Below are 57,671 nucleotides of genomic sequence, written 5' to 3'. Positions count from 1 at the left end.
CTTTGCGATGCGCGGTGCTGCCACGCCAGCCGACTGCAAGTCGAGGCCTTCGAGTAACGCGATGGCCAAACACAAACCGATCGTCGCGAGGCTGCCCTTCGGGGCCGCGACGCGTTGGGATGATGCGTTCATTGCTAAGTCTCCATAGTTATTACGAGATCCGCTCTTGATGGCGGTCATGGTGTTGACGAAATCACGCGAAGACGGCCCGCACGCTGCCCAGCCCTTCGATCTCGGTGACGAACGTGCCAGCTTGCGTGACCGGCACCATTGGCCCGAGCGCACCGGTGAGCACGACGTCGCCCGCACGCAGTGGCGTGCCGAGTTGTGCCATGCGGTCCGCGAGCCAGACGGCCGCGTTTAGCGGATTACCGAGGCAAGCCGCGCCGTTGCCGCGCGATAGCACTTCGCCGTCGCGCGAAAGCGTCATTGCGCACGCTGTGAGGTCCACATCGGAGAGCTTTACCGGACGACTGCCGAGTACGAACAACGCGCTCGACGCGTTGTCGGCCACGGTATCCACGAAGCGGATATTCCACTGCTCGATACGACTGTCGACGACCTCGACGGCCGCCACGGCGTAGGCGCTCGCGCGAAGGATGTCGGCAAATGTGTGCTTCTCGTGCGTCAGATCGTGTTCGAGCACGAGTGCGATTTCGGCTTCGACCTTCGGCTGGATGAGGTGGGCAAGCGGCATCGGTTGCGCGTCGCCGTACGCCATGCTCGCGAACAGCGCGCCGAAGTCAGGTTGGTCCACGCCGAGTTGCTTTTGCACGGCAAGCGACGTCAGTCCGATCTTGCGACCGACGACACGCTCACCGTTGGCCACACGCGCATCGACATTGCGCTGCTGCACGGCGTAGGCGGTGGCCATGTCGTCCAGCGCGATCTCACCGCGTACGGGGGCAATCGTTTGACGCGAGGCTTCCGCCTGGCTAAGGCGGTCGGCAAGCGTCTGAATCAGTTGGGTATTCGGCATCGGAAAATCCTCTTGTCTGGTCTCGTGCTTCGTCATCAGGCTGCGGCTGCCAGCGACGGTTGCGACGCCGCATGCATGGCGGCAAAGCCCGCGATCCACTCGGGAATCGGACGGTAGTAATCGAGACTCGCGTGGTACTCGCCGTAAGCCGCGAGCATCGCGAACGCGGCGACCCACGTGCGGATCTCGTGCGCAGATTTGCCGCCGTCTCGCGTAATGGTGTCGTTGCTCATCGCGTCGACGGTGCGCCAGTCGCCGTCTGCCAGCGTTTGCAAGAAATCGCGGTCCCATTGCGGGTTTAGCGGATGCATATGGCTCTCGCCCGCCGTGAAAGCCTTCGCCGCCGCGACCGTGCGCGCCTGACGCGCCGCACGGGATTCGGCCGAAGGGTTGCGTCCTGCAATCAGACGCTCGGCGACCTCTTCGGTCGCGCCGATGAGCTCGGGCACGGGCGGCTCATGCGAAATGCCGCCCGAGCCGACCACGAGCACGCGCTTGTCCGTTGACGCAAAGAAGCGGCCGATCGCCTCACCGAGCAGGCGCGAGCGGCGAAGCGTTGCCATGGGGGGCGCGACCGAATTGATGAAAACAGGCACGACGGGATAAGCGTCGAGACTGCCTGTCAGGACTTCCAGCGCGTACGCGAACCCGTGATCGACCTGCATGCGGTACGACAGCGCAACATCGACATCGCTCGACAAGACGTGCTCTGTCAGTGCGTGCGCGGTGTCCGACGGCACAGGCAGCTTGCCCGCAAGGCTCTTGAAATCACCGATAGCCGTGGCCTGTGCGCCAATACAGAACGGCGGCATGACGTCATAGAAAAAACCATTGAAGTGGTCGGGCGCGAACACGACGACGAGCTCCGGATCGAACTGGCGCACACGCGCTCGCGCAGCCGCCTGCACGCGGGCCACTTCCGACACCACGTCATCGGCGGGATCGAAATAGCCATGCAGCGGTGTGTGGGACAGGCATTCGAGATGAATCGGCATACTCAGGCTCCGGAAACTTTGGCAAGGGCAACGTCGTTTTCGGTGCGACGAGGCACCGGCGCAGGCCCGTTCGTCACGAGACGGATCGCGTCGTCGGCGAGCGCCACCTTGCCAGCGAGTTGCGCGAGCGAGTCCGAGACCTCCTGCGGCGCGCATACGCCCGCAATGAAACGGTCCGGGCGCATCAACACCACGGAGTGAGCGCGCGCGGCGAACCAGTCCTTGAGACGGCCCTGCACATCACCAATGGCCATCACGCCCTCCGGCACGTCGTCCGTATAGACGAGTTGGGTATCCGGCTTGGCGAGCACGAAGCGAACGCCGAGCTTCTGTGCGATGGCGCGTGCCTGCGGCGTCATTCCGAATGTCGGATCGGCGCCCCAGCCGATTACGGCGAAGTGATTGCCGATCACGTCGTCGAGCCGCTTTGTTTCGCCATCGATGGTCCGCACGCGCGGCTGAATGAAGAGACGCCCCACCGGTGAGTTGACCGACGGATCGCGCCCATACACCAGCCGTCCCAGCCAGGACTCGCGCTTCTGGCTCATCAGACCGAGCAGTCGGCCCGGCGCCGAATTGCCTGAGCGCTCAAGCAGCCGCGCGAGCCATCTACCGGTGCTCGTCGGCGGCGGGAGCAGAACCACCCCCTCTTCGTATCGCGGCATCGGCTTGAAGCGCATCTCGACGAAGTAACGTTTGACGGACGGAAACCAGTTGAAGCTGCGCACGAAGGTGTCGCGAAAGCGCACACCGAAGCGCGTGGTCGGGGCGAAAATGTCGCCCGCCACTTCAGACAGATGGATCATCGCGCGCGCATGCGCCCGGCGCTCGGCCGTATAGGTATCGAGCAACCCGCCGTGGCATTGCCCCTTCACCACCATCGCCAACTTCCATCCGAGGTTGTTGGCGTCGCGAATGCCGCTGTTGTAGCCCTGCCCCTGCCACACCGGCATGATGTGCGCGGCGTCGCCCGCGAGCAGCACCCGCTCGACACGGAAGGTTTCGGCCAGCCGCGCGTTATGCGTGTAGACCCGCTTGCGGATGTAGTCGACCTTGTCGGGATACGCGACCACCTTGCGGATCAGCGCGGCCAGATTTTCCGGCTTCGACAGTTCTTCCTCGGTTTCACCCGGCATCACCATGAACTCGAAACGACGGATGCCGTGCGGCAGCGCGGCCGATACATAGGGGCGCTTGTGATCGCAATGCAGGTAGACATGCGGGGTGCCCACGGGGTCGTTACGCACGTCGACCACGATCCACTGGTTCGGCTTGGTGCGCCCCTCGAACGGCACTTGCAGCAGGCGGCGGATCTGGCTATTTCCACCGTCCGCGCCCACGACGTAAGCCGCACGAACGGTGCGCGTTTCACCATCAGCAAGGCGCGTGGTGAGCGTGACGCCGCGTGCGTCCTGTGTGCATGCCTCCACGCCATGACCGAACAGCACCTGGACGTGCGCGAAGCGCGCCAGGCCATCGAACAGTACGCGGTCGGCCATCGGCTGAATGAACGCATTGCGACGCGACCAGCCGAACTCGTCGGTGCGCGGCTCAATCGACGCAAAGCAATGACCGTCACGCGTGAGAAAGCGCATCCAGTGATCGGGCGTGGTGTGCGGGAGCAAGGCATCGGCGAGGCCCACTGCCTGGAACACGCGCAATGCTTCGTCGTCGAGACCGATAGCGCGCGGATAGTCGATGAGCTGATCGAGCTTCTCGACGATTGTGACGCGCACGCCTTGCAGGCCGAGGATGTTGGCGATCATCAGCCCGACGGGGCCGGCGCCGACGATGGCGACGTCGGTAGTCACGTCGGCCACGGTATTGGACGCATTGACGGATGCAGTCATGTGTCTCGCTCCTTTACTTTTTTTAGGCGCAAGCGCGCCCCCGCGCCTGTCTCGCGCGTACTGATGGCGTGCTGCTGTAGGTCAATCGGTGGCGGATCGTGATGTCCGCTTGTCTTCGCTTCGTTGGCTCGGGTCGGGCCGGGATCCGCGCTCGAACGACGTGCCTTCGGCAAATGTCGTTCGGACGGATTAAGACGGTGTCTCCGTTAGTGCTCTGATTTTCTGAGGAGTCTAGGCAGGTCGCAAAATGCGCTCAACAATTTCGCCGAAATGTGCATAGAATGCACAACGTTGATTTGCATGGGATTTTTATGAGCAAGTATCCGAACGTGCGGGGACTGTCGCGCGGCCTATTGGTGTTGCGAGCGATGAACGTCATGGAGCGGGGGCGTGCCACGCCAGCGCAACTGAGCGAAGCGACGGGCCTGCATCGCACGACCGTGCGGCGTTTGCTGGAGACCTTGCTGGAGGATGGGTTCGTGAGACGCAGCACGTCGGACGACACGTTCCGACTCGCGCTTGCCGTGCGCTCGCTCAGTGAAGGCTTTACCGATGACGAGCGGGTCGCGACCGTCTCGCCCCCGATCATGGGGCAGTTAATGCAGCGCGTCGTATGGCCGTCGGATCTGACCACCCCCGATGGCGACGCCATGATCATTCGCGAGACAACACACCGCTTTAGCCCGCTATCGTTTCACCGTGCGATGGTCGGCCGTCGCCTGCCGATGTTGTTCACCGCAGCCGGACGCGCCTATTTCGGCATGTGTCCCGACATGGAGCGCGAAGACATTCTGGACTTGCTGCGCACGGGGGCCGGTGGTGAGTTGCAGAAGCGCTTTGCTAGCGACGACGCCTTTATCCGTAACCTCGTACGGCAAACGCGCGAGAACGGCTTTGGCTCGAATCACGGCGATTGGCACGACCAGCGAAAGATCGGTGCCGTGGCAGTCGCGATCCCATCTGAAGGTCGTGTGCTCGCCAGTTTGAATGTGATCTATCTCGATCAGGCGGTGAGTCCCGCAGAGGCCGTGCGACGCTTCGTTCCACCCCTGCAAGACGCGGCCATGCAGATCGCGGCGGCAATATCGACGAAATCAGCGCCATCGCCTTCACCGAATACCTCGGCGCCGTCTACCGATCTTGGTATGCCGTGACCAGCTTGCGGATCCGCTCGGTGTCGCACAAGCGCGACATGACTAACGGAACGCGCGAGTCTCCGGTTGAGCTCGCAATCCGTGCCCTATTTTTGTCCAGTGCTGCCCGCTTCACGGCTCATAGAATTGAACCCATAGTGTGAGATATAAATTAGGTCGTCGAGTAGACCTTCGCGTGAAAGTTTGCTCCTCGGCACACTAGGCCGCGCAGCACGGAACGCAGACAACAGCCATTGACTACTTTTCGGCCTCGTGCTGTGCGGCCGGCCGCTTCGATGCAGAGCTCACGGGGCGGCACATTTCAATGAGTTTGACGCCCGGCAGCGAAGACGGACGCACTCCTAGCTTCGGTGAGCGCAACCGTCCCACAATTGACACCGTCCGCCGTTTAGGGGGCCGGGCCGTCGAGTTTCTGTCGCATTAGAGCCGGCGTCAGAGCCTCCCCCGAGTACAACTCGTTCAGATCTTCAAGATCATTAAGGAATTGCGGCAAGACGACCTCCGCATAGCGCCAGCAACTGAACGTAAATGCGTGAAATTGCGATATGGCAAGTTGTTTTGTGCGACTCAGCACCCGTTTGGCCAACTCGCTATTACCGAGAGCCCAGTGGGCAAATGATAGGCATTGCAGGTGATTGAGTGACGGTATGCTTTCGTAGTCACTGGTCGAGCATGAGATGAAGCGCTTAAAGTAAACCTCGGAAAGTGAGCTATGCGTCCAATACAGGGAGAAGCCGTAGTTGAAGGCATCCGCGATGTCTGCATGGTTTGGGTCGCCAGCGACTTGATGAAGTACATCAGATGCATCCTCGAGCCGTCCGAGGGATATTAGTGTGATGCCGAGGGCGCCTATTAAATCTCTTCTTTCGCTGTTTGAAACCTCATCGCGCGACAAGGCTTTTTTAAGGATTTCATGCCGAAGCTGAACGCTGGCGCTCGATCTCATCAATTCGCTGGCCAAAAACACAATATCCTCGATGGAAAGGGATTTTATGGCCTTGGAGTCGGCGATGGCGCTGAGATCGATGTTCCTCTGCTCAATCAGAACCTGTATGGCAAATATGATATCGGACGTTACGATAGAAACGTCCAAATTCAAGAACTCCAGGAGATCTTGAACGGCTGACAATTGATCCTCTGGAGTGCCTTGAATTTTAATGGCAGCAAGATCAAGTTTTGCCCGGTATTCCTTGTATCCAGATGAAATAACTTGCTGCAGCAAGACTCTGCACTCGTCCCATTTGCCAGATGCGCGATAAACACGCGAAACCCAAAAAAGAATGTCGTTATCTTGCTCAATGGACGAAAGAATTTGGTCGATTTTTAGCTGAACATCTTTGGGAGTGTAATTTTCTCCGCCATCTGGGTAATCACGTGCAACTGCTTGCAAAAATCGAATTGACGATTCTTTGTCTTCGGGGTTGTGCTTGGCGATCTGATCAGCCAAATACATATATTGCCGAGATAGGCGGCTTTTGGGGTGCCCGAGGATAAAGGGTGATTGCTCGATAATCGCGAGCGAGTTGTAGTAGTGGATCGTGGCGGTCAGGCGCTGATAGCCCAGCTCTTGACTGAATTGATCAAGCGTTTTCGAAAGCACTTCGTTTTCGTCATCAAGATTGGGGACGTTTGATGCAACGAAGTGCACATGTGGCTGTCGCAACGTCGGGAATGTCTTCTGAACGTTGATTGCGTTGCAGACCTGGGTCAGTCCGAACAAATTCTGTGGATTTGGAGTAAACACCAAGCAGACTGCATCTGGCAATTGGCGAGTACAAATTCCCGCGACGTCAGTGAAACCAGTTCTCGAGTCAATGAAGACGTAATCAGGACTCAATGCTTCGTCCCACTGCTCCCGCAAATTTTCAAGAAGCAGGTAGCCATCACGTTTGGCGTAGAGCTCCTGCCAATTGATCGCAGAAAATCGCTGCTCATAGCTTGCGTCTTGCACACCTGCAGGCATGATCCACAGTGATCCATCGGTTTCGGGAAACGAATGTGCTTGATAAAGGTGGTCGCGACAATCAGGCACTTCATCAGTGCGAAGGTAATCTGAGATGTACTCAACAACTCCAGGCGTGTCCGGTCGAGTTATTTCGAAAGCAAACGAGCGAAGACCAGGTGCTTCCAGGTCCATGTCGACCAGCAACACGCGCTTTCCCTTGCTGGCAATGTGAGCTGCCACATTGACCAAGGCCATTGATCGGCCTACACCGCCTTTGAATGAGTAAAAAGTGACGACGTGCATTATGCGACGCGCTGTTCGAGTTGATGTAGCTGAAATGCACTTTGCGCTTCGCGCAAATCTGGGAGCTTTCGCGCAGAAATTGATGAAAATTTGGCGACATTGCGTGTTGTCGCTTGTTTCTGAATTTTCTCGTCCTTCAGGAATTCAAAATTCCCACTTAGGCCAAGCAACTTCAAATAATTATTTTGGCTCTTGCTTTGGACTATTTGCCCCGCTTCCCATCTACGAATCGTAGCAACGCCAATCCCCGTCACCTCGGCGAATGAATCAACCGACGCGCCCAATCGCGTACGCATCGCTTTGATTTCCGCTGGGGAAAAGAGCCCCAGATAGCGACAAATTTCCTCATGGCGAATCTCCATCGCACGTTCGCCTAAGAACACCTCTTCACACTCTGCAGTTTGGCAGTAGTGCACCGGAATCGTCGCGGTGAGCGTGACGGTCGCGCCATTGTGTAAATACTCGAACGCGTGCGACTCGTATCGGGTTTCCACGGATGCTAACTCACAACTGGGGCATACATGGCCCACATCAGCTTGACGCGGAACGTCCGTACCCTTGATTTCATTTGGCATGGAATGTGTTCGTACTGTAATGAAAGCTACGTCCGAGAACGCCGGGGGGGCTCAGCTGAAGCTTGATATAAATTACCCCGCCAGGACTAGGGACTTTCATGACGTACCCCGTTTTGCCGCGAGGTTTGTCTAGCGTGATGACTTCAACAGGAGTGCCTTGGTCTAAAAGGTCTGCCACATAATCCCAAACAGTCAGGTCGGAAAATGCTCGCCCCTCCTCATCTCTTGGATCAGCAACCCGGGACGGGTTCCAGTCGGTTGGTGCCGCCGGAGAAAAACTGGCGCTTCGGCCACGCGGTTTGCGACAACATCGACTCAACTCCTTGCGTATGTGCTGCTCGCACTCGCCTGCACTCATATGATAGCGATGGATCTCGAAAAATCAACACCCAATAGCGTGGTGTCGATCATTTGATATGATTGTAGATGCCTATGAAGCGTTATATGGTGCCATGAACAGCCATTTTCAGCCAATTCCTTGTTCTGGTGCATCGAAAAGCGACGTTCGATCGATAATCGTCAGTACAACCGTCCAGCCCTTCGCTCAACGGACCCCGTTATTTCTTCCTCCCCTTCCCCGGTGTCGTCTGTTGCTGCTTTTGCTTACCCGTTGGCTGGCTTTTTCTTGCATCGTCTTGCTTGCCGGTTTTTCCGGATTTGACGGATTTAGCCGGTTCAGCGGTGCCTTTCTTCGCACCGCTGCCGCCCTTGGCCGGCGGCGACTTGTCGCGCGTAGGCGTCTCCGTTTCGGACGTGTCGCTTGCGGTCTCCGTCGCCGCAGCGCCGACGCCGAGAAGACCTGTCGTGTCGATTTCGTAGAACGGATGGCAAAAGCGCAGGCCGGCGACCTCGCGAATCGAATATCCCGCGTAGTGTGTGGGGGTGACGTAGAAATGCGACTTTTCGTGATTGAACACGACCTTGACCTTGCTGCTGCGACTGGCCGACGCTTCGTAATACAGATGACCACCCGGTAACCAATACCGGTCGTTCTTATGGAAGCTGAACGCTTCTCTGGACCCCGCATCAATCTGCCGGACCACAGCGGCGAGCCACCCAGGCGGCACGATTCTGCGAATGCCGTCGCTTGGTTTGCCGCCGAGCCGATCGAGTTCGGTCACGGCGGTGACAGCCTTGGGATTGAAATCTAGATCATTGCAGACGGTGTCCTCGGCTCTCATATCGAAGACGAGCGCTGACTTCAGCGCCGACTTGAGCGGCGACTGAACCTCACGGATCATTTTCGGGTTCAGTTCCTCGAGATTGATGGATGTGAAAAGCTTCTCCCAAATCAACTCGTAATTGCGTGGGTCGCTCACCGTGGCATCCAGCAACAATCCGTTGCGGGCACCGCCCTCCTCACTAGCCGTCGAACCGCTGCTCTTGGTCTGGGTATGATGCAATCGGCCCTGGAATCCCTCGTCTTTGCCTACGTACAGGGCCTTCTGATCCCAGCCGACGCCGTCAACGTTGTACTCAAGGTCCCCTCCTCCCGTCCACGGTCCGATGTTACGGAACCCAGGCGTCGACTGAGCGTAAGCGGCCGTTAGACTCTCCGAAATTGGCTTGCTGGCATCGGCCGTCTTTTTCTTCGAGGCTTTCTCTTGGCAACGCTGATAGGCGCTTTTTGCCCCCCTATTCAGCTTGTCCAGTTGGTTGAGATAGGTGCCTAGATCCGCATCGTCCGGATCCGTAAAGACTTTGTGCGTGTCCGGACGCCCTCCGGCACCGCCCAGATGCACGCCGTGAATCGCGCCTGCGCGTCGATTCAGATCGTGGCGAATTTGATGAAGCTGGTGCTCAAGATTGGCCATCAGCGCCGCGCCATCATTGTCTTTGCCGAGCAAGTTGTCGTAATAGCCCTTGATCGTCAGGCTCAGGTCGCCCAATCGGCTGTACAAATGTTGCAGCTCGCTACGGTTGGTGCCTGTGAATCCCTTCACGGCTTTGGCCAGCGAGCCGACGTCGTGGATGCCTGGCTGGCGCATCAGCTTGGCGATACCTTCGCGTTCTAGCTCATCCGCGCGTTCGATCGCGCTGTAGTTTTGGGCGTCGTGTGCGCCCGGGTCGGCACCGCGCCGCAACAGAATTCGAACCATTTCTTCGTCGGCCGTGTCGGCCTCCACGGCCGCATGAAGGGCCGTTTTGCCGCTGGCGGCGTCGATCGTCTGGACACGGACACCGCCTGAGTCGAGCATCTGCTGAACGGCGCGGCGATTGCCCGCCCTTACCTGCTTGATCAGCAGCGCGCTGGCCGTCAGCTCACCGAGCTCTTCAACTGGCGTGTCGAGCGGGCCGGTCGGCTTGTCGATCTTGGCGTAGGTATATAGATAACCCTGGTGCTGCTCCGCGCCCGGGTCCTCATGCGAAGTCACCGTGCTGTCGTTTGCCTGTAGCCATTCACCGCCCGCGGTTTGCTGCATCCACGCCCGGTAATGTCCTTCGTCGCGCGAGCCCGTGTGCATAACCACGCCCGTCAGTCGATATCGGAAATGGCCCTCGTCCTTGCCCGGCTGGGCAATCGTAAAGGTCGGCGGCATGAAGAAGGCCTTGTCGAGACGACGCAAGCCGCGACTGTCCTGAATACTGCGGTTCAGCACGAAGACCAGTACATCGGGCAAGCGCAGCAACGTATGTTTTTCCTTCACCGCGGAGAGTGCATGGTATGCACCGTTCTGCTTCACCTTTGGGCGGTTGGATTCGTCGTAAGACGTTGTGAGGCCTTCGTAGAAGCGCTTGGCCAGAAACTGCTCAAGTGTGTCGAAATGAATGATGTCGATTGGAATCGAGTTGGCGGGCGCCGTCTTTTCCGTACTCTTGCGATTGGTGTACTCGGCGGGCCCTTTAGGCCGCTCGCCGGTCCAGTCGTGACGGTCGCTCGCTTCGAAGCTACGCTCGCGTTGGGCGTGGATCTGGTCTTTTCCACGAACCGCGAGGTTGAGCAGGCGTAAAAGCAGTTCAGACGCATCCTCCTGCGCCGTATCGCTTTCCACGAGCTTGTGTTTGAGCAGCAGTGCACGCATTTGTGTGATGCGTGCCGTTTCAATAGCGTCGTCACCCCCCTTCGCGATATCGTCGGCCAACGTCAGAATCGGCCCCAGAACGGCGTGTTTGCGCCGGCTGGCAAACACGCTTTGCAGTGGTCCGCTGATCATTTGCAGCGCCACGTTCATGAAGCAATCGTGCCCGCTTACGTTGGGCAGGCCGAGACGTGCCTTGCTCGGCTTGCCCTCGGGCACATCGCTGCGCGTCGCACGGCCCGACACTTCCGCGCTCTCGAGCCCATCGCCGAGGTCGCGCCGCACGATTTCGGGCTTTTTGTCTTGCAGCGAGGTGTCGGGCGCGAGCGGTAAGAGACCGGCGCTGCGGTAGGTGTAGAGATAACCGGTGTCGATGTTCTCCGGCACTTTGCGTGCTTTGGACGCCCTGGCGTCGTCACGTGTCAACCAACCTTTGTCCGTCAGGCGCTCAGCCGTATAGTGTCCGCCGGATAGGCTGCCGTGCTGTACGACATAGGCATGAAGCTCGAATCGTTCCCAGCGAGGGGCGTCCGGTGTTCCGCTTCGCAGCACCAGTTCCTGAGGCATGTCGAAGCGTCGGTTGATACGTTGTTGGCCGCCATCGGCCCCGATGCGAAAACGATGCAGATGGAAGGTCAGCACCGGTGGCAGCGTGACGAATCTACGCCGCACGGATACCGCGCCAACGCGGTGAACTTCGCCGCTGACCCGGATGGCATAGCGATTCTTAGCGTCGAACTCAGTGGCCACGCTGCCCGCACCGAACTCGTGATACAGGAAGTCGTGGAAGCTCACGTACTGGTCGAGATCGACACCGATCATCGACGTCCGCGTCGTTTGTTGGGCCTTCTTGTCGGTATACGTTTGCAGTTGTTCAACGTTGCCGGTATAAGCCGCGTCGCGTTCGGACTTGGCGTATTCCCGCTGTTCTTCGACGACCACCTGATCTTGCGCGCCTAACGTCAACTCCAGCAGGTGCTGGAGCACTTCGGAGGCGTCTTCCTGTCCCCCCTTGCTCGGGACGACGCGCCCGCGCCTTCCGACCGGAATCTCGTACAAGTGATCGCGCAGTGCTGCGATCGTCTCGCTCGGCACGTCGTCACCACCAGCATTGACCTGTTGGATGACGCGCCACAGTTCGTCCTGAACGTCGTGGTGATCCGCCCAGCGTCGTACCGCCGGGTCGAATCGATCTCGATAGCCAGCGCCGATCAAATGGATTAACGCGTTGAGGAAGCAGTCGTTTGCCCGGTTCTCGATGCCTGCCGGTTCTGCGCGTTGGATAACGCCTTGCTGGGCTTGGCGCTGGACGATGGCCGAGCGGACGGGGGCTGGCGATGCCGACCCGCGATCGATGACGGCCGCCATGTCTTTATGCTGCTGGGTTCTGGGGCTGCCGTCGATGAGGCGAGTGAGTGCGCTTTGCTGCTGGCCGCGCGGACTGTCGCCCGACAACGCGCCGATTTGCCGTTGCACCAGCGCAGCCGGACGTTGGTCGGCCAGCGCACTCGTGGGGGCGCTGCCCCGTGCGTCTGTCGAGACGTGGGTCTCGGCCTTTTGCTCTGGAACCTGCTGGGCGAACTCCTGCATGTCGTCAGGGCGGCGTCGCCGCTAGGCAAGTGACGGCGAATCTTATCACGTGGGAATTGAACGTCGCGGGAGGCCGAAACGCCACTGCGCCAGTCGGCAACCGGGCAATTTCATCACTGATTCGTGGGCTGCTGCGGCTTACGGCGCAAGATGATCCAGGTACGGATAAACGAGCGTGGTTGGGTTTTCTGCGCTTGCAACGCTTGAAGGTGCTCCGGGTGGTCCGTCAGATCCACGCTGCGCGCGCGCGGTCGTCGTGCGAACAGCGCGGTATCTCGTGAATCCCCATGCGCGGTCGTCCCTATGCGCAGGGATTCTTTCTTCCGGTACATCAACTTGAGCTCGGCGCCCGTGACGCTTCCGGTCTTGCCTTCAATCACGGCCAATGCTTCGGCGCGATGCGTCTCTGGAACGTTGCTGTTGATATCGGCTCGCACCTTATCGAAGGTCACGGTTTCGTTGTAATCGTAGGACGGCAACTCGAGTCTGTGTCCATAGAGCGGCGTGGCATGCCAGATCGCCGGGTCCATGAAACTGACACGCCCGCGCGGCGGCAGATCCACACCCTCGATCTTATTCGGCTGCCCCTGATTGGCCCGACGCGCATCCTTTAGCAACGCGTGAGCGCTCTGCGGGAAGTCTTGCTCGTACGGCTGAATGCCCTGATGGTCGTACACGTATTCGGGAGACGCGCCCGCTTGTGTGTTGTTGTAGGTCAGATTGACGAAAAGCGTCTCACCGACCGAGTCTTTGTGGAGCGCTCCGCCACTGTCAGGCAATCGGTTGGGATAGAAATCGACATCGATGTAGACGTCGTGGGTCTGGCTGATATTGGCCCAGTTGGCCAATATCCATTGATACTGGCCCGCGCTGTGTAGCGTGGAATCGACGTTGTACTTAATTCGATCGCGTAACGGGTCATCCCCCGCCACGAACCGCGCCTCGATGGACGGCGCGACGAGTGGTTCGATCGGTTTGTCCGTGTGAGCGGTTTCGAGGATGCTGTTGTCGTCCGTTTGCATCACAAAGCTCGCCACGCGCAGCGGTCGGCCCGGATGGTTGGTCAGATCCTGCTGGTACTTAATGCCGAGGTCGTTCATCAGATCGACTTGATGATCGAAGAACTCCTGGCTGGTATCGGCCACCTCGATCGCCGGCATGCCCTTGCCCAACTGCCGCCAGTCCGTGTCGAGAATCTCTGCCCAGCAAAGTGCCCCAATTCCTCCGGGGATGGGCGCATGCGTGCCCAGCCACTGCTGCCCCGCATGAGTCAGGGCGATCATCACTTCTTTGCGTTCGTCACGGCCCGTGTAGGTATCAGCGAGCGCATCGCGCAACTCATAGGGTAACGGCAGTACAGGATGCTGCGGGCCATAGAAGCTGTTGGTATTGGCAAAACGCACACGCTGCACGGGGGCGTGAGACGCATTCCCTTTGAGCACGCCGGTTCTGTTCGCCTGCGGGCTATTGCGGATGGCATCGCGCAGTGCTTGCTGCTGCACGACACGCGGACTTTCATTGATCGTCCCGGCGAGTTTGCGTTGCGTCGCGGCCACCGCCCGGCCGTCGACCCAACCCCGGTCCGACGGCGCTTTGCTAACCATTCCCTTCTCGGCGGGATGAGGCTCGGATTGTTGAACGGGCTCAGCTCTTGAACGCGTGCTCATGTCGTTTCCCGGGCAATTTTCTGGATCATAAATCGCCTTCGCACCCACTGGCTGCCATTTGTCATGGCATGCATGAGCCCTGTCACACGGACACAACAGTCTATTGGCTGGTACCCGCCACGCTAGGTTCTCGATGGACGTGGCAAGCACCCACCACAATCCATCGAAACTTACGCGTGATGTGCCCTCGCGCTCAAACCGATACGGTCTTCGCGTCACGCCCACCAGTGTTCGGCCCCACACCCGGACGCACTTGCAGCATGGCAAACACACCCACCGCCGTTGCCACCGCCGTGGCGACAAACATCGACGAATATCCGTATTTCGCCGACAAAATACCGGCCAGCGTCGGGGCCAGCACTGCGGCGATGTTCGCGATGAAGTGCATCAACCCGCTGAACGTCCCCACGCGCGTCGGTGCCGTGTCGATCACCACTGCCCAGTACACGGAGTTCGGCAGCGCGTTGAGCGCATTGCCCAGCGTCATGAGCGCAATCACGGCCCACACGCTCGTTGCCTGCGACACCATCAGGAAACACGCCGTCGTGCACAGCAGCGAGCCTGCGGCGAACCAACTGCGTGCGATGACCAGCTTGCCCGTCTTGCGATACAGCCAATCGGAAATGCGTCCGCCGAGCAGCACCGTCACGCATGCGCCGGTCCACGGGATCATGCCGATGTACCAAAGCGACGACAGGGTGAAATGAAACTCGTCGGCGAGGTATTTCGGCGTCCACGTGAGCAGCATGAAGTTCACGTAGACGAACGCGAAATAGCCGATCGAGTTGAACACCAGCGTCTTGCTCTTAAAGAAGCTCCACCACGGCATGTCGCCAGCGGCTGAGGCAGCCGACGGAATCTGCGCCGGACGGCCAGCGCGAATCAGCGCCGCTTCGGCTGCGTTCACGCGCGGGTTGTCCTCCGGGCGGTTCGTATAGACGCGTGCGAACAAGGCAATCAGCACGAAACCCGCCAAGCCGAGCACGACGTACATCGTTCGCCAGCTATCGGTGAGCAGCAGCAAACCGACCGCGACCGGTGCCGTGAGCAGCGCGCCGAGCGGCGTGCTCAACAACCCGATGGACACCGCAAAACCACGCTCCGACGGCGAAGCCCACGCTGCCATCGTCTTATTGATGATCGAGTACGCCGGGCCTTCCGCAAAACCAAACAGCACGCGAATCGTGGCGAAGCCAGTCAATGCCGAGCCACCGAAGACCGCGATACCCAGGTCGCCCGCCCAAATCATCGCAATGGCAAACACCGACCACGCAATACCCGCGATCACCCACACCGTCTTCGCGCCCACGCGGTCTGCCAGTGCCCCGCCGAACAGCGCGCCGAACATATAGCCATAGCCAAAATAACCAAGGACTGCGCCCCACCCTGCCCGGTCGAATCCGTATTCCGACGTGATCTGCGCCGCCGAGTATGAAATAGCGCCGCGGTCGATGTAGTTCACGAGGGCGATCACCACGATCAGCGCGAATATCGCGAATCGATATCGCGTCGCCGGGGCAGCCGGGTGGCCTGCTGTTGTTGGTTCCATGACGTCTCCTAGGTGTTGATTTCTCTGCAAAGCGCCCGATGCCCTTCGCAAACGATTGTCGATTATATATAATGCACAATGCATATCAACTGAAATCAAAAACCTCTCCACCTTGCCCACCTTATCCACCATGCCCAACTCGCTTCCCGTAGTCGCCGTCGCCTCCCTTGGCGGAACGATCAGCATGACGCCGTCAGACGCTGCCGGCGGCGTCGTTCCTACGCTCGACGCCACGCAGTTGGCGCAATCGGTCCCCGGCCTGTCCTCCGTGGCAAACATCAAGGCGACAGCGTTGCGCCAATTGCCGAGCGCGTCGCTGGGTTACGGCGATCTGATGGCCGCCCTCACCTGGGCCGAGCAGCAAATTGCCGATGGCGCCTGCGGCGTCGTGCTCACGCAAGGCACCGATTCGCTTGAAGAAACCGCTTTCCTGCTGGATCTGTTCTGGAAGCTGCCGCAACCGCTGATCGTGACGGGCGCGATGCGCGCGCCCCAAGCCGCTGGCGCCGACGGTCCCGCGAATCTTTTGGCGGCGGTGCGCACGGCGGCGCATCCCGACAGCGTGGGACGCGGCGTACTCGTGCTGATGAACGACACCGCTCACTACGCGCGTTGGGTCAGCAAGGGCGACGCGCTGGCCGTGCAGGCATTCGTGTCGCACGACGGCGGTGTCGCAGCGCGCATCGTCGAGGGACGCCCGACGTTTTTCCACGCCAAGCCTGCTCGCCCGCAACCGTTGGCGCGCCCAGTGCGTGATTGGCCCAAAGTTGCGCTCGTGACGGCAGTGCTGGGCGACGACGGTGAGCTGGCGGAAATGGCGGTCAACGGTGGCTATGAAGCGGTTGTGATTGCCGCGCAAGGTGCGGGCCACGTCTCGTTCGGATTCGCCGAGCGCATTAGCCGACTTACGACGCAAGTGCCGGTGGTGATCGCCAGCCGTGCGGCGAGTGGGTCGACGGCATCGCAGACTTACGGTTATGTCGGTGCCGAAATCGATCTCGCACGGCGTGGCGCACATCTGTCCGGTTGGCTGTCTGCGCTCAAGTCACGATTGCTCGTTGTGGCGTTGCTTGCCTCGGGTGTTGCGCCCGCAGCGGTAGGAGAAGCGCTGGCAAATTGGAGTAAACTCACGCGTCAATAATCTTCACATGGCACCCCATTGAAAAGCATGTCCTCTGCATCTGCCAGCGCGTCCGGCTCGTCTGGCCGTCGTCGACTCACGGCATATCAATATGCCATCGAGACACTCCGCACCGAGATTCTGCAAGGCAAGTTGAAGGCGGGCGACCGCCTTCGGCAAGACGATCTCGCGCGCCGTCTCGATATGTCGACGACGCCCGTGCGTGAAGCGTTGCGCACGCTGGTTTCCGAGGGATTGGTGTTTTTCGACGTTCACCGCGGTGCCGTGGTGCGCGGTCTCACGATCGACGACGTCAACGAGCTTTACCACCTGCGCAAGACACTCGAACCGATGATGGCCGAGCAAGCGATGGCTACGCTTCGCGAAGAGGATATTGCGCATGCCGAGGCGTTGCACCTCGAAATGGTTGCGACGACGGACGTCGTCAAATGGACTGAGTTGAATCAGGCGTTTCACGCGGCGCTCTGGGCGTCGCAAGACAATTCGCGTCTGGCGCACCTCATCAAGACCTTGCGCGACGCCTCGGGGCCGTACATTGCCTTGTCGTTGTACATGCGTCCTGTGCACGTCGACGTGAGCAACAAAGAACATCAGAAGATGCTCGACGAGTACCGTGCCCGCGATATCGCAGCGACCCGGCGTCACACGGTAGATCACCTCGACGCCACGCTGCACATCATCATCAAAGCCATCGAGCAGACCGAGGCCGAAGCCGCTGCTCAGAGCTAACGTCGGCTATCCGATATCCGATATCCGATTAGGCGCTGCCCATTAGCCCTGACGGATTCTCAACCTATCGCGCCGACTGGGCATCGCGGCGGCTTTGCTCTTCCACTGTCAGGACGGCCTCCGGCGCGACTTCAAGTCGTGCCTTCGGAATCGGGTCGCCGCTCTCATCGGAGAGTCCATAGGTGCCCTCCGCAATCTTCTCTAACGCCCGCTCGATATCCGCGATACGGTTGTCGTTGACGTTGCGCAGGTTCTGGTTGACCTCGTCTTGTGCCAGATCCTGCGCATCGTCTTCGAATTCGTGGGCTTCGTCGCCGTGCTCGGATTGCAGCGACGCCTCGTCGGCGATCGTATTTTCTTCGCCGCCAAGCAATTGTCGGCGCATGGCTTCCAAGCGCTTGCGCTGCTGCTCAATGAAGTCGGGGCTGAGTGTCGATGGCGGCTGCGGCATGAGGCTCTCCTATCGTCTGAATTGGGCGGCGCATGGCCACCACCTTATGCCTGGGATATCGACCCGGTCAAGGCGGGCCGAGCCATGCAGCCCAGCCCCACCCTGCCCTAGTTCGCCGACAAATATCGACGGAAATCGCTATCGAGCGACGCCAGCGACCGGTCGATGGTCTGGCGGTGCGTGTCGATCCACTTGCCGTCGGCGTCGAGCTCACCATCGGTGCGCGCCAGCATGCGTTTCATTTCCGCCGGTTGCGGGCCGCCCGACGTCGCACGATGCATCACGATCGCCGTCGGATCGAGCGTCGCGCGGAACTGCGCTTCGGTCATCGGCAACTCGCCCCCGCTAACCTGCATCTCCGTGAGCGTCTGCTTGTAGATGCGCTGCGCTTCCGTGTAGGGGAAGTTGCTGGGGCGAAGATCGTGGGCTTTCGCATAGTCGACGATCTCCGACGCAAAATGATGTCCCACGCGGAACGGCAAGCCATGCTCGCGCATCAGCACGTCGGCAACCTCTTGCGATGCCGTCCAGTCGCTGTCGAGTTCTTCGAGCGCGCGCTGCGGGTCGATGACCAGCGCATTCAACACACGATCCCAACGCTTGAGCAACGCCGTGGTCCGGTCGAGGACCGCCATGTTTTCATCGATATGCTTCGCGTCGCTCATGCCCGGGGGAATGTTATGCGCGGTGATCACACGGCCCACGCCGAGCGTCACGACCATCGAGGCGGCGGTGCGCGTGTCGTTGAGCAAGCCGGGGTTGCGCTTTTGCGGCATGGCGCTCGAGACATACGTGTTGCCGCCCCCTTCGCGCAGCAAAATCCACGGCCGCGGCTGCGCATACTGCACCATCACGTCCTGCACGAAAGCCGATGTATGCAGCGCGATGCTCGTCGCCAGCGCACCGATCTCCACCGGCAAGTCGGTTGCCGCGATCTGCGACGCATCGTAGGCGTTGTCCACCTTATCGGCAAAGCCGAGCGCATGCGCCATCTTGTCGCGATCGAGCGGCCAACTGGTGCCGTTGAGCACCGTTGTGCCCATCGGCGACAGATCGACGCGTGCATACAACTCATGCAAACGTTGCGAATCGCGCTGGAGTCCTGCCACGTAACCCAGCAAGTAATGGCCGTAGCTGTTGGGTTGCGCCGCCACGCCATTGGTGTAGTTCGGCACGATGGTCGCTTCATACTGCTGCGCCAGCCGACGAAGCGTTGCCGTCGTGGTGCGCAACTGCGCAGCGAGAACGAGCAGCCGGTCGCGGTACATCGCGGCGCGCACCGTCGCCAACATGTCCTGACTGGAGCGCCCGGCATGCAGCAGCGTCGCCTCGACGCCCGCCGCCTTGATCAGCAAGGGCTCGAAGGTGATGACCAAGTCCGGGCGTGCACCGCCGGGCTGGTCGCCTGCGCGCAGTACCGTGTCCAGTCCCGTCGCGATGCGCGGTGCGAGCGTTTTATCCAGCAATCCCTGGCGGGTATTGATGACCAACGACGCCTTGTTAATTTCACCCAACCAGAAGAACGCATCGCGCTGGGGCGTCGCAGCCATAGAGGCGGTCGCGGCGGATGCGGTGCTATTGGGCGCGCTCTGCGCCAAGGCGGGCACGGAAACCATCGTCATCAGGCACAGCCCGAACCCAGCAATTCTTTTCTTGTGCACCACATGTCTCCTGATCGTGGAGGCGTCCGAAGGGGGATCGGCGCCGGCGTTATTGTGCAGGCGGATACGTTACTCCGGTCGCCGTTTGTGCGCTACATTCGGGTGTCTACGGATCGATGAGAGGCTCGCAACGCTCGGGGAGAATCGTCGATACCGCTTGCCTCATGAGTAAAATACGCATCTGCCCTGTTAGCGTGCGGTGCGCAATGCCGCCACATCCAAAAATATGACGCAAAAGAAACGGACGACTTTGAAAGCGCTGGCCGAATCGATTGGCGTTCACTCGTCCACGATCTCGCGGGTGATGAACCCCGAGACCCGGCATCTGATCAGCGACGACGTCGTCGAACAAGTGCTCAAGGCCGCGCGTCAACTCAATTTCTCGCCTAACCGGGTAGCGTCCGCACTTCGCACCAAGCGCTCTCGCATCATTGGTGTTGTGCTGCCGGACATCGGGAATCCGGTGTTTCCGCCGATTTTGCGCGGCATTGAAGACGAGCTCGCCAAGAAGGGCTTTATTCCGTTGATTGCCAATGCGGAAGGTGGAAAAGAGCGGCAGCGGTTCGTGATCGATCAAATGGCGGGCCGACAAGTCGACGGCCTGATTCTCGCCACGTCCGGCCGGAAGGACCCTATCCTCGAACATTGCCTCGAAGAGGGCATTCCGGTGGTGGTGGTCAATCGCAGCGAAGACAGTGGCCGTGCGTCGTGCGTGGTGAGCGATAACCAGTTGGCGATGCTGCTGGCGGTCAAGCATCTCGTGGCGCTCGGTCATTCGGCCATCGCGCACGTGGCAGGCCCGACCGACTTATCGACGGGGTACGAGCGCAAGGTCGGTTTTCTCGACGCCCTCAAAGCGCAAGGCCTCAAAAAGACGCACTGCCCTGTGGTCGAATCCACCGCATTCGGACGTGCCGAGGGGCGCATAGCGTGCGATACCGTGCTAGACCGCCATCCCGGCACGACGGCCATCGTCGCCGCGAACGACTTGCTAGCCCTCGGCTGCTATGACGCGATTCGTGCGCGCGGCCTGAAGTGCCCGGACGACATTTCCGTCGTCGGGCACAACGATATGCCGCTCATGGACTCTGTCTGGCCCCCGATGACGACGGTGCACATTCCCCTCTACGAAATGGGGGTTCGGGCGGCATCGTTGATGCTCGAAAGCCTCGACGCCAGCACGAAGACGCAAATCAACGTGGTGATGCGTCCCGAACTGGTCGTGCGCGAATCGACGATCGCGCGATAGTCCATCCCTTCGCGCGGCTCACGGCCGCGCCCTCCCCGCCTCTTCCGCCGCGCTCCAATCTCCCCCTTTTTGCTGTGCCTCGTTGCCTGATGCAGCGTGCTTTTTACGCAACGAAAATGCAAACGTTTGCGGCAAATAACTGAAATATTCCCTCGATAGCCCCCGAAGCCTTAGTCATTACTGAGGATAAACAGCCTTTGACAAACGAAAAATCAGAGAATACTATGCAAACGTTTGCATGAAAGGGCGAATGAAAATGGAATCTGGACAAAGCGGCAGCATCGTCAGCGATGTTGCGTCGGTAACGGGCATCGTGCTCGCTGCCATGAGCAAGACCGAAGATCCGCGGCTCAAGGAGATATTGGGCGCGCTCGTCGTACATGGCCATGCCTTCCTCAAGCAGGTGAAGCTCACCGATGAGGAGTTCGAGCAAGGCTTGGATTTCCTGCGCCGGGTTGGCCTCACGTGCAACGACAGCCACAACGAAGTGGTGCTGCTGGCCGATGTGCTCGGCATGTCGACGTTGGTCAAGGTGCTGAATAACTCGATGAATGACGAACACTCGGGCGGTGCGCTGCTAGGCCCGTTCTTTCGCGGCGGATCGCCGCACTACGCCTTGGGGGCGTCCATCGTGCAAGACGACGCGCCCGGCGCACCGATCTTCGTGAGCGGACAAGTGCTCGACATTCGGCAGCAGCCGATTCCCAACGCGAAAGTCGACGTTTGGCAGGCGTCCCCGGTGGGGCTTTATGAGAATCAGGACCCTGACCAGCCGGAGATGAATCTGCGCGGCCACTTCTTTACCGACGCGCGTGGCGAATTCCGTTTTCGCAGCGTGCGCCCCGCCGGTTATCCGGTGCCGACGCACGGGCCAGTTGGCGATCTGCTGCGCGCGCAGCATCGCCATCCTTACCGCCCAGCTCATCTGCACTTCGTGGTGATTGCCGAAGGCTGCACGACGCTTATCTCGCAGATTTTTGCGGACGATGCCGAGTATTTGGACTCAGACGTCGTCTTCGGCGTGACCCGTGATCTGGTGGGCAAGTTCGAGCGCCACGAGGCTGGCACCGGTCCGCGCGCCGAGCAAACGGTGCCGTATTACACCCTGCACTGCCGGTTCGTACTCGCTGAAGGCGTGCCCACGCACCCGACACCGCCCATCAAATAGGAGATTCGTATGACAAACGCATTGGATCAAAAGGTTGCCGTCGTGATCGGCGGGACGGGTGGCATAGGCAAAGCAACGGCGAATCGCTTGGCGCAGGCTGGCGCGAGCGTCGTCGTGGTCGGCCAAGACGACATTGCCCAGGCCGAAGCGGTCGTTCAGCAAATTCCCGGCGCAGGGCATAGCGCACTGCTGGCGTCGATTACCGACAGCGCGACCCTGACCGCGCTCGCCGTCGCCGTGCGCGAACGCTACGGCCGCGCCGACATTCTCGTCAACGCCGCGGGCTTCACCAAGCCGATCAAACACAGCGATCTCGACGCCCTGACTGACGAACTGATCGACGACATGTTCAAAGTGAACTGGCGCGGCCAGTTCGCTGCGATCCGGGCGTTTCGCGGCTTGCTCGCCGACTCCGGCGATGGGCTCGTCGTCAACGTGTCGTCAATCTCGGCAACAACGGGAGTCGGCAGCAACGTGGCCTACTGCGCCGTGAAGGCTGGCATCGACATCATGGCCGCGTCGTTGGGCCGCGCGTTGGCCCCGAAAATTCGCGTCGTCAATGTGTCGCCCGGCGTCGTCGACACGACGTTCGTGCCGGGACGCGGTGCCGACTTTAACGACAAGGTAGCGGCAACAACGCCGCTCGGCCGGATCGGCACGCCCGACGACATCGCTGCGGCCATCGAGGCCTGCGCCACGCATCTGACATTCACGACGGGCGTGACGCTGGTCGTCGATGGCGGCCGTCGTCTGGGCTAACGCCAACGCAATCGTCAACGCTAACGCCAACGCATTCCGGAGCCTCACATGCATTCACGCAAGACCATCCTCACCTGCGCGGTGACCGGCAATCTGACCAAACCCGAGCAGCATCCGGGCTTGCCGGTCACGCCGGAACAAATCGCGACGGCATCGCTCGATGCCGCCCGCGCCGGTGCCGCCGTCGTCCACATTCACGTGCGCGACCCCAAGACGGGCCGCCCGTCGATGGATATTGGGTTGTATCGCGACGTCATCGAACGCATTCGCGCAGAAAACACCGACGTCATCATTAATCTGACGACCGGCCCGGGCGGACGCTTCATTCCTAGCGAAGATGACCCCAAAGTTGCAGCCCCGGGCACGACGTTGATGCGCCCGGAAGATCGTGTGGAACACATTCTTGCGCTGCGTCCGGACATTTGCAGCCTCGATCTGAACACGATGAATTCGGGTGGCGACGTCGTCATCAACACGCCGAAGAACGTCACGCGTATGGCCGCAGTCATTCGTGAAGCCGGTGTCAAACCCGAACTGGAAATCTTCGATTCCGGCGACATGCACCTCGCGCTCGATCTGATCAAGTCCGGCGTTCTCGACGGCCCGGGCCTGTGGACCTTCGTGATGGGCGTGAAGTACGGCTTCTCCGCCTCGCCGGAAACGCTGTTGTACGCCCGCAGTCTGTTACCCGCCGGTGCGCAATGGGCGGCTTTCGGCATCGGGCGCTTCGAGTTCCCGATCGTCGCGCAAGCGTGGCTTGCCGGTGGACACGTGCGCGTGGGGCTTGAAGACAACATCTACATCTCTAAGGGCGTACTTGCCGAGAGCAACGCGGCGCTGGTAAAGCGGGCCCGCGACATCGTGGAGTCGCTCGGCGGCGAGCTGGCGAGCGCGCAAGAAGCCCGTGAACAACTGGGGCTGACGCGGTGAACCAGCCCCACGCCTCCCAGCCCTCCCCGCCTTTCGCGCCATGGGTCGACCCCAGTGCTTTCGTTGCCCAAGGCACGCAACTGATTGGCGCCGTAGCGATTGGTGCTCAGTCGTCGATCTGGTTCAACTGCGTGTTGCGTGGCGACGTGCAGCCCATTGCGATTGGCGAGCGCTCCAACCTGCAAGACGGGACCATCGTTCACGGCACCACCAATGGGCTGCCGACGATCGTCGGTGATGACGTCACCGTCGGCCACGGCGCGATTCTTCACGCGTGCACGCTGGAAGACGGTGCGTTCGTCGGTTTCGGTGCCCGCGTACTCGACGGTGCCGTCGTCAAATCGGGAGGCATGTTGGCGGCGGGTGCGGTGCTGACGCCGCACAAGGTGGTCGGCACCGGCGAGTTGTGGGCTGGCAATCCGGCCCGTCTGCTCCGGATGCTGACCGACGACGAGCGCGCTGGGCTGGGTGTCGCTAGCGCGCGTTACGTCGCACTGATCGAGCGCTATCGGCGCAACCAATTCGTTACTTTGCCTTTCTAGGAGCAACAAGCATGAAAGCAGTTCGTGTCACGGCGCCGAGCGCCAGTCTGGATGCCCTCGACCTGAGCATCGCCGCCCAATCGGTTCCGGCCGTCGGCCAAGGGGAATGTCTGGTGCAGGTGCTGAGCGCCGGCGTCAATCCGAGCGACGTGAAGGCCGTACTTGGTGCCATGCCCCACGCCGTATGGCCGCGCACGCCTGGCCGCGACTTTGCGGGTGTGGTGCTCGATGGCCCGGCCGATCTGGTCGGTCAGGAAGTTTGGGGAAGCGGTGGCGAACTGGGCATTCGACGCAACGGATCGCACGGATATTTCCTGAGCCTGCCGGTCGGTGGCGTGCGGAAAAAGCCGGTCAATTTGACGATGGAAGAAGCCGGTGCGATTGGTGTACCGTTCGTGACCGCATTCGAGGGGTTGCGTCGTGCGGGCGGTGTGAAGGCGAGTGATGTGGTGCTGGTCCTTGGCGCTAACGGTAAGGTCGGTCAGGCGGTCGTTCAGATGGCGACGCACGCCGGTGCGAAGGTGTTCGGCGTCGAGCGCACCGCGCAAGGGTATCTGGGGCATGCCAACGGCGAAGTGATCATGATCGACGCCTCGTCTCAAGGTATCGCCGACGTGGTGCGCGAGATGACGGGCGGGCATGGCGCCGACATCGTCTACAACACGGTGGGCAGCCCCTACTTCGAGCAGGCTAATGCCGCCATGGCGAAGCGCGGCACGCAGATTTTTATCTCCACGTTCGAGCGCGCCGTCCCGTTCGACATCTTCACGTTCTTCCGCGGCCAACACACGTATCTCGGCATCGATTCGTTGGCACTCGACAGCACCGATGGCGCGCAGATTCTCGATCAGCTGTATCCGCTGTTCGTGGATGGCACCTACAAGCCGTACCCGATTCTGAGCGAAGCGATTTTCTCGATCGACGATGCCGCGACGGCTTATCAGGCGGTGTTGCGCGGCAGCACCAACCGGGTTCTGCTCAAGCCATGAACATCACGCGATTCGAGTCGGCGCCGGAATACTTCCCGGAGAATCACTTCGGCATGCGCTGCGTGAGATTGCAGGGACATGAAGCCGGGGAGTCGACGTCGCTCTGGCTCGGCGTCTCGACGATCGAGCCAGGCGGGCACACGACACTCTCGGCGTCTGCCCTTGAAAAGCATTACGTCGTGCTATCGGGCGAGTTGACCGTGGAGACCGAGACCGGCAGCGAAGTCTTACGGGCTAACGATTCGTGCCGTCTGGCACCTGGGGAGGCGCGTGCTTTAAAGAACCTCTCGGCGAGTCCGGTTGCCGTGTTGTTGGCGATGCCGTTGGCATGAGGCTTGGTGAAGTCGTGCGGACCCTGGAATGGGTCCGGTGATTTTGATCGTTTTCTGATATCCCAACAGATCACGCCTCCATAAAGTGATACGCGCAGTACGCAAACTGCGTTCAAAAGGAGGAAGCTTTGAAAGGAATCAAACGTTGCTTCACCGGTCTGTTGCTGTTGGGCGCGTGCCGCTTGGCGCTAGCTGCATCTAACCCATTGAGTGTCCATGTGCTTAACCTGCAAGACGGTCTGCCGTCTGCTGGCGTCGAAGTCACGTTGGAGAAACAAGAGAAAGCGCAGTGGAAGATGCTCAACGCCGCGACAACGAATCAGCAGGGTCGCATCACGGCGCTCTACCCGGAGGGCGAATCCCTTCAAAAAGGGACCTATCGGGTGACGTTTAAAACCGGTGCGTGGTTCGCCAAACACAATGCGCCCACCTTCTTCCCTGAAATCCCAGTGATTTTCAATGCGGATGGCACGGTTCCGCACTACCACATCCCCCTACTTATCAGCCCTTACGGTTTCTCGACCTATCGGGGCAACTAAGTTTCGTCTCATTTCTGACGTCGTTTTGCCTCAGGTCATCATCACCTCCGTTTTTCGCAAGCGGCCCCGGCGTACATTCCGGGAGCCCTTGCCCTAAGACGGAGAAGTGAATGCTTTTCAACCGCACCCGCGGCCTCATGACCGCCACGCTCATCGGAGCGCTGTGCGCCCCCGCCACCTACGCGCAGAAGGCCCCGCAAGGGGCGCCGCCCACGACGGGGTTCAACACTTACATTCCAGCGGATGTGCTGACGCCCGACACGGTTCAGACGCGTATCGGCAAGCTCGACTTTTTCGATGGCGTTCCGACCAAAGATACGGCCGACCGAGCGTTCGACAACCTCGATTTCCTGCGCGGTGTGGAAGTCTTCCTCAACCTTATGCCTGCGGCGAGCATCGAAGCCATCCGCCGCTCGAGCGTGGCGCTTGGCGCAACGAAGAGCCATCAGGCCACGATCTACGATCAACTCGCCGACTCCAATCCGCTGCTGCTCACCGCCAACACCGACACGGTCTACGCCTTCGGTGTGCTCGACCTCGAAGCCGATGGCCCGACCGTGGTCGAAGTGCCGCCGGGCAGCGGGCCGGGCACCGTCAACGACGCGTTCTTCCGCTTTGTCGTCGACATGGGCGTGCCCGGGCCGGATCGCGGCAAGGGCGGCAAGTACCTGATCGTGCCCACCGGCTACAAAGGCAAGCTCCCCAAGGATGTGAAAGATGGCGGCGAGTACTACATTGCACGCTCGCCGTCGTATGTGAACATCGTCGTCTTGCGCGGCTTTCTGGTGGATGGCAAGCCCGACGTCGCGTCGAAAATGTTCCGCGAAGGATTCAAGGTCTATTCGCTGAGTCAGGCTAAACACCCGCCGACGATGGAATTCATCAACTCGTCGAAGCAGGCATTCAATACGGTGCATGCCAACAACTTCGAATTCTTCAAGGAACTGGATCACGTCATCCAGAAGGAGCCCGTCGACTTTATCGATCCGGAACTGCGGGGACTTGTCGCCTCGATCGGCATTCGCAAGGGCAAGCCTTTCGCCCCCGATGCGCGCATGACGAAAACGCTCACCGAAGCGGTTGCCGTCGGCAACGCCACCGCCAGAGCGATCAGTTTCCGCAATCGCGATCCGCGTGCGTGGCTCTATCCCAACAGCCAATGGCGCGTGGGCTTCATTGGTGACGACTACCGTTGGCTGGGCGGCGACGGCACTGCAGGCCGCGACCTCGACGCTCGCACGGGCTTCTTCTACGTCGCCACCGTCAATACGCCCGCAATGGCAGCGAAATTAATCGGCAAGGGCTCGCAATATGCGCTCTCCAGCGCCGATGCCACCGGGCAGCCCTTCGACGGCGCAAAGCAATACCGGCTTCGCATTCCCGCGAACGTGCCCGCTAAGGACTTCTGGTCGGTCGTCATTTACGATCCGCAAACCCGCTCCGAGCTACAGACGGGGCAGCCGTTCCCTAGTAAGAACAACAAGCGCGACAAGCTGATCGCCAATGCCGACGGTTCGGTCGATCTGTATTTCGGCCCCGTTGCCCCCAAAGGCCGCGAAGCCAATTGGATGCAGACGGTGCCGGGCAAAGGCTGGTTCACGATCTTGCGGCTGTATGGTCCGCTCGAAGCGTGGTTCGACAAGACGTGGAAGCCGGGCGAAATCGAGGCAATGGAGTAATATTCTTGCGGTCAAAAGGCGCGCAATCCACGGCGCGCCTTTGCCTTTACCGTTAAGAATATCGATCGATGACTTCCACACCTGGGTCTGTTGGACAGACCACGACGGGCGTTGCTGCGGGCCTCGCAATCCTCTATTTTCTGCGCCCGGTACTCATCCCGTTCTTTCTCGCCGTCCTCCTGCGAATTCTGATCTCGGGCATCGTCTCCGTGGTCGTGCGCCTGCTGCCACGGGCACCAAAATGGCTGATCCTGCTGGCGACTGTCGTGATCGTGGGCTTTAGCGCCTACAGCATCTTCATCGTCACGCTTCAAGGCATCAGCGATCTCATCAAGCAATCGCCCGACCTCCCCGGCCAGCTCGACCGACTCATCCGAACGGCCACGGTCGGGTTCGGGCGGCGTTTCGATTTGGCGACGGTGCTGGCGCTTATCGATTTGCCCCATTTCGAACACACCATCGCGGCCTGGCTGGGCGACGCGGTATCGATGGCGTTTCTCACGTTGATGTTTCTGGTGTTCATGCTGCTGGGGTCGATGCGAAACGCCGATCCGAAGATTCTGCGTATCACGACGAGCGAAGCCAGGGCGAATTCGCAGCGTCTCGTGCTCAACAAGATCGTGCACGGCGTGCAGGCTTATCTGATCTCTCAAACGGCGATCAATCTGGCGATTGCCGTGATCTCTGCTTTGGTGTTCCGCGTCGCTGAATTGCCCAATACGGCGTTCTGGGCGGTGACCGTGTTCCTGCTCGCGTTTATGCCGGTCGTGGGGCCGTTCGTGGCGAGCGTCGTCCCTGCCCTATTTGCCGCGCTCCATAGCGACTCGATTTCTGTGCCGTTGGCCGTGTTTTTGGTCACCCTCGCCATCTTCCAGATTGCCCACAACATCGTGCAACCGAAGCTTCAGGCGAGAAGCACCAATACCGACCCCTTGGTCGGTATTTTTGCACTGGGGATTTGGACGCTGATATGGGGCGTGCCGGGCGCCATTCTCTCGACGCCGCTGACGGTACTCGTGATGGTGATCGCCGCGCAGTTTCAAAGCAGCCGGTGGCTGGCGATCTTGATCTCGCATGACGGCGATCCCGACTCAGCGCTTGCTCAACCCACTACTGAGAAATGACCGAGAAATGATCGCGTCACACGTCGGTCAATAGACCGATGCCATGCCCGCCGGTCGATGCTTGAAGCGGCGGTGCACCCAGTAGTACTGCTCGGGAATCTTGGCGATCTGCTCTTCAAGAAACGCATTCATGCGGCGCGCATCGACCTCGTCGCTTGCTGACGGAAAGTCGGCGAGCGGCTCGAAAATCGTCAACTTGTACCCTTGGTAGTCCGGGAGCACCTCGGTCACGAACGGCACGACGCGGGCGCGCCCAAGCTTCGCCAGACGCGATACCGCTGTCAGCGTGCAGGCGGGAACGCCGAAGAAAGGCACGAACACGGAATTGTCGACACCCTGATCCATATCGGCTGCGATCATCACCGGCTTGCCGGAGCGCAGCAGCGCAATGATCTTCTTGGCGCTAGTGGCACGCTCGATCATTTCCGCCCCGAACCGGCCGCGTTGCCGCTTGGCCAAGTCGCACAGCGACGTGCTCGACATGCGGGTGTACAGCGACGCCACGGGCAGATGCGTCGAGTAACGCATGCAGCCCACCTCGATACCCACGAAGTGAAACCCCATGAAGATCGTCGGCGGCGCGTCGGGATCGTCGAGATCGATTTTGCTATCGAGTTGGACGATGTTCTGAATGGCTTTCGCGCTGCCAAACCACTGAATACCTCGCTCCAGATAGCTGCGCACCACATGGCGGAAGTGCGTTCTGGCGAGCTGCTGGTGTTCGAGGGCAGTTTTCTCGGGGAAGCAAAGGCGCAAGTTCACGAGGACGATGTGCTTGCGGCGGCTCGGCAGTGCAAACAGTACCGTGCCAACAGCCATCCCGAGCCTTGCGACCAGTGGGTACGGCAGCACGGAGAATACGCGTAGCAACGCCACGACGAGCGAAAAGCTGAGGCGTTTCAAGGTGGCTTCCCTATAGAGGGTGAAGTTACGAAGCGAATTCGATTGCCAGGCTGGCGACCCATTGCGGATCACTGCTTCGTGGGAAGGCTTTCGCAGGAGCGGCTGAACGCGAATTGCGCAGTGTTGGCGCTGATCAACAGATGACCGATACCGATACTGGGGTGACTCGCGAGCCCGGGCAGTGTAACAGGTCGCCCGGTGCGAATTTGCCTAATTGTGCGGCGGCAATGCCTGCCGTTGCATTTCACAGTCTTGCTTCGTTCTACTTTGCGATGCGGCCAGACCGCCATGCGATCAACACGCCCCCGAACAACAGCGCCGCCGCCACGGCAAACGTCACCCGCATACCGCCGCCGATCGCTAGTGCTGAAGCCTGCTCCAACGCCGCAGCACCCGTCGCGGCGCTGAAGACCGCGCCCATTACCGACACCCCGGTAATCAGCCCCAGGTTGCGCGCGAGGCTCAGCATGCCGGACACGACGCCCCGCTGCGCGGCCTCGACGTGGCGCATCACGGCGGTATTGTTCGCACCTTGGAACAACGCGTAATTGACCGTCATCCAAACCAGCGGTGTTAAGTAGCCGAGTACGCCAAAACGCGATGGCATGATCGCCAGCAAACCCGCACCCAGCGACATGCCGCATAACCCCACGACCGCCATGCGCTGCGCACCGAAACGATCCACCAGACGTCCGGTCGGCACCCCCGAGAGCGCCGCCGACAAGGGCCCTACCGACATCGTCAGCCCGACCAGCGTCGCCGTCAGTCCCAAGCCGTGCGACAGATAAAACGGCCCGACCACAAACGTCGTCATGATCACGCAGGCGACCAGCAAACTCATGATCAGGCTGGTCACCAATAGCCGTTGCCGCAGCATCGCCAGTTGGACCAACGGTGCCCGCGCCCTGCGCTGCGACCAAACGAACACGAGCACGCCCGCGAATGCCGCCACCAGCAAGGCCGCATTCAAGGGACCGAAATGGCCTCGTCCGAGCGTCATCGCCAAGGCGTAGGCCGCCAACGTCGACGCCAGTACCAGCGTGCCAGCATGGTCAAAGCCCGTACGCGGTGCCGAGCGGCGTTCATCCGGTGCCAGATAGCGGTACACGAGCCAAGCGGCCAGCAATCCCAGCGGCACCTGTATCAGGAAGATCGCCCGCCAGCCAACGGCGCCGATCACGATGCCGCTTAACGACGGACCGAGCGACGTACCGGCGGCCGACATCGTACCCAACAACCCCATCGCGCTGCCAGTGCGCTCCTTAGGAACGGCAGCACCGATCAGTGCCATCGTCAGCGCCATCATGACCGCGCCACCGACGCCTTGCAGTGCACGCGCCGCAATCAGCAGTGGCAGATTCGGTGCCAGCCCGCAGCCGATCGAGGCCACCGTGAACAAGCCGATACCGCCGATCAACAAGCGGCGGCGACCCACCATGTCGCCCAGTCGCCCAGCGCTGACAATGAGCGACGTGATCGCCAGCAAGTACGCCAGCACGACCCATTGCACGGCCTGAAAGCTCGCGCCGAACGTCTGCGCCAGCGTTGGCAGACTCACATTGGCGATGCTGGTATCGAGCGACGACATGAGCATCGACAGCGATAAGGCGGCCAATGCCATACGCGTGCTGGTACTGATGGGGGCGACGATGGAGGCGGATGGAATAGCGTTGTCGGATTGCATGGTCGGTTCTTGATCAGATTGACGATGCAATAAAGCATATCGACGCCTAAGATATGGCGGAAGACGCAGCATTTGCACTTTATCAATGCATCTGACGCCATATATTGACTCTCCGGTCACCCCCATCACGTCTCGACCATGCAAAAACCTGACTTCAATCTGCTGCATACCCTCGACGTCTTGCTGGCCGAGGGCAATGTCGCCCGCGCCGCCCGTCGGTTACAACTGAGCCCGTCTGCAATGAGTCGCGCGCTGGCCCGCTTGCGCGAGACCACGGGCGACCCGTTGCTGGTGCGGGCTGGGCGTGGATTAGTCCCGACGCCGCGTGCGCTCGCCCTTCGAGATCAAGTCAGTCAGTTGGTCCAAGATGCGACCACGGTGCTGCGCCCGGCCAGTCAAATCGATCCGACGCAACTGGAGCGCCGCTTCACGCTTCGGTGCAACGAGAGCTTTGTCGAAACCTTTGGCCCGCAACTGATTGCCCGGGTCGGTACCATCGCTCCGGGCGTGCGTCTTCGTTTCGTGCCAAAGCCGGACAAGCAAAGCACCGCGTTGCGCGATGGCAGCGTGGATTTGGAGACGGGGGTCGTCGGCCAAGACACTGGGCCGGAAGTTCGCACGCAGGCGTTGTTTCGTGACCGCTTTATCGGCGTGGTCCGCGCAGGGCACCCGTTGACGCGTGGCAAGCTCACGCCGGAGCGCTACGCCGCAGGCGATCACGTGCTTGTGTCGCGTCGCGGGCTGGAGCGTGGCCCGATCGACGATGTGCTGGACACCCTACAGTTGCGGCGCCGCGTGGTCGCTGTCGTCGGCAGTTTTTCGGCCGCACTGGCCATAGCACGTGCCTCCGACCTGATCGCGAGTGTGCCCGAGCGCCACACGAACAGCCTGCGAGCCGATATGCATAGCTTCGCGCTGCCGGTAACGACACCGACGCTCACCGTTTCGCTCCTTTGGCACCCGCGCATGGACGCTGATCCGGCGCATATCTGGTTGCGTGCGCTGGTGCGTGAGGTCTGTGCGACGCCGTAAGTTCGCGTCGCCAAAACGAGAAAAGGGTTACGAAATTAATCGTAACCCTTTGATTTTTCATCAGTCGCCCCGATGTTCCGGGGCCGCACTGAAGTTACAGCGCCATATCGGGCACCTTCTTCACCACACCCGGGTTGGCAACCGGCGCAGTGTTCGGCACGACGCCATCGAGACTCGGCGGCGCAATGGCCAGCTGCAACGTTTCGGCCGTGCTGGCCCATTCCTTGGCCAGAAGGTCCGGATTTTCGTTGAGCTTCTTGCCGTAGCTGGGCACGATCTCGCGAATCTTCTGCTGCCAAGCAGGTGTCTTCATTTGCTCAGGGAAGACACGCTCCAACAGCGACAGCATGATCGCGGGCGAGGTCGAACCACCCGGCGACGCACCCAACAGCGCCGACACCGAACGGTCTTCCGATACCACAACTTCCGTGCCGAGCTTCAAGATGCCGCCCTTCTTCGGATCGTTCTTGATGATCTGCACGCGTTGACCGGCTTCCCACAGACGCCAGTCTGCGTCCTTCGCTTCGGGCATGTAATGACGCAGCGCCTCCATCTTTTCGGACGTCGACAACGCCAATTGCTGGGCGAGGTACTTCACCAGTGCAAACTCGTGCGCGCCAACCTGCAATTGCGGAATCACGTTGGACGGCGTCGTGGCCTTCGCCAAGTCGAAATAGGAGCCGTTCTTGAGGAACTTGCTCGACCATGTGGCAAACGGTCCAAACAGGATCACCTTCTTGCCGTCGAGCACGCGCGTATCCAAGTGCGGCACCGACATCGGGGGCGAGCCCGTATCGGCAAGACCGTAGACCTTAGCCAGATGGCGCGAAGCGATCTCGGGCTTGTCCGTGACGAGGAACTCGCCGCCGACCGGGAAACCGCCGTATTGCTTGCCTTCGGGAATGCCCGAGAGTTGCAGCAACGGCAACGCCGCACCGCCAGCGCCGATGAACACGTTACGCGCGTCCACGGTCTGGATCTTGGAGCTGTCGTTCATATCGAACGCCGACACGCGCCAGGAGCCGTCTTCGTTACGCGTGATCGAACGGACTTCGTAGCCCGTCGTGACCTTGACGCCCGCATTACCGTTGAGATGCTTATAGAACTGGCGCGTAATCTCGCCCAGATTCACGTCGGTGCCGAGCGGCGAGCGCGTGGCGGTGACCACTTCGTCGGGCTTGCGGCCTTCCATCATGATCGGAATCCACTCGGCGATCTTTGCCGGGTCGGTCGTCATCTCCATGCCAGCGAAGAGCGGCGACGCCTTCAGTGCCTCGACACGCTTCGTGATGAACTCACGGTTCTCTTGCCCGAAGACAAGATTCATGTGCGGCGTGGAGTTGATGAATTCGCGCGGATTGCCCAGCACGCCCTTGCGCACTTGATGCGACCAGAATTGGCGCGAGATTTGGAAATTCTCGTTGATGTTGATGGCTTGGGTGATGTGAACGTTACCCTTGTCGTCCATCGGGGTGTAGTTCAACTCGCACAGCGCCGAGTGCCCGGTGCCTGCGTTATTCCAGCCGTTCGAGCTTTCTTCTGCGACTTTGTCCAGACGCTCGAACACTTCGCACGTCCAGTTCGGCTCCAACTCGGACAGATAGACGCCAAGCGTTGCGCTCATGATGCCGCCACCGATGAGCAGCACGTCGACCTTGCGGTCAGCCTTCGCGGCGCGGTACTGGCTGCCGAACAGGTAGGAGTATCCGCCGTAGACCGCTGCTGCACCTACTGCGGCTGCAATGAACTTGCGGCGAGAGAAGGGCTTGCGGCCGCCCGCAGGCGCCGGCTTGTTGTCGGTTTGAGCCATGTAAATCAGTCACCTTCAAAAATTCTGTGTTGCGTCTCCAGGCCCAACAAGCCCCGGGGACAACCGATCTCCTCTCACAAGCGTTCTCCTCACATGCGCCCGTAGCGTCTAGAACTAGCGGGCGTCATAGGGTCGGCGGGTCAAATGCAATGCCAAATGCCGAGTGACGCGAAGGGCGGATTGTAACGCAGACCGATTACCGTGCGCTGGGAAGCCGCAGTCGCTAAAAGGGATTCAATGGCGCGAGCGCCGGGATTGCCGAGGCATGTGCCGCGTCAGGGCTTGCAGTGGAAGCGCACCGCTCGAATGCGGAGGCCAGCGGTGCCCCATTCCAGCGGGGCTCAGCCGCGCCGGAAGCAGTGTCCGTGCGGGCGAAGCAATACGTCTCCAGCGCCGATACCGCGTCGATCAAGTCCGCGTCGCCGGTCCCGCTGGCCCACTCGGTAAGCCTGGCACCTGTGACCTCGCGGCTCCAACGCTGCGCCAGGCGGTATGCCGCAGCGGCGTCGTTCGAGCGGCACGCCTGAAACACTTCACTGCGCAGGGATTTCGCATTCGCGCGTGCACTTGAGCGGCGCTCACGGTATCGATGACGCAGCGTGCGCCAGAGCGGCAGGCTTCGCCAAATCACGAGCCCGAGTACGCCCAGCCCGGCCACGCCAGCCAACACGACACCGATGGATTCGGCGTCCTGAGGGATGGAGAATCCACTGCTCGACGGAGCGAGGTCTCCGGCCGATGCCCCCGCCGCTACGACAACGCGTATTGGCGGCGCATCGGAGTGCGACGCGTGGCCCGTCGCGGGATCGGTCCAGTCGAGCGTGATCGCTGGCACGGTGTAAGTGCCTTTGCGCTCGAACACATACGAGAAGGTGTCAATGCGCAGCCCGCCTGCCGTGGGACTTCCCGGGTTCGGCGATACACCGTCCGATAACTTCGGATCGGCCGCGAACACCCGCACGCCTCGAGGGGCATTCGATTTCGGCGGCTGGATCAGCATGGCCTGCGTGCCCGGCGCGAACGTGGCCACCGTGCGCACTAACGTGTCGCCAACGCGCAGTTGCACCACATCGTGCTCAGGCGGTGGTGAGAGTGTTTGCGTAACGTTCAGCGCTGCCACCGGCAGCAACGCCCCGCCATTCGATGTGCCACTCGACGAGACCTTAGGTACGCCTCCTGCCCCGACGCGGATTCGCGTCGCCGGGAGTGTGACCGTGGCCTGTTGGGGCGCGCCGTCGTTTCGGGCGTAGGTGAGCGCAATCGTTGCCTGCGGCAGATCGAAATCGCCGTCTTCTGCTGCGACGAACGCATAGGTCTTGCTGATCGTGGCGTAGGTCACGCCGTCGATCGTCTGGTTGCCGTTCAACGCCCGCGCGTCTGGCAACGTCACGATGGCACCGGGCACCTCCAGCGCCGGAAATGCCGGTGCTGACATGAAGAAGTTCGGAGCCAACACCATCACATCGATGTTGACCTGTTGCCCCGCGCGAATCGGCTGCTGGGCCGTCACTTCGACGCGCGCCATCGGTGCGGGTGCCGCCATCGCCTGCCCGAGCATCAGCAGCCAGATCGCGCAAAACCCCATCTGTATCAATAGCAAGGCGCGACGCCATCGACCGGCGAAACGTATCGCGGCGGCCCCGAACGATGCTGAAGTCACGGTGTGCGCCCTCCCCCTGTGCCCTGCCCGTGCTGTAACGCGAACTCGCGTTGCAACAAGGCGGTAGGCGTCGTCTGGATCGTGCGCATCCACGCTTGCGTCTCGAGCGACGGGCCGACTTTCGTCGAGCGTTCGCCGGGGCCGGTCGGCTTTTTCGCGTCGTACTTGATCTCGTCAGCCCCAACATCCGGCGGAATCTCGTCATCGCCCGATTTTTCCGGCGGTTTCGGCAAGGCGGCAATGAGCTTGCCCATTAGCGTCAAATTGGCCTTAGCCGCCGCCCAGTTGGGCGCGCGCTTGAGCGCCTGTGTGTAACGGGCCTGCGCGGCCTCGTACTTGCCCATACGGGCGAGCGCATTGCCTTGATTGAAGTCGGCTTGCGGAGAATCCACGAGTGCGAAACTCTGCGCGGCTTGGGCATACTGCCCCGCCCGATACTGCGCTATACCGCGCCACATCGGATCGTCGAAGCGCTCGGCGGCGGTTGAATAGTCTCCGCGCTCGAAAGCGAGGCGTCCTTGCTGGTCATGCGTTAGCCACAGATCGGCAAAGCGCCATCGCCGGGGGGAGTCGGATGCATCCGGCGTGTCTTGTGACGCCGTGGCACTGGTGAGTGTCTGCGCATAAGTCGGTGCCACCGGCACGTGCAGCGAGACGGCCAGCAGCAGCCCGACCACCCACCGAACCGTCCACCCCTTGCGAAACCAAAGGGCGCCCAGCAAAGCCAATGGCAACGTAAGCCACCAGCCCTCGTCGCGCCAGCGCGCCGTCGTTCCGGCTTGTGATTGCTCCAGGTGCGATTGCACATGGCGTTGCACCCAGTCGATATCGGCGTCGCTGTCGGGCGTAAAGGTCGCAACGGGTACGTCGCTATCCTGAGAAAACCGCTTTAGGGCTGCCTCATCCAGACGTGCAAATACGCGCGCACCGTCGCGCTCCACATAGCTGCCGTCCGGGTTACGCAGTGGCCCGCCTTGCGGCGTGCCGATGGCAAGGACGATGGGTTGACTCGAAGCCCGCGCGTCGGCGGTGTCGTGAAACGCGCGTGCGGCGCTCGGATCGACCGCGTCGGTGATGAACAGGATTGTGCCGGGCACGGGTTCGCGCCGCAGGTCGTTCTCGATGACCTTCAACGCTTGCCGCATGTCCCGTCCGGGCGCGGGCATGATGCTGGTTTGCAGCGCGTCGACATAGGTTTGCAGCAACGCGCGGTCGTCGGTGAGCGGAATGACCCGATGGGCTGAGCCCGCGTAGGCGTATATCGCGGTATGCGCGCCTTCGCGCCGTGCGAGCAGCGCCTTGACTTTCAGCTTCGCGCGCTCCAGCCGGGACGGCGTGACATCGACCGCGTCCATCGTGGGCGAGAGGTCGATGGCGATGGCAAGCGGCGCTTTGTCGTCGAGAAACGGCGGCAGCTCGCGCTTCCATGCCGGGCCTGCCATACCGATGCCCCCTAGCACGAGCACCAGTGCAATCAGATGCACCGGCCGCAGCCGAAGCCCGCGCCGCTCATGGATCATCAGCGCATCGAGGAGGTGCGGTGCAATGGTCTTGCGCCACCGCCGGCGTACATCCGTGCGCCGTCCCACGGCCCAGAGCAGCCACGCGGCCACGGGCAACAGGCACAGCCAAAGCGGGCGCAGGAAGTGAAAGTCGGCAAGGCTCGAGAGGAAGCCCGTCATGACGTCCCCTGCGTCCGCTCGGTCCGCTCCGCCCGCTCTGTCACGGCGGCCGTCGCACGCGTCACGTAGGCAGCATGGATCGCGAGCGCTATTTCGTAGAGCAGCACGATGATGAGTGCCGCGCCCAATGGCCACATGAACAGCTCGCGTTGCGGGCGCCACGAGAGTGTTTTGTGATCGTGCGGCGTGATGCGATCGAGCGTGTCGTAAATGTCGGCCAGCGCCGATTGGTCGGCACCGAAGAAGTACCGCCCGCCGGTGACCTTGGCCATGCGCTGTAGCAGGCCCAGATCGACACGGGCTTCGCCTTGCGCCGCCGGATCACCGATGCCCACGGTATGCACGATCACCGATTGCTCGCGGGCGACGTCTGCCGCGCGATCAGGCGGCATGCGGCTCGCCGTGTCGTTGCCGTCGGTCAGTACGATCATCACTTTCTGCGGCGCGTCGCTGTGCTCGAACATCCGTACGCCCAGCCCGACCGCATCGCCCAGTGCCGTACTGTTGCCTGCCATGCCCGGCATCATATCGTCGAGCAGCGTGTGGATGAGATCGTGATCTTGCGTGAACGGGGCAAGCGGATAGGCGGCGTCGCCGAAGATGACCAGACCGATGCGGTCGTCCGGGCGCTGTGTTACGAAGTCGCTAACCACCTGTTTGACCGCCTGCACGCGGGCGATGCGCTTTCCCGACGCATCCGGAAAATCCGGTGTATCCATCGACTGGGAGAGGTCTAACGCGAGCAAGATGTCGCGCGACGGTTGCATCTTCTCGATAGGCGCTTCCAGCAGTTGCGGGCGTGCAAGCGCGGTGACGATAAGTACCCATGCCACCGGCGCAATGACGTGTTGCACCCAGTTGCGCCGGGGCACTACGGCGCCCGATGCCGGGCGCAGGCCCGCCGCCTCAGCCACTTCACCGAAAAACGGTAGCCGTACCGACGGGCTTTCTTCCCGGTACGGCGGCAGCAGCCACCACAGCAACAAGGGCAGCGGCAGCAGGACGAAGGCCCACGGATATTCAAACTGGAACATGATGGCGCTCGATCCAGTCGCGGCAGGCTTTGATTAGCGTCGTCGCGCGTGTGGTATCCCACTCGCGGCACAGCGATTCGTCGGACTGATATTCGGCACGGGTCACCAGCGCCGCGATCGTGTCGGCCGCGCTGCCCCGGTTGTCATGACTTGCCCGTAAGAAGGCCGCCCACTTATTACCCGTCAGGCTGGCGACCGCCTCGCGCGGCCATGCGCTCAGGGCTACCCGCTTGAGCAGCGCCGCAATTTCACGCAATGCTCGCGCGCGTTGCGCGGTCCCAGCATCCGCCGCGACGTTCGGTTTCGGCATGCCCAGCGCAGCAGCCCACTGCTGTAACTGCGCCAAGGCCTCTCGGCGATACCGGTTGGCACGATAGCGCCGCCATGTTCGCCACGCGAACCAAATCAACCCAATGGCCACCAACACCGCCGCGATCGGCCAGCCGATCGTTTGCGGTGCCCACGAGGGCGCGGGCGGGGTCACGACATCGGCCAGCGCGCCCAGCGTCGGCATGTCGGTGGCGCCCGGGGCGGACGACGCGCCAGACGCGACTGCCGCTATCGCCGTTGCCGCCGTCATCGCCCTGCCCCGGCCTTAGCCCGCCGAAAGCCATTGCCGTAGGCGGGCGGCCCGCCCAGCAAGCGCCGCACTTGTGCCGTCGTATCTTCCGCCGCCGAGAGGGGCAGCATCGGCACGCCGATTGCCTCGTGCCAATCCACCAGATGTTTGCCGTGCGCGGTAAAGAAGTCGGCGATGCTGTGTCTGAGCGAGGTTTTGCCGAAGCTGAGCTCCACTTGCAATTCCCCATCGCTCACGACGAGATTGCCCGACGTGGGCAGTGCGCTAAGAAACGGGTCGTGCACCAGCACCGTGAGCACGTCGTTGCGTGCGGCGATGCCGAGCAGGCGCTCTCGTGTGGTCTTGTCATGGCCATCGAAATCGCTAATGACGATGACAAGACTGTCGTGCGTCACCATGCGTGCGCATCGCTCAAGCGCCAGATTCAGTTGCCCGGCCGAACGCCGCGCGGGCATATCGGCGCGCAACGCGGCATTGTGCCGGGCCACGCCGCCGAGCAGCTGTTCGACGGCAGCACGGCTGCGTTTCGGGGGGAAGGTATCGATCGCCGTGTCGCCGAAAACGACGCCCCCGACGCGATCGCCGTCCGCCAGCACCCGCCAGGCGGCTAACGCTGCGGCTTCGGCTGCGGTGACCGACTTCATGGCGCGGCGGCTGCCGAAGAACATATTGATACGTTGATCGACCACGAGCACCACCGGCCGGTCCTTTTCCTCGGTGTACACCCGCACGTAGGGCTTACCGGTTCGTGCAGTCACACGCCAATCCATGCTGCGGATGTCGTCGCCCGCCACGTATCGGCGTAGTTCCTCGAAAGCCAGCCCCCGGCCCCGCACGCGCGAACCATGCCGCCCCGCCAATACGCTATGCACCGGCTGGCCCGGCTGAAAGTGGAAATCGCGCGCGGCGCCTTCCAGCGCAGCCAGTGCCGCCATGTCGATGCTTACGCCCGGCAGTGCGTTATCCGAGGTCGGGTCCGTGGTCATATCGGCGTGCCGTATCAGGCGACCGCAACCCGCTCGACGAGCCGGTCGATCGCGGTGTCGGCGTCGACGCCTGCCGCGTGGGCTTCGTACGAGAGAATGACGCGGTGACGGAATACGTCGTGCACGATCGCTTGTACGTCTTCGGGTGTCACATAGTCGCGGCCTTTCAGCCACGCATAGGCGCGCGCCACCTTGTCGAGTCCGATGGCCCCGCGCGGGCTGACCCCCACCTGAATCCACCGGCCCAGTTCGTCGTCGAGCGTGCTGGCGACGCGTGTTGCCTGAACCAGCGCGACCAGATAGCGCTCGACCGGGTCGCTGACATGTACCTCATGAATTTCTGCGCGTGCCCCCAGAATGACCGCCGGGGCGAGCCGCAAGACATTTGCCGTCGCTGGCGTCTCGCCTTCTTCAGAGCGAGCCAGGCGCACGATGGCCTGCTCGGCTTCTTGCGCCGGATAGCTCACGCTGACGTGCATCAGAAAGCGGTCCATCTGTGCTTCGGGCAACGGATAGGTGCCTTCCTGCTCGATCGGGTTCTGTGTCGCCATGACCAGAAACAGCGGATCGAGCTTGTGCGTAACGCCGCCCACGGTGACCTGCCGTTCCTCCATCGCTTCGAGCAAAGCGGCCTGTACCTTGGCCGGTGAACGATTGACCTCGTCGGCCAGCACAAGATTGGCGAAGATCGGCCCAGCCTGAAACCGGAACTCGCCTTTGCCGCCCTCAGAGAAATAGACCTCCGAGCCGGTAATGTCCGAGGGCAGCAAGTCCGGCGTGAACTGAATACGCGACAACCGCGCGTCGAGATGCCGCGCCAGCACCTTGATCGCGCGTGTCTTCGCCAGTCCGGGCAAGCCTTCGACCAGCAAGTGACCGTTGGCGAGCATGCCCAGCAGCAGCCGTTCGATCATGGTCTGCTGCCCGACGATGGCTTCGCCCATCGCTTGTTGAAGGGCAAGAACGTCGTCGTGATAGCTCATGTGCCGGTTCTCTTCGAAGAAGCCGCCTGCGGTTCAGTCTGGCGCGTTGCCGATCGGCCGATGAACCACGCGTAATACGGATTGTCAGGATCGGCGCCGACTGCTGCGGCGATATGCTCCGCCCATGCCTGGCGATCACCCCGGTAGGCGTCGAGGCCCGCGCGGTAGAACGTATGCAGCACTTCCCGCTCGCTCCGGATGCTGCGCCACATCGCGTCATCCGCGCCGCGCAACGGCGGGTCGTTCTGGAGCGCCATCAGGTTGGTGAGCGTCTTCGGGAAGGCGTCGCGTTTCACCCATCCGGCGTATTCGATGCGGGGACGGTCGTCAGTGACCGGCAGCGCATCGGCCGCGTACCATTCCAGCCCTGCGCGGTCGGTCACCCACGTGGCGAGCAAGGCCTCGGCAGAGCGCACGCCAACCGCCTGAAGCGCCTCGCGCGTCTTCGGCTCGGCAAAGCGGCGCTGTATGCGCTGCACGTCGAGATCCAACGGCGTGAGAGAGCCGATCAGCATGGTTTCATGCAATTCGGTGGTCCACAGCGAGGCATAAGGGAACACATCGAGGAAGCTGCGCACGAGCGATCGCGTGTCTTCGTCGTTCTGCGTGGGCAGCGGCAACCATTGCGCGACCAGACCGCCAGGTTGGAGTCGCTTGGCCGCCAGACGGTAGAAGTCCGTCGAGTAGAGGCTTGCGACGCCCGCGGCGGACGGCGGCGGCGGCTCCAGCGTGATCAGGTCATAGGTCTGCTGGCTTTGCAGCAACTCACGGCGGCCGTCGCGCAGTCGAATGTCGACGCGCTTATTGGACGCGACGTCGAAATTGCCCGAGAAGTTCGGCGCGGCCCTCGCCACCGCGGGTAGCAACTCTGCGACAACCCGGTATTGAAGGCCCGGGTAAGCCAACATGGCGCCTGCCGTGATGCCCGTGCCAAGTCCGATCACCAGCGCAGACTTCGGCTCGCCGTTGTGCACAATCAGCGGGAGCAGTGTCTGCAATCGCATGTAGCGAAGCGACGTCATGGCGTCGCCCGAGTTGGACACGCCCTGAATATAGAGGCGGCGGAAGGTGTTCGACGACGAGCGTTGTTCGAGGACGGCCACCGTGGCCCCTCGGCCTTCCTCATAGAACACGGCGTCGCCGCCGCGCGACTGGGTCAACAGTGAGGCGAAGCGATCGGGCGACGCTCCCAGGGACGCCACTACGACCGCAGCGGTGAGCGCGGGCACCACCCAGCGCGAACGCGTGCGCGTGCCTTGGCCCCGCCACACGGCTAGCATGCCGATGACACATGCGCCCCCGGCCAACACCGCGAGCGTGCGCACCAGCCCGATCGAGGGCACCAGTACGAACCCGGCCAGCGCCGAGCCGGCGATGCCGCCAAGGGTGTTCCACGCGACGACGCGCCCGACATCGGTCCCCACACGGGAACGGTCGACACCGATCCGCAGAACGAACGGAAAAGCCGAACCCAGCAGCAACGTCGGTACGAAGACGATGCAGACGGCAGCAAGCGCGAAGCTCGCATACATGGCCCATGAGGTCTGCGACGTTTCTGCCAGCACCCACGATTGAAGCGCCAGTTGTGTGCGAATCAGCCACCCGCCGAGCAGCACCGTCTCGAGCAATGCCACGAGCCCGGCGGCGCTCACGAGCGCACCGAACGCGCTCCACGGATCTCGTACGCGGTCGGCATAGCGCGCCGCAACGGCGCTGCCGATGGCCAAACCCGCGAGATAGGTCGCAAGCACTACCGAAAACGCGAAGGTACGCGTGCTCATGAACTGCACGATGCTCTGCGACCAGACGACTTCATAACCCAACGCGATACCACCCGCGACGGCATACAGCGCGAGCGCGAGCCGTGCCTGACTCACGGCGGTGCCGTCCTGAGTGAGCGTGTTCGGCATTTCCGGCTGGGCGCTCTCCCCGGCAAATCGGGGAGCAACGCGAGGCGCCAGTCGCCAAGCCAGCAACGCGGCCAGGCCATTCAGCCCGCCCGCCACCAGCGCGCTGCCGGTCATGCCCAGCGAAGGAATCAGGACGAACCCCACGAGCAGCGTACCGACGATAGCGCCGACAGTATTCGCCGAATAGCACCGCCCGCCAGCGCGTCCAACCCCGTCCGAGGGCGACGCCACCAACCGCATGATGACCGGCAAGGTGCCGCCCATGCCGATCGCCGGGACGATCACCAGCGCGAGCGGGAGCCCCCACGCGAGCGCGCCAAGGTGAGCGTCCATCCAGGCAAAGGGTGCGGCGGCATAGGGGAGCGCAAACGTCGCTGCCACGCCGAGCAGCAGAACCGCGCATTCGAGTTGCGCGTATAGCCGCAGCGGGTTCGGCAACCGGTCGGCCACGCGGCCGAAGTACCACCCGCCCAGCGCCAATCCGCCGAAGAACGCCCCCACGACGAGCGCGACGGCATGCACATCGACGCCAACGACGAGGGAGAGTTGTCGAATCCAGACAATTTGATAGATCAGTCCCGCCGCGCCGGACATGAACAGCAACGTCGCGGCGACGAATGCGGCTTGGCGCCCAGCATTCTCTTGTGCGCGCACAACCGTCTTCGATGCCGCTTTGGACGGCGTAGGCAATGAAGGAACTGCCGGGGTGCTTCGCATAGGTCTGCCTTGGTAGAGCGGCGGACGACCGAAACAATCGGCCGTCCGCCCGGGAACTACGACGTGATGCGTTGCGCTACGTTATTTCGATGCCTTCTTGGCCGTCGCTGCTGCGATTTGCTTGTCGACCTGTTCACGCACCTGATCGATGCTGAAGCTGGCCGGGCGCTGGCTCGGCGGATAGTCGACGAACGTTTGCAGGAACGCGCTGGCCTTGGCGGTGCCGAGGAACGCCAGATAGTCGTTCTTCGTGAGCCAATCGTCGTACTGATTAGAGACGACGTCGGCGCGCTCGTACGGGTCCATTCGCAGGTTGAAGAGCTTCGGCACGCGCAGGCAGGTGAACGGCTCCTGCCAGACAGCGAACCCGCCCGGGGCTTTCATCTCGCAATAGACGAGCTTCCAGTCACCGAAGCGCATCGCCACGAGCACGCCGTCGTCGTTGAAGTAGTAGAACTCGTCACGCGCGCCCTTGTTCGTCTGGCCCGTGAGATACGGCAACTGGTTGTAGCCGTCCAAATGGACCTTGAACGTCGTGCTGCCCACCGACGATCCCTTGAGCAGCTTGTCCTTGATGCCCGTGTCACCGGCAGCCGCCACTAGCGTTGGGAACCAGTCGAGACCAGAGAACATCTCGTTGCTGACCGTACCCGGCTTGATCTTGCCCGGCCAACGCACGATCGCAGGCACGCGGAACGCGCCTTCCCAGTTCGAGTCCTTTTCGCTGCGGAACGGTGTCGTCGCCGCATCGGGCCAGGAGAACTGGTTCGGACCGTTGTCGGTCGTGTACACCACGATGGTGTTGTCGGCAATCTTCAGGTCGTCGAGCGTCTTGAGTAGCTTGCCGACGTCGCCGTCGTGCTCGAGCATCCCGTCGGCGTACTCGTTGCCGGGCATGCCGCTTTGCCCCTTCATCGAGTCGCGCACGTGCGTGTACATGTGCATACGCGTGGTGTTCATCCAGACGAAGAACGGCTTGTTCGCCTGCACTTGCTTCGTGATGAAGTTTTGTGCTGCGGCCGTCGTCTCGTCGTCGATGGTCTCCATGCGCTTGGTCGTGAGCGGGCCGGTGTCTTCGATCTTGCCGTCGGCCGTGCTGTGCAGCACGCCTCGCGGCGTCATCGCCTTGACCATCGGATCGTTCTTGTCTTTCGGCCAATACGGACGCTGCGGCTCTTCTTCGGCGTTCAGGTGATACAGGTTGCCGAAGAACTCGTCGAAGCCGTGTTTGGTCGGCAGGTATTCGTCGCGATCGCCAAGGTGGTTCTTACCGAATTGCCCGGTCGCATAGCCCATGGACTTGAGCACCTGCGCCATGGTCACGTCACGATCCTGTAAGCCGACAGGGGCGCCCGGCACGCCGACTTTCGACAAACCGGTGCGCAGCGGCGACTGGCCCGTAATGAACGACGAACGGCCCGCCGTACAGCTGTTTTCGGCGTAGTAGTCCGTGAACATCATCCCTTCGCGGGCGATCCGGTCGATGTTCGGCGTCCGGTACCCCACCAGCCCCATGCTGTACGCGCTGATGTTCGTCTGGCCGATATCGTCGCCGAAGATCACCAGAATGTTGGGTTTCGCGCCGTTGTTGCTGGCCGTGGTGGTCGAGGCGCCTGCCCCGGATGTCTGCCCTGCCGCTACAGGCGTATTCGATTCTGCTGGCGGCTGAGCCGGTGTCGCATTGGCGTTTGCCGAGGTATCGGGCGCGGCAGCAGGGGCTGGCGCGGCCGACGTTTGGGGCGCTTGGGTTTTCTGTTCATCCGACTTTCCGCACCCGGCCAGCACTGCGACTGCCAGCGCCAGTATGGCCAGTGTGCCGCGCGGCATACGCGCGTACCCACTGAAGCTTCGCATTGGAATCATTACCGCCTCCACAGGAGTTGTGGCGGCCAATGGCCGCCGGAACGTGCTGACTTGCCCGTTTTCGTTCGTCCGTCTGCCCTTCTCGCGCTGACTTCGCTAAATGACTGCGCTTAATAACCGCGCTTAATTCGCCGAACCGCTGCGGCTGGCAACTGCCGTGCCGCGGCGCACGGCGGCCCATTGCGCGTCGTCCATGACGAGGCGGAAGCCCAGATGCGACATGCTGTTATAGGGATCGGTACCGCGCCGGGCGCTGGGCCGGTAGCTCAGGCAGTAGTCGACGTTGCAAAGGAAGGAGCCGCCGCGCGTCACGCGCTTCGGGGCGTCCACGGGCACGCCCGGCTCACTCGGGTCCCACGACGCGAGCGGTCCGGCCGGATCGACGATGGCCTGCTTTTGCCCGGCTTCCCGCCGGAATTGATCGGCGCGATACCAGTCGGCGACCCACTGCCAAGCGTTGCCGGTCATATCGGACAGTCCGTAGCCATTGGGCGGGAACGTACCGACCGGGCTCGTATCGACAGCGCCCCCGGCCTTCGGGCTGACCACGGGGAACGGACGGTTTTGCTGGCCCTGCCAAACGTTGGCCATTTGCTTGCCGTCGGGCGTGAACTGGTCACCCCAGGCGTAGGTGGCTTGCTCCAGCCCGCCGCGCGCGGCAAATTCCCACTCCGCCTCGGTCGGCAAGCGTTTGCCGACCCATTTGGCATAAGCCTGTGCGTCCTCGTACGAGACTTGCACGACGGGGTGATTGTCTTTACCGGCAATGGACGTGCGCGGGCCGCCCGGATGCTGCCAGTCTGCGCCGGGCATATAGCGCCACCAACGCGAGTAATCCTGCAACGGCACCGGTGCCGACGTGCCCACGAACACCATGCCACCGGCCACCATCGCACTATCTGGCGGGCGCGGCGTGCCCGGCGGGAGCTGTACGCGCAGCGTCTCCCAGTCCGGTTTGCGTTCTGCCGTCGTGACGTAGCCCGTCGCTTCGACGAATTTGCGGAACTCGGCATTCGTGACGTGGTGCGTGTCCATCCAGAAGCCGTGCACGCGCACCTGATGTGCTGGACGCTCATTGGCCTGCGCCAGACGGCTGTCGCTGCCCATGAGGAACTGACCGCCCGGGACGTGCACCATGCCGATCGGCCCGCGCACGCCGTCGCCGCTCACGACCGTGGGCACTGCCGGGGCTGCCGTGCGGACTTTCCAGACGGTGCCTGCGGTAACGGCAGCGGCGGCCATCACGACGGCCGCCAGCACGATGAACTTCCGACGAGGGGGAGTTCCTCGCTCGGCGCCAACCTTTGGTGTGCCAACCGTCTTTGGCGAAGGTGCCGGACGTGACGATTTCTTGCGGGAGGTCGACCCGCTGCGATTAGCGTCGATATAGGGCTTCATTCAGCACCTCAAAGTGAAGGCGGACGGTGTCTACAGCCCGGTGAATGCATCATCTTTTCATCACCCGGGTGGCGCAATTGGTGGGAGGGGCAACCACGTTGCCCTTTCGGGCAACGCCTGTATCGGCTGGCTGAATTGCGCTTCATTTATTCGGTGCCGGGGCGGATTCGAAAGGAAAGATCGTTTTCCAATCCTTTTGCATGCTCACGACGACCCACCCTGCCTGCTTGGCCTGATCCCATGCTTTGTCGAGTTTCGCGGTCTTTGACGCGCGGTCGTAGGCGAATTCACGCGCGCCGTCGTCGTGATGGATCAGCACGCCCAGCGAGGGGCCATCGCCGCTCGTGGTGTACTCGATCATTTCTCTGTCGCCATCCGAATTACCGACCGCGAGGACAGGCCTGCGTCCAATTGCCCGGAAGATGCTGACCGGTTTGACGGGGCCGTCGTTGTACACATCGAAGCCAGGTTTTCGAATCAGCACGGGTTTGCCGTCGGCGACCCGGTACTGGAGCTTTTCTTCGCTGCCGACGATGCGCTCAGGCGGAATGCCATAGGCGTCGCTCGCCCACACCCGCATGAATTCAGCGGTGCCGCCCGAGACGATCCAAATCTGGAAGCCATTCGCCCGCAGCAACGCCAGCAATTCGCGCTGCGGCTGGTAGACGAGATCCGTGTAAGCGCGGCCGAACTTGGGGTGCTTCGCCCGTGTGAGCCAATCGCGAATCGACGCGTCGTAAACGTCAGTGGACATGCCGCTGTTCGCTTCGGCGATCAGTGCGAACGCGTCCTTCTGGTTGGCCGCCAGCGCTGCGACGTCGTTGGTCATCAGTGCCTTGAACGCCGGTCGCTTCTTCCACTCCGGATGCTCCGGCGCGGCGGCCTTGAGCTGATCGATCATGAAGATCAGTTGGAACGGTATCGGCTGCTCGCTCCAAAGCGTGCCGTCGTTATCGAACACGGCGATGCGCGATTCGACGGGCAGAAACGTCGGTGCGCCCACCCGGGTGACATCGCTCACGAACTTGAGAATGGCATCGCGCGATGCGCCATCGCGCCATGACGGCAGCGATGCCGCCACGGGTTCAACGGGTGCGAGCGGCGCGACCGAGCGCACCTCCGGTGCGGCGGTGCTCGCCCCGACGTCCTGAGGCGGGGCGGCGCTTTGCTGAGTTGCGCAACCCGCCAGCGCGATGACGAGCCATCCGGCCGCCAACGAGCGCGCGAGGGTTCGGTGCCGTGTAAGCGCACTGCGGAATCGATTCGCCATGGCGGTTCTCCTTTGGGACGACGCTTGTCCAGTGCCTCCGGCGGGTAAAAAAGCCCGTATGCGTATTCGCACACGGGCACCGGAGACACACTACGCAACTACGCTAACCACGGATCAGGGTTCCGCGATGGTGAACCAGAAGTCGAATTTGTCGTACAGGCCGAGCATTTCCTTGAACTTGGCCCGGTCGCCGTCGAACTGCACTTGCCCGCTGTCAGCCAGATTGCCCAGCTTGAGCTTGCCCAGCGCAATGTCGTCGAGCGTCGAACGATTGAGCGAGATGTTGGCGTCAGCCTTCTGCAACTGCGCATCCTTGGTGTAGTTCATGACACCGTTCTTGACGGTCAACGCGTACTTCTCCTTCGTGTCCGGGAAGTTGACGTTGAACGCATACGCTTTGCCTGCGGCCCTCGGTCCGTTCAAGTGAATGGCGAGGAAGTCCAGGAACATATCGGTGGTCATGCCACGGATGATGTCGGGCGACGAGGTGTTAGGCGTTGCGACCTTTTTCACGCCGCCGCGCAACTCCTGTGCGCCGCTCAGGTAGAAGTTGCGCGCCGGGCCGGATTCCGCCTGATACCCCAACTGCTCCAGTGACGCTGCTTCGAGGTTCCGAGCGGCCTGATTGGTCGGTTGCGCAAAGACGACTTTGTTCGTCAGTTCCGCCGCCCAGCGATAGTCGCCCTTGTCGAAGGCGGCCTTAGCGCCCTTGAGCATCTTGTCCGCACCGATCAGCTCCACGTAGCGTTTGGCCTCGTCGGTCGGCGGATACGGGTCGAAGTTGGCAGGATTACCGTCCCACCAGCCAAGGTAAAGCTGATACGTGGCGCGCACGTTGTGCTTCAGGTTGCCGTAATAGCCACGGCTGTAAAACTCCTTGGCGAGCGAATCCGGCAGCACGAACTTGTCGGCGATCTCGTGCATCGTCATGCCCTGATTGGCCATGCGAAGCGTTTGATCGTTGATGTAGCGATACAGATCGCGCTGCTTTTCCAGATGCTCGACAACGCGTTCGTTACCCCACTGCGGCCAATGGTGGCTGCTAAACGACACGACGGCATCCTTACCCCAGAGGCGGATCGTTTCGTCCAGATAGTGCGACCACTTCTGCGCACTGCGGACCTTGGCGCCGCGCAACGTAAGAATGTTGTGGAGGGTGTGCGTCGCGTCCTCGGCCAGATCGATGGCCTTGAACTGCGGGAAGTAGAACAGCATTTCCGCAGGCGCCTCGGTGCCCGGCGCCATCTGGAAAACGATGTCCACGCCGTCGATATTGATCGTCTCGCCGGTCTTCTTGATGAGCTTGCTCGGCTCGAACAAGGTGATCGTACCGGCCGCCGTCGTTAAACCGAGGCCACCGCCGACGGTCCCCTTCGGGTCTTTCGGCAGCAAGTTGCCGTACATGTACGAGGCGCGACGGCTCATCACCGTGCCCGCGAACACGTTCTCGCTGACGGCCTCCTCCATGAACCCTTCCGGTGCCACGAGCGGCACCTTGCCGGAGCGCACATCCTTTTCGTCCACGACACCGCGCACGCCGGCGAAGTGATCGACGTGGCTGTGCGTAAAGATCACGCCGGTCACCGGCAGGTTCTCGACCTTACTATTGACCAGATCGAGCGAAGCTTTCGCCGTCTCGACCGACGTGAGCGGGTCGATCACGATCCAGCCCGTTTTACCGCGCACGAACGTAATGTTGGCGAGGTCGACGTTACGCACCTGATAGATGCCGTCCACCACCTTGAACAAGCCCTGCGCCGAGAGCAATTGCGACTGGCGCCAGAGGCTCGGGTTGACGGTTGGCGGGGCTTCGCCGCCCATGTTCTTCTTGAGGAAGTCGTACTGTGTCAGATCGATGACCGTATTGCCCGCACTGCCCTTCACGACCGGATTCGGCAACTCGGCAATAAACCCACGCTGAATGTCTTCGAAATCCTGTTTGTTCGCGAAGGGGAGAAAGTCCAGCAGCTTTTGATTTGCGTCGCGCGTGGCGGCCGTCGCGTCGGCAGGTTGTGGTGGAGATGACTGGGCATGTACCGCTGTCCCACTAAGGGTAGCGGCAACCAGCGTTAAGACGGCAAAGACAGACGTGCGTTTCATCGAGCCCTCCGCAAGAGCGTTGTATCCGTGATGCAACGTATGAAAAACGTACGGGAGTCATTTTCAACACCACGGGCATTCGATGACATAGGGATTTGGGGCAATGGGCACGCCCCTTTTGGGCAAATTAAAAGAAAATTGGCTTTACGAAGGTATTCGAAAGTGCTATCAATTTGACATTGCCGGTAAATCTAAATGAGAGTGAAAAACAAGGGTGATTTATTGAGAAATAGTTATTTAATTGATTTAAGTGCGTAATTTAAATTATTCACGGCGGAATTATTCCTACAAATCGACGGAATTCAGAACATACCCCGGGGGAGTTTCTTAACGAATCGCGTACTACGCGGAGAAGCCATGAACGCCAGTCGTGAATCGGTAGTGCACGTTGTCGACGATGACGCCTCGTTGCGCACAGCGCTCACGCGCCTGCTGGTCGCATCGGGGTATGACACAAAGGAATATGCGTCTGCGGGAGAGTTTCTGGTCAGTGAGCCGGACGAGCGCCCCGGGTGCGTACTGTTGGATCTGGAGCTAGGCGGGCCAAGCGGCCTCGACTTGCAGCGCGCCTTGCGCCGTCAGACACCGGCCCTGCCTGTGGTCTTCATGAGCGGCTATGGCGACGTTGCGCGTTCGGTCGAGGCGATGAAGGCCGGCGCGGTGGACTTTCTCATCAAGCCGTTCGGTCGAGATTCGCTCGTCGGCGCGGTGGAGACAGCGCTGAGTCTCGTACAAAGGCCGTCGGCGACCCCTGTGGCCGACCCGGCGGAATCGGCGCTCAGCGGTCGCGAGCAGGTGGTACTGCAAGGCATCGCCAAAGGACTGCGCAATAAGCAGATCGCGGCGGAGCTCGGTTTGTGCGAACGCACAATCAAGACTTGCCGAGCAGAGCTCATGCGCAAGTTCAGTGCCACATCGCTGGCAGAACTGATCCGTAACGCCGACAGGCAGACGCCATCCACTGCTGCACAGATGTCGTGAGCGGCAGACTCGCCCGTAGGCTTCGAGGGGCCGTCGCGCTGGTGGTCTTCGCCGCCTACGGCCTCGTTGCGCCCGCAGCAAGCAGTGCTGAGCCGCCCAAAGTTGTGCTGCTCACGGGCGGCGACCCCATGCAGGCCGCGGTACTGATGCAGACCCAGGCGATTCGCAACGTGTTGAACGAAAAGTTGCCGCTTGGCGCTGAAACATTTCTCGATAGTGTGGACGGCCACCGCTTCAGCGTCGATTTGCTGACGCCAGAGCTATTTGCGCTGCTCCGCAAGAAATACGAAGGTCAGCACATCGATCTGGTCATCGCCATCGGCAACTATGCCGCCGAATTCGCGCGCGCCCACCACGACGCGATCTGGCCCGACACGCCGGTCATTGTCACGAGCGTGCCCGAAGCGTGGCTGAAGATGAGCGGCGCGTTCCCGTCGACCTTCGTCCTTATCCCCTACCGCATCGAGATCGACAAAACGCTTGCCATCGCGCGGCGGCTTCAGCCCGGCGCGACGCGGCTAATCGTCATCGGCGGGAGTGCCGTGCTAGACAAGCACTTCTCGGACGAAATCGTCGAAGCGGCACAAACCGGCGACCGACGGTGGAGTGCTATCGAGCGCTGGGAGGGGTTGTCGGTGCCGGAATTACGCGCGCGGCTGGCCAAGCTAGATAAGCGCGATAGCGCCGTACTCTATGGCACGCAGTATCTGGACCGCGACGGCAGGCGTTACTTCCCCTTCGAAGTGGTCAACAAGATTGCGGGCGACGCGCCGGTGCCGATCTATGGCTGGTATGCCAATTATTTGATTCAGGGCGCGGCGGCAGGTGCGGTATACGATCTTGAAGAGAACGGCCGCATGACCGGCATGATCGCGGCACGCATGCTTTCGGGCGACAAGTCCCGCCATTCCGCCATGTCCGGGCCGGCGCTGCCAGCACGATGCATGGCCAATATTGCGGTTCTGAAGCGTCTGGGCATTTCGGAGCGCTCGCTCGGGCCCGACTGTAAATGGCTGAATGCGCCCCTGCCGCCGTATCGGGAGTATTGGAAGGAAATCGCGGTCATTCTGTTTGTGATCGGCGCGCAGGCGTTCACCATTTTTGCCATGCTCAGGCAGCGCCGGGAGCGACGCGCCGCCGAGCGTGAAGCCGCCACACGCCGCGCCGATCTCACGCGCGCGTCGCGTATCGCTACGGTTGGCGAACTCAGCGCGTCTATCGCGCATGAGGTTGGCCAGCCGCTCGGGGCGATTCTCAGCAATGTCGATGCCGCCGATCTCATGATGCAGAGTGCGGGGCACAGCGACCCCGAGCTTCAGGAAATCTTGAGCGATGTCAGACGCGATGCTTTGCGCGCCAACGACGTCATCGTGCGCTTACGCACGCTGCTGCAAAAGCAGGCGATTACGTTCACACCGGTAGTCTTCGATGCGGTCCTCGAACGGGCAACCGCGCTTGTGCGGCCCGAGGCGCGCCGTCGCGGTATCGTCTTGCGAACCGTCTTCGGCACGCAAGACGCCGAAGTGCTGGCCGATCAGGTGCAGTTGCAGCAAGTGCTGCTCAACCTGTCGATCAATGCGATGGATGCCATGGAAGACGCGGAGCAGAAAGATCGCGAGTTGGTCATCAGCACGCGGTTTGCCGACGATGGTGTCGAGCTTGTCGTCGCCGATCGGGGTACCGGCATTGCGGAAGAGAACTTCGACCGGCTATTTGAGGCCTTCTACACGACGAAGGAGCGCGGCACAGGGCTCGGCTTGTCGATTGTGCGCTCCATTGCAGAGGCGCATCGAGGCAGCGTTTCTGCACGCAGCCGAACGGGCAAAGGCACCGAGTTTATCCTCTGGTTGCCGCTAGCCCCGGCGATGCCTGAACCGCAGCGTCGCCGCGTGAGTGAGGAAGCGAGCGTCTGACGCTCGCTCCCCACTCCCCGCTCAGTACGGCGCAGTCACCACCACGAACTGGCTGCCTTGCGGTTGATACCACGTACTGCCGCACTGCTGATAGATCATGCCCCGGTAGTTCACCGGGACGCAGTTGGCAGGCACCGAGCGAACGATCGAGCCAACCACCGCTGACGTCACGGCCACCGTGGCCGTCACTGCCGCCGCCGTGGCGATCGGGTGATAGTCGTCGTCCCATCCACCGTGATAGCCGCCGTGATTATCGACGTTGACGTTCACGTTTTTGTTGACGTTGACGTTGTTCGAGCTGGTGTTGCGCACGTTACGCGTGCGGGAATCGGGCTGCCGGTTACCGACGTTGGCGTGCTGTCCGGCATTTTGGGCGCGCGCATGCCCGCCACCGCCGCCACCACCACCGCCCATATGCCCGCCACCACCATGCCCGCCTCCACCGCCGCCGCGGCCGACGGCCATCGATGGCGACATCGCGGCGATAGAAGCGCTGAGTACCGTGACCGCCACGCAAGCGGTAAGCCAAGGGGAGAGCTTATTTGTCATGTTGTCACCCCTTATTGGCAGGCATCTGAACGGCTTCGATCTTCTTCGCACCTGCTGGCGGTTTGAACTCGAAGGTCGAGGACTTGATCGGCGCGCCGGTCTGCCATGTCACGAGAGACACCGACTGCGGGCGAGCGTCATCGTCCGTGCGGGTAATGACAACCTTGCGGGGTAACGGCTTGTCACCGCTGGTGATCCAGATCTGCCAGTCGACGCCCGCCTGCCGATAGGCGTAGTGATCGCAGAGGTCGTTGCCGATGTAGTCTTGCCCGGCATACATCGCCGAGTTGAACTGCGGCGTCTTGGCTTCGTCGCTTCCCCAAAGGAACATGTCGGCGAGCGGAAGTTCTACGCCATAGCGCGCACGGAGTTCGCCAATCAGCTGCGCCAAGGTCCCTTGATACGGCACGCTGGCGTAGTACTTCTGCCCGGGCGAATACAGGGTCGCGGTTTTTCCGTCGTAGATGATCTCGCGCGAGTTACGCGCGCTTTTCATCACCGCGCGAATGTGGTTGGGCCGGTCGACATCCAGCGTGGCACTCGCACTGTGTTGGAGTTTCTGCCCGTCGGCGAGTACGCGCTCGCCCGTCAGATCCGTGGTGACCCGAAAACGCTTGAGCGTTTGCAGGTAGGTCCCCATCGTGCGCAATGCCTGCACGGCTTCGGGGTCTACGGCATCGGCGGGTGCGGCCTGCGCGGCAGGAGCGCTCGCGGGTGCACCCTGCGCCCATGCGCTCGTCACTGTCGACGCTGCACCTGTCGTGAGCAGCATCAAAACGGCTAACGCCTGTCGTCTCATCGTTGTGCCTCGATTCAAGGGGATTTCCATGGCGGGAAGGTGTCGAGATGCGCCAACGTCAGACGCGCGATTCAGTGTCGGCACCCTGGAACCAATGTAGCGGGCCAGCCCGGCGAAGCAAAGACCATTGCCCCAAATTGCCCGATGGGGAATCGGTGTTGCCCCAACTCCCGATGGCGTATGGCGTCCAATCCAAAGAAGAATGCAGGCATATGGACACGGGCATTTCATGACCACTTCAAAGAATCTCATCGCGATTCTGGAGGACGACACAGGAATGCGTCGCGCGGTCGAGCGGCTGCTCAGTATTTCGGGCTACCGCACGTGTTCGTTTGCCAGTACCGACGAGCTTGGCGTGATCGAGTCGGTGACGATCGCGTATTGCATGGTCGTCGACGTGGAGTTGCCGGGAACGTCCGGGCCAGCGTTCTACGAGGCGTTGGCGCAGCCGCGTCCGCCCGTGGTGTTCGTCACGGCCCATGACAGCGAGAAAACGCGAGCCGCAGTGACTCGCGTGGGGGCCAGCGAGTTGCTCACCAAGCCCTTCCTCGGCAGCGACCTGCTTGGTGCCATCGAACGGGCGACGCGGGTCGCGCATTGACGCGCCCGCGCGCCCACGTGCCCTACGCGGTTAAATCCGAAAGTCCGCCGCCATGTCCTCGTCGCTGCGCGCCACGAGCTTGCCCGAGCGGCAGGCGCGCATAAAGGTGTCGTAGTCCTTCTGGTTCTGCACGGCGTAAGCCAGCGCGTAATCCGTCATGGCGTCGGCCAGCCGCTTCCCATCCCCGATATACGACGAAATCTCCACGGCAAGTCCGCCCGATTTCGCATGCGCCCGGGCGAGTGTCCAGCCGCACAGGCGCGCATAGCCCTGCAAGATGGTGTCGCTCATGCGCTCGACCTCGGCCGAGATCTTCATGTCGCGCAATTGCCGGAAATAGAAGTGCCGCCCGTTCGGTCCCGTCGTCCAGCCCAGGAACGCATCGCTGGCCGCTTGCAACAGCCGCTGCCCAGCCACGACGCGCAATCCTTGCTGATGCACCTTCCCCGTCGGGAAGTACCTGGCGATGACCGACTCGCGCGCCTCTTTGACTTGTAGAAACAAAGGCTTGCCGTGCACATCGACAAACAACATCACCAGACAGAACGTGCCGACGCTGCCCACCCCCACGACCTTAAAGGCAATGTCCTGAAGCGTGAACTGATCGATCAAAGCGCGTCGGTCGACCGGCAGCGTACCCACATATTCGTTGAACGCCTGTGCCAGCTTGCCCTGCCACGCCTCGGTGTTCGACCATGCGTGGGCATTCCCCAGCAAGGAATTCGGTCCGGCAGGATGGAATAGCGCGGGCGGCGCGTCTTGGATGACCCATCGGCCGTTCTCAAGCTTTGCCATTTTGTCGAGCATGGCCTCGTGCGAGCGGCCAGCGGCTTTCTCGGCCGCCTTGCGAATCATGCGGCGCCCTTCCGACGTGACGGCCGCTTCGGTCATGCGCTCGAACGTGACGATCTCATGCCAGAGATCGAGCGCGCTGTACTCGGCGTACTCCTGCATCCGCTTGCCGTACTCAAGCACCGCCGTCGCGACGATATCGCGGATCGTGCTGCGATCGACGCTCATGTGCTCCCCGGCAATCGCAAAACTCGCGACAAGCCGCTTCAGATCCCATTCCCAGGGCCCGGGTGCCACTTCGTCGAAATCGTTCAGATCGAAGACGAGTTGCCGTTCCGGGGTGGCGAACCCGCCGAAGTTCATGAGGTGGGCGTCGCCACAGATGGGAAAGGTGAACCCGGTCGTCGTGGTTCTGGCCAGATCGTGCGCTTGGAGAACCGCACTGCCGCGGTAGAACGTGAACGGGGACACCGACATCCGGCCGTATCGCAACGGGACAAGGGCATCGACACGCCCTGCACTGTTCTGCCGCAACAGCGCGACGGGATCGCGGTCGACATTGCCGATGTCGTTCTGTTTCGAACGAGGCGCACGTTCACGGGCCAGTTTTCCTGCGGCTTTACGTTGGTCGAGCGTCAGATCGCTGGGCATGGGTCACCTCCAGAGTTTGCGTGAATGCGGACGCGATCGCGTCCCTCTTGTTTTGCCGCGTAAAGCGCTTCATCGGCCGATTGCAGCAGCCGTTCGGGCGTGCCAGTTGGCAAGGGCCCGGTGGATGCGACGCCGATGCTCACCGTGACATGCCGGTGCTGGCTGTCCTCGTGGGCAATGGCTGCCGCGTGCACTGCCACGCGCAAGCGCTCGGCGACGTCGCGCGCCCCCATGGCTTCCGTGTTCGACAGGATCACCATGAACTCTTCGCCGCCGTAACGCCCCGCGAAGTCGCCGGGGCGCCGAATCGAGTGCGAAATGGCGCGCGCGACGGCAATCAATGCCTCGTCGCCCGCCGGATGGCCGTATCGGTCGTTGAATTGCTTGAAGTGATCGACATCGATAAACAGTAGCGACAGCGCCGTTCGTTCGCGCAAGGCCCGCCGCCATTCCCGGTCATAGGCCTCGTCCAAGGACCGGCGATTGGCCAGCCCCGTGAGCGGATCGGTACTCGCCATGCGTTGCAACGCAAGTTCGGCGACCTGTCGGCGTTTGCGCTGACGCCTGAGCAGAACGGCAAGGATCAGGCACGACACGGCGAGGGTAGCGGTCATTGCGGCGACCCAATACGCTCGCTTGCGCCACTCGGCATAGATTTCGCTCTTCGGCGCGCGAATATCGACGGTTAGCGGCAGTCCGTCGATGGACTGCCGTACGTAGAGATAATCGCCGTCGGCACCTGCGCTTGCCCCGACTTGCGAGGCCGTTACAGGAAGTACCGTCATCGTCGCTGGCACTGCGTCGCGTGTCGTGTCCGTGCTCCCGGCATTCGTATGGATGAGCACGGTACCGT

General features: G+C 61.6%; 46 protein-coding genes (2 of these 46 running past the window's edge). 17 read left to right on the top strand and 29 right to left on the bottom strand.

The features are described 5' to 3' along the window. The 4 genes from mhpT to PPN31114_RS04315 all read right to left on the bottom strand — a co-directional run. Nucleotides 1–132, bottom strand: the 5' end (the start) of a protein-coding gene (gene mhpT / locus PPN31114_RS04330; RefSeq protein ID WP_150678233.1) for a 3-(3-hydroxy-phenyl)propionate transporter MhpT. It extends 1,131 nt beyond the left edge of the window; only the first 132 of its 1,263 coding nucleotides appear in the window; it begins with the start codon at nt 130–132; its stop codon lies beyond the left edge, outside the window. Between the two features lie 61 nt (nt 133–193). Beyond that, nucleotides 194–979 carry a 2-keto-4-pentenoate hydratase gene (gene mhpD, locus PPN31114_RS04325; RefSeq protein ID WP_150678232.1) on the bottom strand — a complete coding sequence of 262 codons (786 nt, stop codon included), beginning with the start codon at nt 977–979 and terminating at the stop codon, nt 194–196. 35 nt (nt 980–1,014) lie between these two features. Continuing rightward, nucleotides 1,015–1,974 carry a 3-carboxyethylcatechol 2,3-dioxygenase gene (locus tag PPN31114_RS04320; RefSeq protein ID WP_150678231.1) on the bottom strand — a complete coding sequence of 320 codons (960 nt, stop codon included), beginning with the start codon at nt 1,972–1,974 and terminating at the stop codon, nt 1,015–1,017. A 2-nt stretch (nt 1,975–1,976) separates the two neighbouring features. Further along, on the bottom strand, nt 1,977–3,824 hold the full coding sequence (locus PPN31114_RS04315; protein WP_150678230.1) for a bifunctional 3-(3-hydroxy-phenyl)propionate/3-hydroxycinnamic acid hydroxylase: 1,848 nt from the start codon (nt 3,822–3,824) through the stop codon (nt 1,977–1,979). A 311-nt stretch (nt 3,825–4,135) separates the two neighbouring features. Here PPN31114_RS04315 and PPN31114_RS04310 point away from each other — a divergent pair, with 311 nt between their 5' ends. After that, on the top strand, nt 4,136–4,978 hold the full coding sequence (locus PPN31114_RS04310; RefSeq protein WP_150678229.1) for a DNA-binding transcriptional regulator: 843 nt from the start codon (nt 4,136–4,138) through the stop codon (nt 4,976–4,978). Between the two features lie 388 nt (nt 4,979–5,366). On the opposite strand, the gene PPN31114_RS04305 is transcribed toward PPN31114_RS04310, so the two are convergent. From PPN31114_RS04305 to PPN31114_RS04285, 5 genes are all read right to left on the bottom strand, one after another. Then, nucleotides 5,367–7,226: a MinD/ParA family ATP-binding protein gene (locus PPN31114_RS04305; RefSeq protein ID WP_150678228.1), complete on the bottom strand. Its 1,860-nt coding sequence runs from the start codon at nt 7,224–7,226 to the stop codon at nt 5,367–5,369. After that, the gene (locus PPN31114_RS04300; protein WP_150678227.1) at nt 7,226–7,801 is read right to left on the bottom strand and encodes a hypothetical protein; all 576 of its coding nucleotides are present in this window, start codon (nt 7,799–7,801) and stop codon (nt 7,226–7,228) included. Before PPN31114_RS04300 ends, PPN31114_RS04305 begins: the two co-directional genes overlap by 1 nt. Before the next feature lie 557 nt (nt 7,802–8,358). After that, entirely contained in the window at nt 8,359–12,411 is a 4,053-nt protein-coding gene (locus PPN31114_RS04295; protein WP_150678226.1) for a hypothetical protein, read from the bottom strand. Between the two features lie 113 nt (nt 12,412–12,524). Beyond that, nucleotides 12,525–14,078, bottom strand: coding sequence for a hypothetical protein (locus PPN31114_RS04290; protein ID WP_150678225.1), 1,554 nt, complete (start codon nt 14,076–14,078; stop codon nt 12,525–12,527). Between the two features lie 193 nt (nt 14,079–14,271). Beyond that, complete coding sequence (locus PPN31114_RS04285; RefSeq protein WP_150678224.1) at nt 14,272–15,627, bottom strand: MFS transporter; 1,356 nt, start codon at nt 15,625–15,627, stop codon at nt 14,272–14,274. A 130-nt stretch (nt 15,628–15,757) separates the two neighbouring features. Here PPN31114_RS04285 and PPN31114_RS04280 point away from each other — a divergent pair, with 130 nt between their 5' ends. Both PPN31114_RS04280 and PPN31114_RS04275 read left to right on the top strand, forming a co-directional pair. Continuing rightward, the gene (locus PPN31114_RS04280; protein ID WP_150678223.1) at nt 15,758–16,768 is read left to right on the top strand and encodes an asparaginase; all 1,011 of its coding nucleotides are present in this window, start codon (nt 15,758–15,760) and stop codon (nt 16,766–16,768) included. Nucleotides 16,769–16,795: 27 nt separating this feature from the next. After that, the gene (locus PPN31114_RS04275; protein WP_150678222.1) at nt 16,796–17,497 is read left to right on the top strand and encodes a GntR family transcriptional regulator; all 702 of its coding nucleotides are present in this window, start codon (nt 16,796–16,798) and stop codon (nt 17,495–17,497) included. Between the two features lie 64 nt (nt 17,498–17,561). Here the strand turns inward: PPN31114_RS04275 and PPN31114_RS04270 are convergent, their stop codons facing one another. Continuing rightward, entirely contained in the window at nt 17,562–17,948 is a 387-nt protein-coding gene (locus PPN31114_RS04270) for a TraR/DksA family transcriptional regulator (RefSeq protein ID WP_150678221.1), read from the bottom strand. Nucleotides 17,949–18,055: 107 nt separating this feature from the next. Further along, nucleotides 18,056–19,564, bottom strand: a complete 1,509-nt coding sequence (locus PPN31114_RS04265) for a lyase family protein (RefSeq protein WP_370865855.1) — start codon at nt 19,562–19,564, stop codon at nt 18,056–18,058. 271 nt (nt 19,565–19,835) lie between these two features. On the opposite strand from PPN31114_RS04265, the gene PPN31114_RS04260 reads away from it, so the two are divergent. The 10 genes from PPN31114_RS04260 (at nt 19,836) to PPN31114_RS04215 (ending at nt 28,920) form a co-directional block, all read left to right on the top strand. Beyond that, entirely contained in the window at nt 19,836–20,858 is a 1,023-nt protein-coding gene (locus PPN31114_RS04260) for a LacI family DNA-binding transcriptional regulator (RefSeq protein ID WP_150678220.1), read from the top strand. Between the two features lie 250 nt (nt 20,859–21,108). Beyond that, complete coding sequence (locus PPN31114_RS04255) at nt 21,109–22,026, top strand: dioxygenase family protein (RefSeq protein WP_246182391.1); 918 nt, start codon at nt 21,109–21,111, stop codon at nt 22,024–22,026. Between the two features lie 9 nt (nt 22,027–22,035). After that, the gene (locus tag PPN31114_RS04250) at nt 22,036–22,785 is read left to right on the top strand and encodes an SDR family NAD(P)-dependent oxidoreductase (RefSeq protein ID WP_150678218.1); all 750 of its coding nucleotides are present in this window, start codon (nt 22,036–22,038) and stop codon (nt 22,783–22,785) included. Between the two features lie 48 nt (nt 22,786–22,833). Then, nucleotides 22,834–23,715, top strand: coding sequence for a beta-keto acid cleavage family enzyme (locus tag PPN31114_RS04245; protein ID WP_150678217.1), 882 nt, complete (start codon nt 22,834–22,836; stop codon nt 23,713–23,715). Continuing rightward, nucleotides 23,712–24,257 carry a gamma carbonic anhydrase family protein gene (locus PPN31114_RS04240; RefSeq protein ID WP_150678216.1) on the top strand — a complete coding sequence of 182 codons (546 nt, stop codon included), beginning with the start codon at nt 23,712–23,714 and terminating at the stop codon, nt 24,255–24,257. The genes PPN31114_RS04245 and PPN31114_RS04240 overlap by 4 nt, the downstream gene beginning before the upstream one ends. Nucleotides 24,258–24,268: 11 nt before the next feature. Continuing rightward, nucleotides 24,269–25,246: a quinone oxidoreductase family protein gene (locus PPN31114_RS04235; RefSeq protein ID WP_150678215.1), complete on the top strand. Its 978-nt coding sequence runs from the start codon at nt 24,269–24,271 to the stop codon at nt 25,244–25,246. Then, entirely contained in the window at nt 25,243–25,578 is a 336-nt protein-coding gene (locus PPN31114_RS04230; RefSeq protein WP_150678214.1) for a cupin domain-containing protein, read from the top strand. Before PPN31114_RS04235 ends, PPN31114_RS04230 begins: the two co-directional genes overlap by 4 nt. 128 nt (nt 25,579–25,706) lie before the next feature. After that, nucleotides 25,707–26,117: a hydroxyisourate hydrolase gene (gene uraH / locus PPN31114_RS04225; protein ID WP_150678213.1), complete on the top strand. Its 411-nt coding sequence runs from the start codon at nt 25,707–25,709 to the stop codon at nt 26,115–26,117. Between the two features lie 110 nt (nt 26,118–26,227). Then, entirely contained in the window at nt 26,228–27,796 is a 1,569-nt protein-coding gene (locus tag PPN31114_RS04220) for a DUF1254 domain-containing protein (RefSeq protein ID WP_217426914.1), read from the top strand. A gap of 68 nt (nt 27,797–27,864) precedes the next feature. After that, complete coding sequence (locus PPN31114_RS04215; protein ID WP_150678212.1) at nt 27,865–28,920, top strand: AI-2E family transporter; 1,056 nt, start codon at nt 27,865–27,867, stop codon at nt 28,918–28,920. A gap of 27 nt (nt 28,921–28,947) precedes the next feature. Here PPN31114_RS04215 and PPN31114_RS04210 read toward each other — a convergent pair whose 3' ends face one another. Together PPN31114_RS04210 and PPN31114_RS04205 are read right to left on the bottom strand one after the other, a co-directional pair. Beyond that, nucleotides 28,948–29,823 (bottom strand): lipid A biosynthesis lauroyl acyltransferase, encoded by an 876-nt coding sequence (locus PPN31114_RS04210; RefSeq protein ID WP_150678211.1) that lies wholly within the window; start codon nt 29,821–29,823, stop codon nt 28,948–28,950. 262 nt (nt 29,824–30,085) lie between these two features. Then, complete coding sequence (locus PPN31114_RS04205; RefSeq protein WP_150678210.1) at nt 30,086–31,507, bottom strand: MFS transporter; 1,422 nt, start codon at nt 31,505–31,507, stop codon at nt 30,086–30,088. A gap of 138 nt (nt 31,508–31,645) precedes the next feature. On the opposite strand from PPN31114_RS04205, the gene PPN31114_RS04200 reads away from it, so the two are divergent. Next, complete coding sequence (locus PPN31114_RS04200; protein ID WP_150678209.1) at nt 31,646–32,539, top strand: LysR family transcriptional regulator; 894 nt, start codon at nt 31,646–31,648, stop codon at nt 32,537–32,539. Nucleotides 32,540–32,633: 94 nt separating this feature from the next. On the opposite strand, the gene mqo is transcribed toward PPN31114_RS04200, so the two are convergent. The 12 genes from mqo to PPN31114_RS04140 all read right to left on the bottom strand — a co-directional run bounded on the left by mqo (nt 32,634) and on the right by PPN31114_RS04140 (nt 50,532). Next, complete coding sequence (gene mqo / locus PPN31114_RS04195; RefSeq protein ID WP_150678208.1) at nt 32,634–34,349, bottom strand: malate dehydrogenase (quinone); 1,716 nt, start codon at nt 34,347–34,349, stop codon at nt 32,634–32,636. A gap of 223 nt (nt 34,350–34,572) precedes the next feature. Continuing rightward, nucleotides 34,573–36,009 (bottom strand): BatD family protein, encoded by a 1,437-nt coding sequence (locus PPN31114_RS04190; RefSeq protein WP_174987655.1) that lies wholly within the window; start codon nt 36,007–36,009, stop codon nt 34,573–34,575. After that, on the bottom strand, nt 36,006–37,691 hold the full coding sequence (locus PPN31114_RS04185) for a VWA domain-containing protein (protein WP_150678206.1): 1,686 nt from the start codon (nt 37,689–37,691) through the stop codon (nt 36,006–36,008). The genes PPN31114_RS04190 and PPN31114_RS04185 overlap by 4 nt, the downstream gene beginning before the upstream one ends. Then, nucleotides 37,688–38,725: a vWA domain-containing protein gene (locus PPN31114_RS04180; protein ID WP_150678205.1), complete on the bottom strand. Its 1,038-nt coding sequence runs from the start codon at nt 38,723–38,725 to the stop codon at nt 37,688–37,690. The genes PPN31114_RS04185 and PPN31114_RS04180 overlap by 4 nt, the downstream gene beginning before the upstream one ends. Further along, complete coding sequence (locus tag PPN31114_RS04175; protein ID WP_174987652.1) at nt 38,712–39,305, bottom strand: DUF4381 domain-containing protein; 594 nt, start codon at nt 39,303–39,305, stop codon at nt 38,712–38,714. The genes PPN31114_RS04180 and PPN31114_RS04175 overlap by 14 nt, the downstream gene beginning before the upstream one ends. Beyond that, nucleotides 39,302–40,291, bottom strand: coding sequence for a DUF58 domain-containing protein (locus PPN31114_RS04170; protein WP_150678204.1), 990 nt, complete (start codon nt 40,289–40,291; stop codon nt 39,302–39,304). The genes PPN31114_RS04175 and PPN31114_RS04170 overlap by 4 nt, the downstream gene beginning before the upstream one ends. 14 nt (nt 40,292–40,305) lie before the next feature. After that, the gene (locus PPN31114_RS04165; RefSeq protein ID WP_150678203.1) at nt 40,306–41,274 is read right to left on the bottom strand and encodes an AAA family ATPase; all 969 of its coding nucleotides are present in this window, start codon (nt 41,272–41,274) and stop codon (nt 40,306–40,308) included. Then, on the bottom strand, nt 41,271–43,901 hold the full coding sequence (locus PPN31114_RS04160; protein WP_150678202.1) for a fused MFS/spermidine synthase: 2,631 nt from the start codon (nt 43,899–43,901) through the stop codon (nt 41,271–41,273). The genes PPN31114_RS04165 and PPN31114_RS04160 overlap by 4 nt, the downstream gene beginning before the upstream one ends. A gap of 81 nt (nt 43,902–43,982) precedes the next feature. Beyond that, nucleotides 43,983–45,755 carry an arylsulfatase gene (locus tag PPN31114_RS04155; RefSeq protein WP_246182390.1) on the bottom strand — a complete coding sequence of 591 codons (1,773 nt, stop codon included), beginning with the start codon at nt 45,753–45,755 and terminating at the stop codon, nt 43,983–43,985. A gap of 132 nt (nt 45,756–45,887) precedes the next feature. Continuing rightward, nucleotides 45,888–47,006 (bottom strand): formylglycine-generating enzyme family protein, encoded by a 1,119-nt coding sequence (locus PPN31114_RS04150; RefSeq protein ID WP_150679143.1) that lies wholly within the window; start codon nt 47,004–47,006, stop codon nt 45,888–45,890. A gap of 298 nt (nt 47,007–47,304) precedes the next feature. Then, on the bottom strand, nt 47,305–48,432 hold the full coding sequence (locus PPN31114_RS04145; RefSeq protein WP_150678201.1) for an HAD family hydrolase: 1,128 nt from the start codon (nt 48,430–48,432) through the stop codon (nt 47,305–47,307). 114 nt (nt 48,433–48,546) lie between these two features. Continuing rightward, complete coding sequence (locus tag PPN31114_RS04140) at nt 48,547–50,532, bottom strand: alkyl/aryl-sulfatase (protein WP_150678200.1); 1,986 nt, start codon at nt 50,530–50,532, stop codon at nt 48,547–48,549. A gap of 357 nt (nt 50,533–50,889) precedes the next feature. Between PPN31114_RS04140 and PPN31114_RS04135 the strand changes: the two genes are divergently transcribed. Together PPN31114_RS04135 and PPN31114_RS04130 are read left to right on the top strand one after the other, a co-directional pair. Then, nucleotides 50,890–51,513 carry a response regulator transcription factor gene (locus tag PPN31114_RS04135; RefSeq protein ID WP_150678199.1) on the top strand — a complete coding sequence of 208 codons (624 nt, stop codon included), beginning with the start codon at nt 50,890–50,892 and terminating at the stop codon, nt 51,511–51,513. Then, on the top strand, nt 51,510–53,426 hold the full coding sequence (locus PPN31114_RS04130; protein ID WP_150678198.1) for a sensor histidine kinase: 1,917 nt from the start codon (nt 51,510–51,512) through the stop codon (nt 53,424–53,426). The genes PPN31114_RS04135 and PPN31114_RS04130 overlap by 4 nt, the downstream gene beginning before the upstream one ends. 21 nt (nt 53,427–53,447) lie before the next feature. Here PPN31114_RS04130 and PPN31114_RS26300 read toward each other — a convergent pair whose 3' ends face one another. Both PPN31114_RS26300 and PPN31114_RS04120 read right to left on the bottom strand, forming a co-directional pair. Then, nucleotides 53,448–53,975 (bottom strand): hypothetical protein, encoded by a 528-nt coding sequence (locus PPN31114_RS26300; protein ID WP_217426913.1) that lies wholly within the window; start codon nt 53,973–53,975, stop codon nt 53,448–53,450. A gap of 4 nt (nt 53,976–53,979) precedes the next feature. Next, nucleotides 53,980–54,774, bottom strand: a complete 795-nt coding sequence (locus PPN31114_RS04120; RefSeq protein ID WP_150678197.1) for a DUF2092 domain-containing protein — start codon at nt 54,772–54,774, stop codon at nt 53,980–53,982. Nucleotides 54,775–55,003: 229 nt separating this feature from the next. Between PPN31114_RS04120 and PPN31114_RS04115 the strand changes: the two genes are divergently transcribed. After that, nucleotides 55,004–55,375: a response regulator transcription factor gene (locus PPN31114_RS04115; RefSeq protein WP_174987650.1), complete on the top strand. Its 372-nt coding sequence runs from the start codon at nt 55,004–55,006 to the stop codon at nt 55,373–55,375. Nucleotides 55,376–55,405: 30 nt separating this feature from the next. On the opposite strand, the gene PPN31114_RS04110 is transcribed toward PPN31114_RS04115, so the two are convergent. Next, nucleotides 55,406–56,818 (bottom strand): DUF2252 domain-containing protein, encoded by a 1,413-nt coding sequence (locus tag PPN31114_RS04110; protein WP_150678195.1) that lies wholly within the window; start codon nt 56,816–56,818, stop codon nt 55,406–55,408. Beyond that, nucleotides 56,803–57,671, bottom strand: partial view of a sensor domain-containing diguanylate cyclase gene (locus PPN31114_RS04105; protein WP_150678194.1) — the 3' portion only. The gene runs 682 nt beyond the window's last position; only the last 869 of its 1,551 coding nucleotides appear in the window; the start codon falls outside the window, past its right edge; the stop codon is at nt 56,803–56,805. The genes PPN31114_RS04110 and PPN31114_RS04105 overlap by 16 nt, the downstream gene beginning before the upstream one ends.

Source organism: Pandoraea pneumonica, assembly GCF_902459645.1.
In the GTDB taxonomy this organism is placed as follows: Bacteria; Pseudomonadota; Gammaproteobacteria; order Burkholderiales; family Burkholderiaceae; genus Pandoraea; species Pandoraea pneumonica.
Note: the sequence above shows the minus strand (reverse complement) of the source record. Positions and strands in the feature narration are given on the sequence as shown.

Coding starts and splice junctions, on each gene's coding strand:
- mhpD (WP_150678232.1), bottom strand. CDS start 979: ATGCCGAATACCCAACTGATTCAGACGCTTGCCGACCGCCTTAGCCAG.
- PPN31114_RS04320 (WP_150678231.1), bottom strand. CDS start 1,974: ATGCCGATTCATCTCGAATGCCTGTCCCACACACCGCTGCATGGCTAT.
- PPN31114_RS04315 (WP_150678230.1), bottom strand. CDS start 3,824: ATGACTGCATCCGTCAATGCGTCCAATACCGTGGCCGACGTGACTACC.
- PPN31114_RS04310 (WP_150678229.1), top strand. CDS start 4,136: ATGAGCAAGTATCCGAACGTGCGGGGACTGTCGCGCGGCCTATTGGTG.
- PPN31114_RS04305 (WP_150678228.1), bottom strand. CDS start 7,226: ATGCACGTCGTCACTTTTTACTCATTCAAAGGCGGTGTAGGCCGATCA.
- PPN31114_RS04300 (WP_150678227.1), bottom strand. CDS start 7,801: ATGCCAAATGAAATCAAGGGTACGGACGTTCCGCGTCAAGCTGATGTG.
- PPN31114_RS04295 (WP_150678226.1), bottom strand. CDS start 12,411: ATGCAGGAGTTCGCCCAGCAGGTTCCAGAGCAAAAGGCCGAGACCCAC.
- PPN31114_RS04290 (WP_150678225.1), bottom strand. CDS start 14,078: ATGAGCACGCGTTCAAGAGCTGAGCCCGTTCAACAATCCGAGCCTCAT.
- PPN31114_RS04285 (WP_150678224.1), bottom strand. CDS start 15,627: ATGGAACCAACAACAGCAGGCCACCCGGCTGCCCCGGCGACGCGATAT.
- PPN31114_RS04280 (WP_150678223.1), top strand. CDS start 15,758: ATGCCCAACTCGCTTCCCGTAGTCGCCGTCGCCTCCCTTGGCGGAACG.
- PPN31114_RS04275 (WP_150678222.1), top strand. CDS start 16,796: ATGTCCTCTGCATCTGCCAGCGCGTCCGGCTCGTCTGGCCGTCGTCGA.
- PPN31114_RS04270 (WP_150678221.1), bottom strand. CDS start 17,948: ATGCCGCAGCCGCCATCGACACTCAGCCCCGACTTCATTGAGCAGCAG.
- PPN31114_RS04265 (WP_370865855.1), bottom strand. CDS start 19,564: ATGGTTTCCGTGCCCGCCTTGGCGCAGAGCGCGCCCAATAGCACCGCA.
- PPN31114_RS04260 (WP_150678220.1), top strand. CDS start 19,836: ATGACGCAAAAGAAACGGACGACTTTGAAAGCGCTGGCCGAATCGATT.
- PPN31114_RS04255 (WP_246182391.1), top strand. CDS start 21,109: ATGAAAATGGAATCTGGACAAAGCGGCAGCATCGTCAGCGATGTTGCG.
- PPN31114_RS04250 (WP_150678218.1), top strand. CDS start 22,036: ATGACAAACGCATTGGATCAAAAGGTTGCCGTCGTGATCGGCGGGACG.
- PPN31114_RS04245 (WP_150678217.1), top strand. CDS start 22,834: ATGCATTCACGCAAGACCATCCTCACCTGCGCGGTGACCGGCAATCTG.
- PPN31114_RS04235 (WP_150678215.1), top strand. CDS start 24,269: ATGAAAGCAGTTCGTGTCACGGCGCCGAGCGCCAGTCTGGATGCCCTC.
- PPN31114_RS04230 (WP_150678214.1), top strand. CDS start 25,243: ATGAACATCACGCGATTCGAGTCGGCGCCGGAATACTTCCCGGAGAAT.
- PPN31114_RS04220 (WP_217426914.1), top strand. CDS start 26,228: ATGCTTTTCAACCGCACCCGCGGCCTCATGACCGCCACGCTCATCGGA.
- PPN31114_RS04215 (WP_150678212.1), top strand. CDS start 27,865: ATGACTTCCACACCTGGGTCTGTTGGACAGACCACGACGGGCGTTGCT.
- PPN31114_RS04205 (WP_150678210.1), bottom strand. CDS start 31,507: ATGCAATCCGACAACGCTATTCCATCCGCCTCCATCGTCGCCCCCATC.
- PPN31114_RS04200 (WP_150678209.1), top strand. CDS start 31,646: ATGCAAAAACCTGACTTCAATCTGCTGCATACCCTCGACGTCTTGCTG.
- mqo (WP_150678208.1), bottom strand. CDS start 34,349: ATGGCTCAAACCGACAACAAGCCGGCGCCTGCGGGCGGCCGCAAGCCC.
- PPN31114_RS04185 (WP_150678206.1), bottom strand. CDS start 37,691: ATGACGGGCTTCCTCTCGAGCCTTGCCGACTTTCACTTCCTGCGCCCG.
- PPN31114_RS04180 (WP_150678205.1), bottom strand. CDS start 38,725: ATGTTCCAGTTTGAATATCCGTGGGCCTTCGTCCTGCTGCCGCTGCCC.
- PPN31114_RS04175 (WP_174987652.1), bottom strand. CDS start 39,305: ATGACGGCGGCAACGGCGATAGCGGCAGTCGCGTCTGGCGCGTCGTCC.
- PPN31114_RS04170 (WP_150678204.1), bottom strand. CDS start 40,291: ATGACCACGGACCCGACCTCGGATAACGCACTGCCGGGCGTAAGCATC.
- PPN31114_RS04165 (WP_150678203.1), bottom strand. CDS start 41,274: ATGAGCTATCACGACGACGTTCTTGCCCTTCAACAAGCGATGGGCGAA.
- PPN31114_RS04160 (WP_150678202.1), bottom strand. CDS start 43,901: ATGCGAAGCACCCCGGCAGTTCCTTCATTGCCTACGCCGTCCAAAGCG.
- PPN31114_RS04155 (WP_246182390.1), bottom strand. CDS start 45,755: ATGCGAAGCTTCAGTGGGTACGCGCGTATGCCGCGCGGCACACTGGCC.
- PPN31114_RS04150 (WP_150679143.1), bottom strand. CDS start 47,006: ATGGCCGCCGCTGCCGTTACCGCAGGCACCGTCTGGAAAGTCCGCACG.
- PPN31114_RS04145 (WP_150678201.1), bottom strand. CDS start 48,432: ATGGCGAATCGATTCCGCAGTGCGCTTACACGGCACCGAACCCTCGCG.
- PPN31114_RS04140 (WP_150678200.1), bottom strand. CDS start 50,532: ATGAAACGCACGTCTGTCTTTGCCGTCTTAACGCTGGTTGCCGCTACC.
- PPN31114_RS04135 (WP_150678199.1), top strand. CDS start 50,890: ATGAACGCCAGTCGTGAATCGGTAGTGCACGTTGTCGACGATGACGCC.
- PPN31114_RS26300 (WP_217426913.1), bottom strand. CDS start 53,975: ATGACAAATAAGCTCTCCCCTTGGCTTACCGCTTGCGTGGCGGTCACG.
- PPN31114_RS04120 (WP_150678197.1), bottom strand. CDS start 54,774: ATGAGACGACAGGCGTTAGCCGTTTTGATGCTGCTCACGACAGGTGCA.
- PPN31114_RS04115 (WP_174987650.1), top strand. CDS start 55,004: ATGACCACTTCAAAGAATCTCATCGCGATTCTGGAGGACGACACAGGA.
- PPN31114_RS04110 (WP_150678195.1), bottom strand. CDS start 56,818: ATGCCCAGCGATCTGACGCTCGACCAACGTAAAGCCGCAGGAAAACTG.